The 42,162-nt window shown below is 69.2% G+C and carries 43 protein-coding genes; 24 read left to right on the top strand and 19 right to left on the bottom strand.

What is annotated here, in order from left to right; all coding sequences use genetic code 11:
• Nucleotides 1-23: 23 nt before the first annotated feature.
• Nucleotides 24-1,178, bottom strand: a complete 1,155-nt coding sequence (locus ABD327_RS20145; RefSeq protein WP_344452071.1) for an epoxide hydrolase family protein — start codon at nucleotides 1,176-1,178, stop codon at nucleotides 24-26.
• Nucleotides 1,179-1,239: 61 nt separating this feature from the next.
• Here ABD327_RS20145 and ABD327_RS20150 point away from each other — a divergent pair, with 61 nt between their 5' ends.
• The 4 genes from ABD327_RS20150 (at nucleotide 1,240) to ABD327_RS20165 (ending at nucleotide 7,789) form a co-directional block, all read left to right on the top strand.
• Nucleotides 1,240-2,253, top strand: a complete 1,014-nt coding sequence (locus ABD327_RS20150) for a helix-turn-helix transcriptional regulator (protein WP_344452072.1) — start codon at nucleotides 1,240-1,242, stop codon at nucleotides 2,251-2,253.
• A gap of 192 nt (nucleotides 2,254-2,445) precedes the next feature.
• Nucleotides 2,446-5,946 (top strand): indolepyruvate ferredoxin oxidoreductase family protein, encoded by a 3,501-nt coding sequence (locus ABD327_RS20155; RefSeq protein WP_344452073.1) that lies wholly within the window; start codon nucleotides 2,446-2,448, stop codon nucleotides 5,944-5,946.
• Complete coding sequence (locus ABD327_RS20160) at nucleotides 5,943-6,887, top strand: NADP-dependent oxidoreductase (protein ID WP_344452074.1); 945 nt, start codon at nucleotides 5,943-5,945, stop codon at nucleotides 6,885-6,887. The genes ABD327_RS20155 and ABD327_RS20160 overlap by 4 nt, the downstream gene beginning before the upstream one ends.
• Nucleotides 6,884-7,789 carry a hypothetical protein gene (locus ABD327_RS20165; RefSeq protein ID WP_344452075.1) on the top strand — a complete coding sequence of 302 codons (906 nt, stop codon included), beginning with the start codon at nucleotides 6,884-6,886 and terminating at the stop codon, nucleotides 7,787-7,789. Before ABD327_RS20160 ends, ABD327_RS20165 begins: the two co-directional genes overlap by 4 nt.
• Nucleotides 7,790-7,841: 52 nt before the next feature.
• Here ABD327_RS20165 and ABD327_RS20170 read toward each other — a convergent pair whose 3' ends face one another.
• The gene (locus tag ABD327_RS20170; RefSeq protein ID WP_344452077.1) at nucleotides 7,842-8,537 is read right to left on the bottom strand and encodes a histidine phosphatase family protein; all 696 of its coding nucleotides are present in this window, start codon (nucleotides 8,535-8,537) and stop codon (nucleotides 7,842-7,844) included.
• Between the two features lie 136 nt (nucleotides 8,538-8,673).
• Between ABD327_RS20170 and ABD327_RS20175 the strand changes: the two genes are divergently transcribed.
• The 5 genes from ABD327_RS20175 to ABD327_RS20195 all read left to right on the top strand — a co-directional run bounded on the left by ABD327_RS20175 (nucleotide 8,674) and on the right by ABD327_RS20195 (nucleotide 12,582).
• Nucleotides 8,674-9,942, top strand: a complete 1,269-nt coding sequence (locus ABD327_RS20175) for a PP2C family protein-serine/threonine phosphatase (RefSeq protein ID WP_344452078.1) — start codon at nucleotides 8,674-8,676, stop codon at nucleotides 9,940-9,942.
• A 117-nt stretch (nucleotides 9,943-10,059) separates the two neighbouring features.
• Entirely contained in the window at nucleotides 10,060-10,248 is a 189-nt protein-coding gene (locus ABD327_RS20180; RefSeq protein WP_344452079.1) for a hypothetical protein, read from the top strand.
• Nucleotides 10,249-10,397: 149 nt separating this feature from the next.
• A complete protein-coding gene (locus ABD327_RS20185) occupies nucleotides 10,398-10,997 on the top strand; it encodes a dihydrofolate reductase family protein (protein WP_344452080.1) in 600 nt (199 codons plus the stop codon).
• On the top strand, nucleotides 10,994-11,347 hold the full coding sequence (locus ABD327_RS20190) for a YciI family protein (protein WP_344452081.1): 354 nt from the start codon (nucleotides 10,994-10,996) through the stop codon (nucleotides 11,345-11,347). The genes ABD327_RS20185 and ABD327_RS20190 overlap by 4 nt, the downstream gene beginning before the upstream one ends.
• Complete coding sequence (locus ABD327_RS20195; RefSeq protein WP_344452083.1) at nucleotides 11,344-12,582, top strand: RNA polymerase sigma factor; 1,239 nt, start codon at nucleotides 11,344-11,346, stop codon at nucleotides 12,580-12,582. Before ABD327_RS20190 ends, ABD327_RS20195 begins: the two co-directional genes overlap by 4 nt.
• A 154-nt stretch (nucleotides 12,583-12,736) precedes the next feature.
• Here ABD327_RS20195 and ABD327_RS20200 read toward each other — a convergent pair whose 3' ends face one another.
• From ABD327_RS20200 to ABD327_RS20230, 7 genes are all read right to left on the bottom strand, one after another.
• The gene (locus tag ABD327_RS20200; protein WP_344452084.1) at nucleotides 12,737-13,240 is read right to left on the bottom strand and encodes a GNAT family N-acetyltransferase; all 504 of its coding nucleotides are present in this window, start codon (nucleotides 13,238-13,240) and stop codon (nucleotides 12,737-12,739) included.
• 214 nt (nucleotides 13,241-13,454) lie between these two features.
• Nucleotides 13,455-14,894, bottom strand: coding sequence for a DEAD/DEAH box helicase (locus tag ABD327_RS20205; protein WP_425547162.1), 1,440 nt, complete (start codon nucleotides 14,892-14,894; stop codon nucleotides 13,455-13,457).
• Between the two features lie 127 nt (nucleotides 14,895-15,021).
• The gene (locus ABD327_RS20210) at nucleotides 15,022-15,225 is read right to left on the bottom strand and encodes a cold-shock protein (protein ID WP_030475722.1); all 204 of its coding nucleotides are present in this window, start codon (nucleotides 15,223-15,225) and stop codon (nucleotides 15,022-15,024) included.
• Between the two features lie 256 nt (nucleotides 15,226-15,481).
• On the bottom strand, nucleotides 15,482-15,853 hold the full coding sequence (locus ABD327_RS20215; RefSeq protein ID WP_344452086.1) for a DUF742 domain-containing protein: 372 nt from the start codon (nucleotides 15,851-15,853) through the stop codon (nucleotides 15,482-15,484).
• Nucleotides 15,853-16,269 carry a roadblock/LC7 domain-containing protein gene (locus tag ABD327_RS20220; RefSeq protein ID WP_344452087.1) on the bottom strand — a complete coding sequence of 139 codons (417 nt, stop codon included), beginning with the start codon at nucleotides 16,267-16,269 and terminating at the stop codon, nucleotides 15,853-15,855. The genes ABD327_RS20215 and ABD327_RS20220 overlap by 1 nt, the downstream gene beginning before the upstream one ends.
• The gene (locus ABD327_RS20225; protein ID WP_344452088.1) at nucleotides 16,269-18,581 is read right to left on the bottom strand and encodes a sensor histidine kinase; all 2,313 of its coding nucleotides are present in this window, start codon (nucleotides 18,579-18,581) and stop codon (nucleotides 16,269-16,271) included. Before ABD327_RS20225 ends, ABD327_RS20220 begins: the two co-directional genes overlap by 1 nt.
• Before the next feature lie 140 nt (nucleotides 18,582-18,721).
• Nucleotides 18,722-19,027, bottom strand: coding sequence for a hypothetical protein (locus ABD327_RS20230; protein ID WP_344452089.1), 306 nt, complete (start codon nucleotides 19,025-19,027; stop codon nucleotides 18,722-18,724).
• Nucleotides 19,028-19,149: 122 nt separating this feature from the next.
• Here ABD327_RS20230 and ABD327_RS20235 point away from each other — a divergent pair, with 122 nt between their 5' ends.
• The 5 genes from ABD327_RS20235 (at nucleotide 19,150) to ABD327_RS20255 (ending at nucleotide 24,307) form a co-directional block, all read left to right on the top strand.
• Entirely contained in the window at nucleotides 19,150-19,332 is a 183-nt protein-coding gene (locus tag ABD327_RS20235) for a hypothetical protein (RefSeq protein WP_344452091.1), read from the top strand.
• Nucleotides 19,333-19,873: 541 nt separating this feature from the next.
• Complete coding sequence (locus tag ABD327_RS20240; protein ID WP_344452093.1) at nucleotides 19,874-20,236, top strand: sigma-70 family RNA polymerase sigma factor family protein; 363 nt, start codon at nucleotides 19,874-19,876, stop codon at nucleotides 20,234-20,236.
• On the top strand, nucleotides 20,223-20,996 hold the full coding sequence (locus ABD327_RS20245; RefSeq protein WP_344452095.1) for a DUF4253 domain-containing protein: 774 nt from the start codon (nucleotides 20,223-20,225) through the stop codon (nucleotides 20,994-20,996). The genes ABD327_RS20240 and ABD327_RS20245 overlap by 14 nt, the downstream gene beginning before the upstream one ends.
• A gap of 140 nt (nucleotides 20,997-21,136) precedes the next feature.
• On the top strand, nucleotides 21,137-21,499 hold the full coding sequence (locus ABD327_RS20250; RefSeq protein ID WP_344452096.1) for a hypothetical protein: 363 nt from the start codon (nucleotides 21,137-21,139) through the stop codon (nucleotides 21,497-21,499).
• Nucleotides 21,500-22,084: 585 nt separating this feature from the next.
• Nucleotides 22,085-24,307 carry a WD40 repeat domain-containing serine/threonine protein kinase gene (locus tag ABD327_RS20255; RefSeq protein WP_344452097.1) on the top strand — a complete coding sequence of 741 codons (2,223 nt, stop codon included), beginning with the start codon at nucleotides 22,085-22,087 and terminating at the stop codon, nucleotides 24,305-24,307.
• Nucleotides 24,308-24,469: 162 nt separating this feature from the next.
• Here the strand turns inward: ABD327_RS20255 and ABD327_RS20260 are convergent, their stop codons facing one another.
• Nucleotides 24,470-25,201, bottom strand: coding sequence for an HAD family hydrolase (locus tag ABD327_RS20260; protein WP_344452098.1), 732 nt, complete (start codon nucleotides 25,199-25,201; stop codon nucleotides 24,470-24,472).
• Nucleotides 25,202-25,615: 414 nt separating this feature from the next.
• Between ABD327_RS20260 and ABD327_RS20265 the strand changes: the two genes are divergently transcribed.
• The 3 genes from ABD327_RS20265 to ABD327_RS20275 all read left to right on the top strand — a co-directional run bounded on the left by ABD327_RS20265 (nucleotide 25,616) and on the right by ABD327_RS20275 (nucleotide 28,881).
• Nucleotides 25,616-26,581: a hypothetical protein gene (locus tag ABD327_RS20265; protein ID WP_344452099.1), complete on the top strand. Its 966-nt coding sequence runs from the start codon at nucleotides 25,616-25,618 to the stop codon at nucleotides 26,579-26,581.
• A 361-nt stretch (nucleotides 26,582-26,942) separates the two neighbouring features.
• Nucleotides 26,943-27,431, top strand: coding sequence for a hypothetical protein (locus tag ABD327_RS20270; RefSeq protein WP_344452100.1), 489 nt, complete (start codon nucleotides 26,943-26,945; stop codon nucleotides 27,429-27,431).
• 421 nt (nucleotides 27,432-27,852) lie between these two features.
• Entirely contained in the window at nucleotides 27,853-28,881 is a 1,029-nt protein-coding gene (locus ABD327_RS20275; protein WP_344452101.1) for a hypothetical protein, read from the top strand.
• 264 nt (nucleotides 28,882-29,145) lie between these two features.
• On the opposite strand, the gene ABD327_RS20280 is transcribed toward ABD327_RS20275, so the two are convergent.
• The gene (locus ABD327_RS20280; protein ID WP_344452102.1) at nucleotides 29,146-29,907 is read right to left on the bottom strand and encodes a tetratricopeptide repeat protein; all 762 of its coding nucleotides are present in this window, start codon (nucleotides 29,905-29,907) and stop codon (nucleotides 29,146-29,148) included.
• Nucleotides 29,908-30,272: 365 nt separating this feature from the next.
• On the opposite strand from ABD327_RS20280, the gene ABD327_RS20285 reads away from it, so the two are divergent.
• Complete coding sequence (locus ABD327_RS20285; RefSeq protein WP_344452103.1) at nucleotides 30,273-30,611, top strand: PadR family transcriptional regulator; 339 nt, start codon at nucleotides 30,273-30,275, stop codon at nucleotides 30,609-30,611.
• Nucleotides 30,608-31,552, top strand: coding sequence for an HAAS signaling domain-containing protein (locus tag ABD327_RS20290; RefSeq protein WP_344452104.1), 945 nt, complete (start codon nucleotides 30,608-30,610; stop codon nucleotides 31,550-31,552). Before ABD327_RS20285 ends, ABD327_RS20290 begins: the two co-directional genes overlap by 4 nt.
• 417 nt (nucleotides 31,553-31,969) lie before the next feature.
• Here ABD327_RS20290 and ABD327_RS20295 read toward each other — a convergent pair whose 3' ends face one another.
• Nucleotides 31,970-32,194, bottom strand: a complete 225-nt coding sequence (locus ABD327_RS20295; protein ID WP_344452105.1) for a hypothetical protein — start codon at nucleotides 32,192-32,194, stop codon at nucleotides 31,970-31,972.
• 54 nt (nucleotides 32,195-32,248) lie between these two features.
• Here ABD327_RS20295 and ABD327_RS20300 point away from each other — a divergent pair, with 54 nt between their 5' ends.
• Nucleotides 32,249-32,851 (top strand): hypothetical protein, encoded by a 603-nt coding sequence (locus tag ABD327_RS20300; RefSeq protein WP_344452106.1) that lies wholly within the window; start codon nucleotides 32,249-32,251, stop codon nucleotides 32,849-32,851.
• Nucleotides 32,852-33,063: 212 nt separating this feature from the next.
• Here the strand turns inward: ABD327_RS20300 and ABD327_RS20305 are convergent, their stop codons facing one another.
• Together ABD327_RS20305 and ABD327_RS20310 are read right to left on the bottom strand one after the other, a co-directional pair.
• Nucleotides 33,064-33,483 carry a nitroreductase family deazaflavin-dependent oxidoreductase gene (locus ABD327_RS20305; RefSeq protein WP_344452107.1) on the bottom strand — a complete coding sequence of 140 codons (420 nt, stop codon included), beginning with the start codon at nucleotides 33,481-33,483 and terminating at the stop codon, nucleotides 33,064-33,066.
• Nucleotides 33,483-34,106 carry an NAD(P)-dependent oxidoreductase gene (locus ABD327_RS20310; protein ID WP_344452109.1) on the bottom strand — a complete coding sequence of 208 codons (624 nt, stop codon included), beginning with the start codon at nucleotides 34,104-34,106 and terminating at the stop codon, nucleotides 33,483-33,485. Before ABD327_RS20310 ends, ABD327_RS20305 begins: the two co-directional genes overlap by 1 nt.
• Before the next feature lie 102 nt (nucleotides 34,107-34,208).
• Here ABD327_RS20310 and ABD327_RS20315 point away from each other — a divergent pair, with 102 nt between their 5' ends.
• Both ABD327_RS20315 and ABD327_RS20320 read left to right on the top strand, forming a co-directional pair.
• Complete coding sequence (locus tag ABD327_RS20315; protein WP_344452110.1) at nucleotides 34,209-34,595, top strand: winged helix-turn-helix transcriptional regulator; 387 nt, start codon at nucleotides 34,209-34,211, stop codon at nucleotides 34,593-34,595.
• A gap of 350 nt (nucleotides 34,596-34,945) precedes the next feature.
• Nucleotides 34,946-35,473, top strand: a complete 528-nt coding sequence (locus ABD327_RS20320; protein WP_344452111.1) for an SMI1/KNR4 family protein — start codon at nucleotides 34,946-34,948, stop codon at nucleotides 35,471-35,473.
• A gap of 356 nt (nucleotides 35,474-35,829) precedes the next feature.
• On the opposite strand, the gene ABD327_RS20325 is transcribed toward ABD327_RS20320, so the two are convergent.
• From ABD327_RS20325 to ABD327_RS20340, 4 genes are all read right to left on the bottom strand, one after another.
• Complete coding sequence (locus ABD327_RS20325; RefSeq protein ID WP_344452112.1) at nucleotides 35,830-36,516, bottom strand: GAP family protein; 687 nt, start codon at nucleotides 36,514-36,516, stop codon at nucleotides 35,830-35,832.
• The gene (locus ABD327_RS20330; protein ID WP_344452113.1) at nucleotides 36,513-37,133 is read right to left on the bottom strand and encodes a TetR/AcrR family transcriptional regulator; all 621 of its coding nucleotides are present in this window, start codon (nucleotides 37,131-37,133) and stop codon (nucleotides 36,513-36,515) included. Before ABD327_RS20330 ends, ABD327_RS20325 begins: the two co-directional genes overlap by 4 nt.
• A gap of 231 nt (nucleotides 37,134-37,364) precedes the next feature.
• A complete protein-coding gene (locus ABD327_RS20335; RefSeq protein WP_344452114.1) occupies nucleotides 37,365-37,640 on the bottom strand; it encodes a hypothetical protein in 276 nt (91 codons plus the stop codon).
• Between the two features lie 350 nt (nucleotides 37,641-37,990).
• Nucleotides 37,991-40,099, bottom strand: a complete 2,109-nt coding sequence (locus ABD327_RS20340) for a hypothetical protein (protein ID WP_344452115.1) — start codon at nucleotides 40,097-40,099, stop codon at nucleotides 37,991-37,993.
• Nucleotides 40,100-40,510: 411 nt separating this feature from the next.
• Here ABD327_RS20340 and ABD327_RS20345 point away from each other — a divergent pair, with 411 nt between their 5' ends.
• Together ABD327_RS20345 and ABD327_RS20350 are read left to right on the top strand one after the other, a co-directional pair.
• Nucleotides 40,511-40,819, top strand: a complete 309-nt coding sequence (locus ABD327_RS20345) for a hypothetical protein (protein WP_344452116.1) — start codon at nucleotides 40,511-40,513, stop codon at nucleotides 40,817-40,819.
• A gap of 6 nt (nucleotides 40,820-40,825) precedes the next feature.
• Entirely contained in the window at nucleotides 40,826-41,464 is a 639-nt protein-coding gene (locus tag ABD327_RS20350) for a nucleotidyl transferase AbiEii/AbiGii toxin family protein (RefSeq protein WP_344452117.1), read from the top strand.
• Nucleotides 41,465-41,936: 472 nt separating this feature from the next.
• Here ABD327_RS20350 and ABD327_RS20355 read toward each other — a convergent pair.
• On the bottom strand, nucleotides 41,937-42,162 hold a 226-nt coding region (locus tag ABD327_RS20355; RefSeq protein ID WP_344452119.1), incomplete at its 5' end, for a hypothetical protein.

Genomic DNA, 42,162 nt, shown 5'->3' on the forward strand with positions numbered 1-42,162 from the left:
GGGCGGTGCGGGGCGCGCTTCGTTCAGGCGGCGCGCAGGGCCGCGAAGAAGGCGCGGAGGTCGGCGGTCACGGTGTCGGGGAGTTCCATGGAGGCGAAGTGGCCGCCGGTGGGGAACTCGCTCCAGTGGACGATGTTGGTGTTGTCGCGTTCGGCGAGGCTCCGGATGGTCTTGAAGTCGTCGGCGAAGACGGCGACGCCGGTCGGGGCGCCGTTGAGGGCCGGTTCGACGCCGGAGTGGGCCTCCTCGTAGTGGTAGCGGCCGGCCGTGGCCTGGGTGTTGGTGAACCAGTAGAGGGAGACCTGGGTGAGGATCTGGTCGCGGGTCACCAGGCTCGTGCCGTTGCCGAAGGAGTTGAACAGCTCGCTCCAGGCGAGCTGGCCGACCGGGGAGTCGGCGATGCCGACGGCGACGGTCTGCGGGCGGGACGCGTTGATCGCGTTGTAGCCGCCGACCGACTGGAACCACTGCATGTGCTCCAGGGCCGCGTACTCCTTGGGCCCGAAGCCCTCGAACTCGGCCGGGTCGCCCGAGGGGAACGAGAACAGCTGCAGCACGTGCATCCCGAGGTATCCGGGCGGGCTCAGCAGCCCGAGCTCGCGGGAGATCATCGTGCCGGCGTCGCTGCCGTGCGAGCCGTAGGAGTCGTAGCCGAGCCGGCGCATGAGCGCGTCGAAGGTGCGGGCGACCTTCGCCATCGTCCAGCCGCCGCCTTCGAGCGGGGTGCTGAAGCCGAATCCGGGGATCGAGGGGACGACCACGGAGAACGCGTCCTCGGCCCTGCCGCCGTGCGCGACGGGGTCGGTGAGCGGGCCGATCATGTCGAGGAAGTCCGCGAACGAGCCGGGGTAGGTGTGGATGAGCAGCAGCGGCGTCGCGTCCTTCTCGGCGGACGGCACGTGGATGAAGTGCACGGTCTGCCCGTCGATGTCGGTCAGGTAGTGCGGGAAGTCGTTCATCCGCGCCTCCTGCCCCCGCCAGTCGAACCCGTCGCGCCAGTAGTCGACGGTCTCCCGCAGGTAGCCGTTCGGGGTGCCGAGGGTCCAGTCGTCGCCCGCCGCGGGGCGGGGCAGCCGGGTGTTGGCGAGACGCAGGGCGAGGTCGTCGAGCTCGGCCTGGGCGATCTCGATGCGGAAGGGGCGGATGCTGGTGGAACCGGAGTTCTGCGTCGTCGTCATGGCTTCAAGGTAGAAGGCATACAGGAACATTAGATTCCTAAATAACGGCATACTCTGAAGAATGCTGGAAACCTCGGCGAGACTGCTCGCCCTGCTCTCCCTCCTACAGTCGCGGCCGGACTGGCCCGGCCCCGAACTGGCCGAACGGCTCGGCGTGAGCACCCGCACGATCCGCAACGACATCGACCGCCTGCGCGAACTCGGCTACCCCGTGGACGCCGCCCGCGGCCCGGCCGGCGCCTACCGGCTCGGCGCGGGCGCGAAACTCCCGCCCCTCCTGCTCGACGACGAGGAGGCCGTCGCCGTCGCGATCGGGCTTCGGGCCGGCACCGGCATCAGCGGCATCCGGGAGAGCAGCGGGCGCGCCCTGGCGAAACTGGAGCAGGTGCTCCCCCACCGGCTGCGCCGCCAGGTGACCGCGATCCACGAGTCCACCTCCAAGGCGCCGGAGAACAACGGCGAGAACGTCGAGGACCCCGAGGTCGACGCCGCCGTCCTCACTCAGATCGCGTCGGCGATCCGCGACCGCGAGTGGTTCCGCTTCGACTACGAGGCGGAACCCGAGACCGCGAACGGCGACCCGCCGTCCGCGACGTCCGCCCCCTCCGGCCGCGTGCTCGTCGAGCCCTACCGCCTGGTCAGCTGGCGACGGCGCTGGTACCTCGTGGGACGCGACCCGCAGTCCGGCGCCTGGTCCACCTACCGGGCCGACTGGATCGCCCCGCGGGCGCCGACCCGCCGCGTCTTCGCCCCCACTCCCCTCCCCGGCCTCGACTACACGGGCTTCGTCCTGCGCGACGTGGCCTTCACCGGCTGGAAGGAGCACGTCCGCATCACCGTCTTCGCCCCCGCCGAAGAAGTCCTCTCCCGCATCAACGCCACCGTCGGGGTCGTCGAGTCCGTCGACGAGAACCGCTGCGTCCTCGTCACGGGCGGGGACAGCCTGGAGATCATCGCCGTCTACATCGGCATGCTCGGCCTCGACTTCGAGGTCACCCGGCCCCCCGCGCTCGTCGACCACCTCGCGGCCCTCGGCCACCGCTACCTGCGAGCGGTCGGAAAGGACGTGCCCTGACCCGACGCCGGGCCGCGTTCCGCCCAGGGGAACAAAAATTCCGCACCAGAGCAGCATCGACGGCACCGCCTGCGCGAAATACTCACCGTTAACGGAACGGTGCCCTCAAGGTCTTCGCTTGTCCGGCGGCTCCCAACATACTTGGGGGGCCGACGAAGTCGCCGTCGCTCATCCGTGAAGGAGGCCGTGACCGTGACCGCCACAGCCGACCGCCCCGTACGCCTGGAAGACCGCTACGAGCTGATCGACGGGGAGATCCACCTTTCGGGCCTGCAGGCCCTGGTGCGGATCCCCTTCGACCAGATGCGCATGGACCGCCGGAACGGGCTGAGGACGGCGGCCTTCATCGCCGGGTACGAGGGCTCCCCGCTGGGCGGCTACGACCTGGAGCTGAACCGGCGGAAGAAGCTGCTGGACGAGCACGACGTCGTGTTCAGGCCCGCGGTCAACGAGGAGCTCGCCGCGAACGCGGTGCAGGGGTCCCAGCTCGTCTCGACGCTCGAAGAGCGGCTCTACGACGGGGTCGTGGGCATCTGGTACGGCAAGGCGCCCGGCCTCGACCGGGCCACCGACGCGCTGCGGCACGCCAACCTCGGCGGCGCGGCCCCGAGCGGCGGCGCGCTCGCGCTGGTGGGCGACGACTCGATCGCCAAGTCCTCCACGGTGCCGAGCGGCTCGGAGACCGCCATGGCGGGGATCGGGCTGGCCGTCCTGTCGCCCGCCGACCCGCAGGACATCCTGGTCCTGGGGCTGCACGGCATCGCGCTGTCCCGGTTCAGCGGGCTGTGGGCGGGGCTGAAGCTGGCCACGAACGTCGTCGACGGGACGGGCATCGCGGCGGTCCGCGCCGACCAGGTAACCCCGGTCCACCCGGATCGCGACATAGACGGGCAGCCGTTCACCCACAACGTCTCGGCGAACTTCCTCCAGCCGAATCTGACCGTTCTGGAGAGCAGCCTGGTCACGTCGCGCGCGGAACTGGCCCGCCGGTACGCGTACGCGAACGGGCTCAACAAGATCGAGGGCGACCCCCGGGCGAAGGTGGGGATCGTCGCGGCCGGGAGCACCTACCTGGACGTCCACCAGGCTCTGACGACGCTCGGCGTCTCCCGCGAGGACCTCGACTCGTCCGGGATCCGCATCCTGAAGCTCGGGATGATCTCCCCGCTGGAGCCCCGGATCGTGGAGGAGTTCTCCGACGGCCTCGAAGAGATCGTCGTCGTCGAGGAGAAGCGGCCGTTCATCGAGCTGGCGCTCAAGGACCTCCTCTACGGCAGGCCGGGCGCCCCGCTCGTCTCCGGCAGGCGCACCCCGTCCGGAGAGCCCCTCCTCCGCGCCCACTCCGACCTCCCGCCTCAGCTCATCGCCGAGGCCCTCGCCTCCCGGCTGCGCGTGCGCCTCAACGACGACCGCTTCCAGCCGGAGAAGCCGTCCCCCCGGCCGCTCCCGCTGCTGCCGATGGTGCCCCGGACCCCGTACTTCTGCTCCGGCTGCCCGCACAACCGCTCCACCGCCGTGCCCGAAGGATCCCTGGTCGGAGCCGGAATCGGCTGCCACACCCTGGCCACGCTGATGCCCGAGGAGCGGGTCGGCGACATCATCGGGCTCTGCCAGATGGGCGGCGAAGGCGCGCCCTGGATCGGGATGGCGCCCTTCGTCGAACGCCGACACCTCATCCAGAACATCGGCGACGGGACGTTCCACCACTCCGGCAGCCTCGCGGTCCGCGCGTCCGTCGCGGCGGGCTCGAACATCACCTACAAGCTGCTCTACAACGACGCCGTGGCCATGACCGGCGGGCAGCGGGCCATCGGCAGGATGTCGGTACCCCAGGTGGTCAGGGCGCTGCTCGCGGAGGGCGTGTCCAGAGTCGTCGTCACCACCGAGGATCCCGGGCGCTACAAGAAGGTGCGCCTTCCCCGCGGCGTCGAGGTCCGCCACCGGGACCGGCTCCTGGAGACGCAGGAGGAGCTGTCGGCCGTCGACGGCGTCACCGTGCTGATCCACGACCAGGAATGCGCCACCGAGCTCCGCCGCAAACGCAAACGCGGCCGCGCCGCGGCCCCCGCGGAACGCGTCTTCATCAACGAGCGCGTGTGCGAGGGCTGCGGTGACTGCGGCACGACGTCGAACTGCCTCTCGCTGCACCCCGTCGAGACCGAATTCGGCCGCAAGACCCAGGTCCACCAGGCTTCCTGCAACCAGGACTTCTCGTGCCTGGACGGGGACTGCCCGTCGTTCGTCACCGTGATCCCCGGCGAGAAGGCCGCCCGCGTCTCCGAGCCGTTCACCGGCCATGACCTGCCCGAACCCGAGTCCAAGGTCGACGCCGCCGACTTCGCCATGCGCATCACCGGCATCGGCGGGACGGGCGTGGTGACGACCGCGCAGATCATCTCCACCGCCGCGACGATGGCGGGCATGCACGTGCGCGGCCTGGACCAGCTGGGCCTGGCGCAGAAGGGCGGCGCGGTCGTCTCCGACATCAGGCTGTCGACCGCCCCTGTCGTCGGCGCCAACAAGGTCGGCCCGGGCGAATGCGACCTCTACCTCGGCTGCGACATCCTGGTGGCCTGGAGCGAGGCGAACCTGGCCGTCACCTCGCCCGGCCGGACCATCGCGGTCGTCTCCACGACGAAGGTCCCGACGGGGGCGATGGTGACCGACACGAAGGTCGCCTTCCCGTCCGTCGACGAGATCTCCGACGGCATCCGGAACCTCACCCGCCGGGAGGACGGCGCCTTCGCCGACGCCGGCGGGATCGTCCGGGCGCTGTTCGACGACGACCAGTACGCCAACATCTTCCTGGTCGGCATGGCCGTGCAGGCCGGGGCGCTGCCGATCCCGGCGGGCACGCTGGAGCGGGCGATCGGGCTCAACGGGGTGGCCGTCGAGCGCAACCTGGAGGCGTTCCGCCGCGGGCGGCAGCTCATCGCCGACCCGGAGGGCCTCCAGGCCGCCCTGCCCGTGCGTTCCGAGAGCCGTGACGTGCCGGACGCGCGGATCTCGGCGATCGCCGATTCGGTGAGGTCCGGGGAGGACGCCGCGCTCGCCGGACTCGTCTCCCACCGGGTCGGCGAACTGGTCGCCTACCAGGACGTGAAGTACGCCCAGCGGTATGCCGAGTTCGTGGAGCGTGTCCGCTCCCGGGAAGCCGAAGCACTCGGCGGGTCCGGGAGCGTCACCCTCGGCGTGGCGAGGAACCTCCACAAGCTCATGGCGTACAAGGACGAGTACGAGGTGGCGAGGCTCTCCCTCGACCCGGCGTTCGAGGAGGCCGTGCGGGAGCGGTTCGGGAAGGGGGCCCGCTACTCCTACCGGCTCCACCCACCCGTTCTGCGCACTCTGGGCATGGACAAGAAGATCAGCCTCGGCCCGTGGTCCAGGCCCGCGCTGCGCGCCCTCCACGGCATGCGCCGCCTCCGCGGAACGCGACTGGACCTCTTCGGCCGCGCCGGAGTGCGGGTCCTGGAGCGCTCCCTCATCGAGGAGTACGTCGAGGCCGTCACCACGGCCCTGGAAGCCCTGACCCCCGCGAATCAGGCACTCGTGACGGAGATCGTCGAACTCCCCGACATGGTGCGGGGATACGAAGATCTTAAGCTGGCCAACGCGGCCGCCTACCGGACGGAGCTCGCAGCCCGTCTCGAGGCCCTGTCATCCCCTCCGCAAGAAGGAGCACACCCAGCATGAAGGCAGCTCGATACCACCGGTTCGGCGACCCTGACGTCCTGGTCGTCGAGGAGGTCGAACGACCCGTTCCCGGCGCGGGCGAGGTCCTGATCCAGGTCGCGGCGGCCGCCTTCAACCCCGTCGACTCCCACATCCGCCAGGGGGCGCTGCAGGCGTTCTTCCCCGTCGTCCTGCCGCACACGCCCTGCATCGACGTCTCCGGGACGGTCGCCGAACTCGGTGACGGCGTCAGCCTCGACAGGGTCGCCGTCGGCGACGAGATCGTCGCCTACCTGCCGCTCGACAGGCCGGGCGCGGCCGCGGAGTACATCGTCGTCCCCGCCGAGCTGCTGGTGTCCGCGCCCACGACCGTCCCGCTCGCCGACGCCGCGGCCCTCCCCTCCTCCGGGCTCACCGCGGTCCAGACCCTGTTCGAGCACGGCGGGCTCCAGGCGGGCCAGCGGGTGCTCGTCACCGCGGCCGGCGGCTCCGTCGGCGGTCTCACGACCCAGCTGGCCGTCGCAGCCGGAGCCGTCGTGGTGGCCTCGGCGAGCCCGCGCCACGCCGACCGCCTCCGGGCCCAGGGCGCCCGCGAGGTCGTCGGCCGCACCGACGACCTCGCACCGGACGCGATCGAGCCCGTCGACCTCATCGTGAACCTCGCTCCCGTCCCCACCCCGGAACTGGCCGTGTTCCTCCGCCCCGGAGGAACGATCATCTCGGTGACGACCCCGGCCGCCGACGACCCGGAACGCGGCACCCGCGGCGCCCGGATCAACGCCCACCCCGACAGCGCCCAGCTGGCCCGCCTCGTGGCCGACCTCGACGCCGGCCGCATCTCCCTCGACATCGGCGACCGCGTCCCGCTCGCCGACATCGCCAGGGCCCACCGCGGCGAGACCCGCGGCAAGACCCTCCTCATCCCCTCCGAATCCCCTTCGAGCAAGGCAGTGAAGTCATGACCCTCCTGTCCAGCCCCGACGCCGTGGTCCTCGGCACGAACACGATGGACGCCACCGCGGCCTTCCTGGAGAACATCGGGTTCGCCGAGACCGACAGGACCGTGCTCTCGGCGGACGCCTCGCAGGCGCTGTACGGCCTGTCAGGCGAGGCCGAGCAGCGCACCTTCGCGGTGCGGGACGCGTCCGGCCGGGCCCTTCCCGGGCAGATCCGGGTGGTCCACACCGACGAGGAGCCCCTGGAGTACGACCCGTACCGGACCGGCGGCCACGCGGTCGACGTCTACTGCCTCGACCAGGAGGAGGGCTCCCGCCTGGCGAAGGAGGGCGGCGCGGACGTCGGGGAGACCGTCGTCTTCGCCACCAAGTTCTTCACCCTGAGCGGTACGTTCTGCATCGTTCCGGGCGGTGGTCCCGTGGTGCTGCTGGGCTCGGAGAACCGCCTGCCGAGCGCGCTGGACGACGACCCGTCCCGGCTCTTCTCCCAGGTGCACAGCCTCATCTGGACCGTCCCCGACCTCGAGGCCGCCCTGGGGTTCTTCGCCGCCGCGGGCCTCCCCGAGGTCCGCCGGAACGTCTTCCAGGCCGATCCCGCGGTCGCCGGCCTGATGGCCCTGCCCGAGCCCGTCCCGTTCACCATGGCCCTGCTCGCCGACGAGCAGAAGACCCCGTCCCGCCTGGAGCTGCTCGGCTTCGACGCCGAGGTCCCTTCGGTCCCCGACCCGGGACGCCCCCTGCGCCCCGGCCAGCTCCTCCTGTCCTTCTCCGTCGACTCCCTCGACGAGGCCCAGGCCCTCCTCTCTCAGCACGGCGCGTCCTTCTCCCCCGTCGCCGCCGTCGGCACCGGCCGTGCCGTCACCGCCCAGGCCCCGAGCGACCTCTGGCTCGAGTTCCGCTCCCGCTGACCCCTCCGGTGTGCCGTGCTCCGCCCCGGAGCACGGCACGCGGGCGGCCCTCTCAATCCAGGAACACCGCCGAGGCCGTTCCCTGGACCGTGGGGGTCTGGCCCAGGTGGGAGGTTCCGCCGCCGACGACGCGGTATCCGTACGAGTCGGTCGGACGCCAGAGTTCGGTGACGGTGCAGTTGGGGATGTTGCAGACGCCGTCGAAGTGGATGAAGGCGCGCATCGCCGCGGGGTCGGGGTCCGTGGTGCCGGTGAGCAGCGTCCAGAGCACGGCCTCCATGAAGAGGCCGTGGGTGAACACCGCGATCAGGCCCTCCTCCGGGCGGTCGGCGAGACGGTCCAGGAAGGCGCGGGCGCGGACGATGAGCGCCTTGAAGGACTCCCCGTCGCCCCCGGTGATGTGGGAGGGGTCGGCGCGCCCCCAGTAGGCCGCCGCGTGCGGGCGCCGCTGCGCGGCCGTGGTCTGCGGGCCGTGCAGCGCGCCCAGGTAGGTGAACTCCTCGACGGGCCACTCCTCGTACGGGACTCCGGGGAACCGGTCGAGGGTCGCCTCGGCGGTCTGCCTCGCCCGGAGGAACGGCGAGCTGATGACGAGGTCGGGCGGCTCGGAGAAGGACGCGGCCATCCGCTCCGCCTCCTCCCGTCCGCGCTCCGTGAGCGGAGCCGCGCCCGGCCCGTTCGTCGGCAGCCCCGCGTTCGACTCGCTCTGCCCGTGCCGGATCAGCCACACCCGCCGTATCTCGACCATGCACACAGGCTGGCACGCCGCCGGGGCGCGCGGAAGCCCCGGCCCGGTCGATCTTGCTTCGGCCCGTCCGCCGGCGGCGGCCATCCGGCCTCCCCGTCCCGCGCGATCAGCAGATGAAAGGGGTATAGCGCCTGGTATGGGAAACGGGGGGCGGGAACCGGCGGGTGGGGAGTCCGGGTTCGAGCGGATGCTGACCGAACTGCTGGAGGCCAGCCATCTGGCGGTCTTCGAGCAGCTCCCCCACCTGATCGACGAGCACGCGCGCCGTGCCGGCGTGGGGGACGTGCAGATCTATCTGGTCGATCTGCAGCAGAACGTGCTGCGCCCGGTGACCGGCCCGGCCCCGGAGGGAGCCGATGACGCGGCGGCCGAGATCCGGGTGGACGGAACGCTGGGCGGACGCGCGTTCCAGCAGGCCCGGATCCTCACGTCCCCGAGATCCGGCGAGAACGAGGCGGAGTACTGGTGGGTGCCCCTGCTGGACGGCACCGAACGCCTGGGCGTCATGCGGGTGCACACCTCCGGCCACGCCGGCCCGCAGGAGATCGACCGGATGCGGCACCTGGCCTCGCTGGCGGCGCTGATGCTGGTGAGCGTGCGCCCCTACAGCGACTCCTACGCGCGGCTGGTGCGCACCCGCCGGATGAACGTGGCCGCGGAGATGCAGTGGAACCTGCTGCCTCCGCCGATGTTCGCCTCCGACCGGGTGGCGATCGGGGTGGTGATGGAACCGGCGTACGAGATCGGCGGAGACGCCTTCGACTACGCCGTCTCCGGCGACGACGTCCACACGTCGATCTTCGACGCGATGGGCCACGACGCGGCCTCCGGACTGGCGGCGAACCTGGCCATGGCCTCCAGCCGCAACCAGCGCCGCCACGGCGTCCCCCTCGCCGAGGCGGGCCGGGGCATCGAGACCGCCCTCCTGCAGGAGTTCGGCTCCTCCAACCGCTTCGTCACCGCGATCATGGCCGATCTGAACACCTCGACCGGCGCCCTCACCTGGGTGAACCACGGCCACCATCCGCCGATCCTGATCCGCGGCGGCCGCTGGGTCACCCGCCTGCAGTGCCCGCCCTCCCACCCGATGGGCATGGACCTGGACCTGCCGGTGACCGTGTGCACCGAGCACCTGGAGCCGGGCGACCGCCTCCTCCTGTACACCGACGGCATCACCGAGGCCCGCGACCACCACGGCCACGAGTTCGGCCTGGACCGCTTCATCGACTTCGTCCTCCGCCACATCGCCGACGGCGTCTCCATCTCCGAGACCCTCCGCCGCCTGATCCGCACCCTCCTGGCCCATCACGACCAGCCGCTCCAGGACGACGCCACCGTCCTCCTCCTGGAGTGGCGAGGGTCCTCTCCCGCCACGGACCTGGTTGAAATTTCCCGCAAAAGCTAGGCGAACCCATCCCAAAAGCTGGATTTGCCCTGAAACCAACCGATCACCAGGCGTGATAGCAGTGGAAGGAGCGCGCTTCGCATCAGGAGCGGCCCGCGGCCCGGAAGGAGACCGAACATGAAGGAACAGCGAGGGGAAGAGGCCGGACACGTCGAGCGGGGAGCCTCCGAGGAGGCGTCCGGTACGCCGCCGACACCGACCGAGAAGAAGGCCTCACGGCGGCCGCCGTCATCCCCGGAGGCCTCGGAGGAAGACCGGCACGGAGCCCGCAATCCCGAGGACTTCAGCCCCGACGACTTCGAGTAGCCGGGCCGGGCGGTCGCCCGCCCCCTCCTTCGCACCCGGCCGCGCCCGAACGGCTGAGAAAGATCTTCGTTCGAGGTGTCGATCCGACGGCAGGCCGTTCGTATAAGGGGCGGGAGACCGGCGCGAGGCCGGTCCCGGAGAGGACGGCCGTGCGCAAGCTGATCATCATCGAGTTCCTGTCGCTCGACGGAGTCATGCAGGGGTATGGCGGGCCCGAGGAGGACACCTCCGGAGGATTCGCGCACGGCGGCTGGGGCGCGGCCTATCAGGACCACGTGATCGGCGAGACCGCCGGGCGGGGCATGGCGGCCACCGACGCGTTCCTGTTCGGCCGCCGCACTTACGACAAGATGGCCGCGTACTGGCCGACCGGACCCTCCGACGACCCGGCCACCGCACATCTCAACTCCTCCGCCAAGTACGTCGCGTCCCGTTCGCCGCGCACGCTGGAATGGGAGAACACCGTCCAGCTCGAAGGGGACGTCACGGCGGCCGTCACGAGGCTCAAGGAGGAGGACGGCGGGACGATCGCCGTCCTGGGCAGCGGTGACCTCGCCCAGACCCTCATCCGTGACGACCTCGTCGACGAGTACCTTCTGTTCATGCACCCGCTCCTGCTCGGCGGCGGCAAGCGGCTGTTCCGCGACGCGCCGTCGCCCCGCCGACTACGGCTCCTGGAAGTCCGGCCGACGACGACCGGGACCCTCGTCCTCCGGTACCGGCCCGAAATGATCGGAGACCACCGGTGAAGCGGTACCTGCTCGCCCTCTATGTGCCTGCCGACGGTGAACCTCCGCCACCCGAGGCCCTCGAGGAGATGCGGAACGAACTCGACGCCCTCAACGCCGACCTGAAAGCCGCCGGTGCATGGGTGTTCGCCGGGGCGCTGCACCCTCCCGACACCGCCACCGTCGTCCGGCCCCGCGACGACGGCGCCTTCATGACGGACGGGCCGTTCATCGAAGGCAAGGAGTTCCTGGGCGGCTTCGACATCATCGCCGCTCCCGACCTGGACGCCGCCCTCGGCTGGGCGCGCAGGCTCGCCGAGATCACGACCCTGCCCGTCGAGGTCCGCCCCCTCCAGGACCCGGCGGCGTGACCGAGGAGATCGGACAGGTCTTCCGCGCGGAGTACGGGCGCGCGGTCGCCGTGCTGACACGTGTCTTCGGCGAACTCGACCTCGCGGAGGAGGCGGTTCAGGACGCCTTCGCCACCGCGTTGCAGCGCTGGCCGAAGGACGGGGTTCCGCCCAGCCCGGCCGGGTGGATCATCACCACGGCCCGGAACCGCGCCATCGACCGGCTCCGCCGCGAGGCCCGGCACGATCGGCGCCTCCGTGAGCCCCTCCCCCGCTCCGTCCTCGGCGGGACCGCCCCCGCCGAGGCGGATCCCGCTCACGACGCCGAGGAGGGGCCCGTGCACGACGACCGGCTCCGGCTGATCTTCACCTGCTGCCATCCCGCGCTCGCGGCGCCCGCCCGGGTCGCGCTCACCCTGCGGCTGCTCGGCGGCCTCACCACCGCCGAGGTCGCCCGCGCGTTCCTGGTGCCGGAACCGACCATGGCCCAGCGGCTCGTCCGCGCCAAGAACAAGATCCGCCACGCGGGGATCCCCTACCGGGTACCCGCCGAGACGGAACTGCCCGACCGGCTCCCGACCGTCCTGGCCGTCCTCTACCTGATCTTCAACGAGGGGTACGCGGCGGCGTCCGGCGACCGGCTCGTCCGCGCCGATCTGTGCGCCGAGGCGATCCGGCTGGCCCGGCTCCTCACCGAGCTCATGCCCGACGAGCCGGAGGCGACGGGCCTGCTGGCCCTCATGCTCTTCACCGACGCGCGGCGCCGCGCCCGCACCACCCCCGACGGAGACCTCGTCCTGCTTCCCGACCAAGACCGGACCCTGTGGAACACGGCCCAACTGGCCGAGGGCCGCACCCTGCTGCGCGCCTGCCTGCGCCGGAACCGGCCCGGCCCGTACCAGCTCCAGGCCGCCATCAACGCCGTCCACACCGACGCTCCGACCACCGGAGCCACCGACTGGCCGCAGATCCTCCACCTCTACGACGCGCTGCTCGCGCACTCCCCGACGCCGGTCGTCGCGCTGCACCGGGCGGTCGCGGTGGCCGAGGTCCACGGCCCCGCCACCGCCCTTCTCCTGCTGGACGGCCTCGGCCTCGACGGCCATCACGTCTACCACTCCGTCCGCGCCGATCTCCTCCGTCGCCTCGGCCGCCTCCCCGAAGCCGCCGCCTCCTACGACGCCGCCCTGTCCCTCGCCCCCACCACCGCCGAACGCGCCTTCCTCCACCGCACCCGCGCCGGTCTCCCCCTCTGACGCCAGACGAGCAGCAGGTTGTAGTCCTGGGCGACCTTGAAGAAAGCGCCTGCGGCGACGGTCAGGGCGAAGGCTAGGGCGGTTGTGGCGATGACGGGCAGGGCGACGGTGGCCGACAGGAAGGCCAGGGCACCGCCGCCGAACAGCGCAGGGTCTACCTACCGACGCTGTACCGGGCCGTTCCTTGCGCGGGCTCGACGCTCGACCGCTGGAAGCCGGCCTTCTCCAGCACCCGGATCGAGGGAGGGTTCGAGAGCTCCACATCGGCGCAGACCGTGTGGACCCCCGGCGCGGTGAGGGCGAACGCCGTCAGGGCGCGGGTGGCCTCGGGGGCGTAGCCGCGATTGCGCCGGGAGGGCACGATGCCGTACCCGATCTCCAGGGCGCCGTCGGCGGGCGGCCAGAACAAGCCGATCGAACCGACCACCAGGCCGCTGTCGCGCTCGACGATCTGACGGTGGCCGTACTCGCCCAGCCAGGCGGGGTTGTCACCGAACAGTCCGGCGATGACGTGATCGCCTTCGGCGGGGAAGTCCCCGGCCCAGTGCGCCGGACGAGTGCCGGAAAGGACCGCGGCGACCTCGCCGGGCGTCCACGACCGCAGAACGAGGCGGTCGGTGATGACATCGGCTGCGGACGCCGAAAAGAAAGAAGACACGTGAGACTCCTGGTCGTTCGAACGACCCGGCCGGACTCTAGACCGGCACGGGCCCGGAAGAGGGCATGGTGACGACACGGCTCGCAGCCATATTCATCAACCTCCCTCGGCACCAGGTGAGATCACGCCACCGCGACGTTAGCACCCCCGCAACGCGGAACGGCGCGCACCCCGATGGGGTGCGCGCCGTTCTCCCGAGTGCGGGAAACGCGGGCTAGCGGGCGGTGGCCGCACGCTGCGGGCGGCCGTGGCCGACGCGGCGGGGCTGGCCCGAACCGGAACCCGAGCCGGAGCCCGAGCGGCGGCGGTTGCCGTTGCCCTGGGCGCGGCGCGGCGCGGGCACCGCCACGGGGGCGATGATCACGGGGATCCCGGAGGGGGCCTGGGCGCCGGTGATGCTGGTGAGGAGCGCCTCGCCGGCGGAGACGCGGGCCTCGCTGGGGGTGATGCCGGCGGTGCGCATCATCTGGTCCATCTCGCGGCGCTGGTTGCCCAGGACCAGGGTGACGACCGTGCCGGACTCGCCCGCGCGGGCCGTACGGCCGCCGCGGTGCAGGTAGTCCTTGTGGTCCGTCGGCGGGTCGATGTTCACGACCATGTCGAGACCGTCGATGTGGATGCCGCGGGCCGCCACGTTGGTGGCGACCAGCACGTTGACCTCACCGGTGCGGAACTGCTCCAGGGTGCGGTTGCGCTGCGGCTGGGACTTGCCGCCGTGCAGGGCCGCGGCGCGGACGCCGCTGGACAGCAGCTTCTTGGTGAGGCGGTCGGCGGTGTGCTTCATCCCGACGAACATGATGGTCCGGCCGTCGCGGGCGGCGATGTGGACGGTGGCGTCCATCTTCCCGGCGTCCGAGACGTGCAGCAGGTGGTGCTCCATCGTGGTGACCGCGCCGGCCGACGGGTCGACCGAGTGGGTGACCGGGTCGTTGAGGAACTGCCGGACCAGCCGGTCGACGTTGCGGTCGAGGGTGGCCGAGAACAGCATCCGCTGCCCGCCGGGCTTGACCTGGTCGAGCAGCCGGGTCACCTGCGGGAGGAAGCCCATGTCGGCCATCTGGTCGGCCTCGTCCAGCACCGTGACGCCGACGCCGTCGAGCCGTACGGCGCCGCGGTCGATCAGGTCGGCGAGCCGGCCGGGGGTCGCGATGACGACCTCGCAGCCCCGGCTGATCGAGGAGGCCTGCCGGCCGATGGACATGCCGCCCACGACCGTGGTGAGGCGGATCCGCACGGCGTTGGCGTACGGCATGAGCGCGTCGGTGACCTGCTGGGCGAGCTCGCGGGTCGGCACCAGCACCAGGGCCAGCGGCTTACCGGGTTCGGCCCGCTTCCCGGTGATCTGGGAGAGCACGGCGAGCCCGAAGGCGAGCGTCTTGCCGGAGCCGGTGCGGCCGCGGCCGAGCACGTCACGGCCGGCGAGCGCGTTGGGCAGCGTCGCGGCCTGGATCGGGAACGGCGCGGTCAGGCCCTGTGCCGCGAGGGTCGCCAGCAGCGGGGCCGGCATGTTCATCGCGGCGAACTCCTCGACCGGGGGGAGCGGCGGCACGGTGTTGACCGGCATCGCGAACTCGGTGGTCCGGGAGACGGGCTGGCTCCTGCGGTTGGAGCCGGAATTGGAGCGGTGTGTCCTGCGCTGGGGTGCACGGGTCATGGAATCGACCTTCCTCGAGGCGGCACGTATCGAGGAGGCAAATCCAAGTACGAACCAGGTGTGGAGCAGAGAGCCCGCGGGGGCTCGAAATCACTGAGAGTTCGAGCCCCCGGGGGAGGTGAAGCAATCAGGCGGGAACGATGTTCTCCGCCTGCGGGCCCTTCTGGCCCTGGGTGATGTCGAAGGAAACCTTCTGGCCCTCCTGCAGCTCGCGGAAGCCCTGGGCGGCGATGTTCGAGTAGTGGGCGAAGACGTCAGCGCCGCCGCCGTCCTGCTCGATGAAGCCGAAGCCCTTTTCCGCGTTGAACCACTTCACGGTGCCAGTAGCCACGTTTTGAATCTCCTTGGAGGCATGCGTGGAGCCCGCACTTTACGAGCTCCCAGAGTTGTGGAGATGACCCCGCCAGGAAGAACCTGTCAAACAAAAATGCGCCGCCGCAAGCCAGATGCCATGCGGGGCGCATAAGAAGTTTATGGGAACCACAACTACAACTAGTGACTACTGTAGCACCTGGTTTCACGAAAAGCGACCGGAGTGACCGAAGCCACCGCGGCCCCCCGCGGCGGAGCGGGCCGCCGGCCGCCGTTCAGAGGGAGCGGAGACCGTCGAGAACCTCCTGGATCACCTGGAGGTCGGCCACCGCGTTCGGAGAGGGCTCCCGGCTCACGCTGATCATTCCCCGGTGCCGCAGATCGCCCAGAAGGACCCTGGTCACGCCCAGAGGGAGACCCGCGTCGGAGGCCAGGTCCACCACGACGGCGGGACTCCGGCACAGGGTGAGGAGGAGCAGGCACTCCGGCTCCCCCGAGGACACCTCGGCGGGTTCCACCAGGGCCTGGACGACCGAGGTCAGGTGGAGGTGCTCGCCCTCCGGTTCGGTCCTGCCCCGGGTCAGGGCGTAGGGCCTGACGACGGGGGTCACACCCTCGTCGAGCCACGGGTCCCGCCGGTCGGCCATCAGCCTTCGCGGCCGGGGGCCGACATCGCACGGATCCCGGCCTGAAGGTGCGGGCCGATCCGTTTGACCAGCACGGTCATCTCGTAGGCGATCTGCCCGGCGTCGGCGTCGGCCGAGCACAGGACGGCGAGGCAGCTGCCGTCCCCGGCCGCCGTCACGAACAGGATCACCGACTCCATCTCGATGACGGTCTGCTGGATCCGGCCCCCGTCGAAGTGCCTTCCCGCCCCCCGCGCCAGGCCCTGAAGACCGGCCGCCAGCGCCGAGAGGTGTTCGGCGCCCTCCCGGTCCAGCCCCCGGGAGGCCGCCATGGTGATCCCGTCCCTGGAGAGGATCACCGACTGGCGCACCTCCGGAACGTTGGACACGAACTCGTCGAGCAGCCAGTTCAGCCTGCCGTCACCCGCTGTTGACATCACCACTCCGTGGGTTCCTGGTCTTCGGCCTCGGTCACGTCGGCCTCTCTTCCCTCGCGCCATCCCCGCTGTATGGCGGCCATGCGCGATCTCGCCTGCTCGGGCGACCTCCGCGCGTCGAAGGGCTCCTGGAGCGGGACCGGCTCGGGCCGGCCGCCGTCCCGAAGGCTCGACGCCATGTTCGTCCCGCGCGTCCGGCGCGGGAGCCCCGCGTGGGTGTCCGGGTCCGCGGTGAGGACGGGCGCGCTCTCGTGCGGCGGGGCGCCGATGCGCCCGGTCCGGCCGGTGTCCGGGTCGGGCGGGGCGACCGACTGCGGCGGGTCCGTAAGGCCGGCGGCGCGGGAGGGCGAGAGCCGGCCCTGCCCGCCCGTCCGGAGACCTCCCGGATGAACGGCCCGCGCGGCTTCGGCCGCTTCCTCCGGCGGCACGAGGACCTCGTGGGGGATCAGGACGATCGCGGTCACCCCGCCGAACGGCGAGGGACGCAGCATGACCTTGATCCCCTGCCGGGCGGCCAGCCTCGCGGCCACGAAGAGCCCCAGCTGGTCGGTGTCGGCGAAGCCGGGTTCGGGCGGGTCGGCCAGCATCGCGTTGAACCGCTCGTACGCCTCGCCCGTCATGCCCAGGCCGCGGTCCTCGATCTCCACCACGCACCCGTTGCCGGCCGGCCCCGCGGAGACGACGACCTCGGTGGCCGGAGGAGAGAAGGAGGCGGCGTTCTCGATGAGCTCGGCGAGCAGGTGGATGACGTCCGTCGCGGCGGAGCCGGTCACGCCGTCCTCGCTGGTCGTGGTGACCGAGACCCGGGTGTACTGCTCGATCTCGGCGACCGCCGCGCGCAGGACGTCGATCATCCGGATCGGGTGCTTCCAGCCTCTGACCGGCGCCGTGCCGGACAGGATGATGAGGCTTTCGGCGTGCCGGCGCATGCGGGTGGTGAGGTGGTCCAGTTTGAACAGCTCGGCCAGGTCGCCGGCCTCGGCGCGGCTCTCCAGCCGGTCGAGCATGAGCAGCTGGCGGTGCAGCAGGGAGTGGTTCCTGCGGGCGATGTTCTCGAAGATCCGGCCGGCGCCCCGCCGGAGTTCGGCTTCGCCGACCGCCGCGGCGACGGCGGTCCGCTGGGTGGCGGCGAAGGCCTCGGAGACCTCGTCGACCTCCTTGATCTCGCTGCCGCGCCGCAGGGGCGTCTCCTCGGCGAGGTCGACCCGCTCGCCGGAGCGGAGACGGGCGACGATGTCCGGCAGCCGGCCGTCCGCCAGTTCCCGGGCGTCGTCCCTGAGCCGGAGGAGCTCCCCGAGCATGGACCGGGCGAACCTGATCGAAAGGAAGATCGAGAGCACGACGGCGAGGAGTCCCCCGCCGCCGATCAGGCCGGCCCGCAGAAAGAGGCTCCTGCCGAGGTCCTCGCCCTCCTGATCGGTCTGCTCGGCGGCCTTGTAGTGGGCGGCGCCGATGATGGTGAACGCGGCCTCGGCCGCCTGGCCCCATTCGTCGGGGCCGAACGGCATCTGACCGCTCGGCGTCTTGACGACGAGGTCCTCCAGCGCGCGGAACCGCTGGTACTCCGGTCCGCTGAAGAGCTTCGCCAGGTGGCGTCCGTAGAGGTCGCCGGGCATCAGCGACCGCTGCAGGCTCCACAGCTCCCGCTGCTCGGCGACGGCCTGCGCGAAGGCGACCCATTCCTCGCGGCTCAGCCTGCCGCCGTTCAGGAAACCCGAGGCGACCAGCAGGTTCTCCCTGTTCATGCGCTCCAGGGCCCGGCCGCCGTCGATGGCCCCGCTGATGCTCTGGCTGAGGCGCCGGTCGGGGAAGACCACCGTCGAGTCGTACACGGAGGACAGGGCCGCGAAGATCGGGTCGAACTCGCGAATGATCTTGAGTCGGCTCGCCGTGAGCCGGTCCACGTCCCGCCTGATCTCCGTCAGGCGGGCGAGTTCGCGCAGGAGCGCGCCGGTGCGCGAGCTGAAGTTCTCCGCGTTCCCCATCGGCTTGGAGAGCCTCTCGGTGTCCGCCTTGTACCGGACGATGACGGCGTCGCTCCGCAGCCGCCGGGCCCTGAGGTCCTCGCCCTGGGAGTCCGGCGTCCCGAGGAAGACGACCGAGGCCAGGCGTTCGGCGCCCAGCTCCTGCGCCAGCAGTCCGTAGCTCTCGACGTACCGCCGGGTGTCGTCGGTCAGGATCCGGTTGCGCACGGCGTCCTGCGAGGCGTCGGCCACCACGTAGCCCCACAGAAGGGTGAGCGAGGTGAGAGGGATCAGGAGGAGCGGGACGATCCTCGCTCTCAGGGACCGGCTGCGGGGCGGGCTGCTCATGGCACTCCGTGACGACGGAATCTCGACTGTGCGGAACGGGTCCTCGGTTCTCGACTCTGGACACGGGCCGGAGAAACGGAGACCGAGACTAGCCAGGAAACCTGTGAAAATCCATGCGAACTACGACAAATCTAACGAATTCAGAAAACGCTTCCGGCGCATACAAGATCACATCCGGAACGTTTTGGAATGTTCCACATTCGATCGATGCAGTTCGCCTTCACGGCCGGGGAGAACCCGGCAAGCGCCCGGATCTGCCGGGATTCCCGCACAGCCGCCGGTACGGCCCGCCGGACCGTCGCCATCACACTGGTGGAAGGTCGCGGATATCCCTTCCGGCGCATTTCAAACCCTGAGAGTCCTTTCGATCCCAGAACCCACTCCTCCTCGGAGAACACCAGAAAGAGCTGCTGAAATTTTGGACAAAAGGCAATATGGCCTTCCATTTGACCAACAATAGAACATTCACAACATTTCCCAATACCCAATGTCGGACATCAGCCAATTAGCCTCGGTATCGAATGGCAGAAGGAAGCCATTCGGTCACATCCTCACCCTGGAGGTAGGCATGATCAGAAAGACGCTGGGCGTCACCGCCCTCGGCGTGGCCCTGCTCGGCGCTCCCGCGATCGCGACTTCGGCGGAGGCTGAAACCGTCACGAACGTCACCGCGGCGGCCCAGGCCGGCGGCGGCTGGTGGTGGGACGACTGCGACGACTGGGGCTGGGGCTGGGGCGGCGGCTGGTGGTGAGCCGACCCTGAGCATTACCCCTATGGCAGATGCTGAGAACGCGTGCTGACATCTGCTGCGAAGCCGGCCCGAGGTCGCCACAGGTGCCGTCAGATTCAGCCCTGAGGCACCTCGGGCCGGTGGGAATGACTCGAAAACCGAGCCTTCGGAAATCGCCCCCGCCACGGACTCAATGCCGGAATGGCTAGGCCACGGCAGTCGTCCGCCCCCCGAAAGCACCGGCCGCACCGGAACCGGGATCAGCCGCGCGCCCGTCGCATGACCTCCGACAGCACGCCGCTTTCGACCCACGAGGTCTTCCGACTCAACCCCGAACCGGTTCTGCAGCGCTGGACTCGTCCGGTCCCTCCGACATGTCGGCTACGTGAGCTCGACCAGACCTGGAAACGTTCAAGGACCAGCGCGACCGGCTGCACGCCGTCGCCTACCGCATGCTCGAATCGCACACCGACACCGAGGACGTGGTCCAAGCGGCCCGGTTGCGGTTCTCAGGCGTCCTACGACGACCGGCTCCCCCGAGCTCGTGGTGACGGTCGACGACGTGGAGCTCACCGACTCGATCGGGCTCGCGCTCCCCACCGTCCCGGACTCACTCAAGCCGGGCGAGCGGCTGGCTTTCGTGCTGCACGAGCTGTTCGCGGTGCTGTCCGACGAGATCGGCCGGATCCTCGACAGGTCCACCGCCGCCAAGATGCTCGCCAGCCGTGCCCGCCGCAAGGTACAGGTGTCGAAGCGGCCGACGGCCGACGCGCACGAGCAACGAGAAGCGGTTCAGGCGTTCCTGGCGGAGGCTCGCCACAGCGACACGATAGACGCCACTATGGCAAGTATCGGGACGCTTGTCGTGCCGCATTCGAAGCACCGACAGCCCCAAGCGGAAGGGAACCCCTATGGCGCTGCCTGACGGCCTCGGCACTTTGTTCCTCGACGGCGGTATAGGGCGAACTCTCAATGTCCCGCTGCCCTCAGGCGAATTGGCGAACGACGAAGACTGGGACCGTCCAGGCTGGTGGGAGAGCCACGAACCGGTCTCCGCCGAGCTGTGGACCGCGTTGCGGATCGCTCATCCCCGATCCGGTCTATGGCCGCTGATCCTGTCCGAGGAGATCATTCCCGATGCCGGGGAGGACGACGAGGCATACCGCGACCCCGCCCGGATAGACGCCTTCGACCTCGACGCCCATCTCACCGGCGAATGGCGTTGGCATGAAGAAGCCGACCGTGTGGCAGGCCAACCGTTCCGGACATGGCCGGGCCTGGCACCGCCCGCACCCCGGTCCAAGGATCCCGGCCTCCACGCCGACCAGATCGTTCGGAACCTCACCGGCGAGAGCCACCTGGCCCTGGTGCCGGCCGCCCGCGGCGCAGACGTCCTGACCGTCACAGGATGGACCGGCTCCTGCAATTACGGCGGCGACACAGCACCTCTTTCCGCTCTCCTACGCACCTGGGAAGACCGCTTCGGAGCCACCGTCGTCTCCATCGACATCGGCGATCTCTGGGTAGCCGTGGCCGCACCCCCGCAGAGCATGGAAGACGCCATGCTCCTGGCCGCCGAACATCTGTCCTTCTGCTCGAGCAACATTTCCTACGCCCCCAACGGCTTCCCCGACTACGCCCGAAAGCTGCTCACCCAAGACGTCTGGCACTTCTGGTGGGACTGACGTCTGCCGAGTGCCTGAAGGAGCGAAAGGTCGAGCAGGAAGATGCAGCACTCACGCCATCCCTGTCTCCGCACGACCGGAGTCGGCCGTACGCCGTCTGCCGAAGACGCCCGGCAGAGCCTTGAACGTAGGCTGGGCGGGTGAGTCGGCGGAGCCCCCAGGAGAAGAAGCGTCTCAGCTACGCTCGCGATCGCCGCAACGCCTACGGCGAGAACGACAAGAGTTCTCGTTCCGCCGTCCGCCTCAACAAACGCTTCCCCCAGCGGTCCAACCGCCACCGCGCCCGTCAGGACCTGCGCGCTGCGATCGGCGTCCTCGACCCGGAGCACGCCTCCCTTGCCGAGACCGTCCTGCTGTCCCGGCGCCCGAAGACGTGGCGCAAGGTCCCCGATCGGCCTCTCGGCGATCACCTCGAAGCCGGCCTCGCCCGACGTATCCGCGTCGATCCCAGTGACACCGTCTCAGCCTCCCGGCTCGCCGGCGTCCGCGCCCGCCGCCGCTGACAGGACGCTCGACGCGTTCGTCCGCGCGAACGGCGGGATGGTGTGTTCGGGCTCGTCCGCCTCCTTCGCCGCCCGCCGGGTCACTCGCCCACGCGGATATCCAGTGGCCGATCGACAGCGGACCATCCAGATCGGAAGCGTCTTTCCGACCGGCCCCCGAGATTATGGAGCGGTCCATTATCGGCCGCCTCCAAGATTTGTCACCCCAGTGAGCAATAAACCTGCGCAAAAAGCAATGGGTTACATATGCGGCCCGTTTCGTATGAAAATACGGGTCGGGCAGGCAGCCCGGGACGAGCCGCCCCGTCCGACCATGTCGAGGTTCCCTTCAGCCGAACGACTCCGACAGGGCCGTCCGCTGCCGCCCGGTTCTCGCACCTCACCCACCAGGGCATCCACGGCCTCGGCGCAGTCCCTCCGTTTCGCCGACCTCAGCCGAGCCGACGATCGCAGGGCCTGCACCGGCCGGGACGGGTTTCATCTCGCGCGCCGACGCGACCGTCACAATACCGAAATGGCCGGTTCTGGGGATTCGGCGAGTTGATAATGCTCCTGGAGTAACCGGCTTGATGAAAGGTGCGGCAGATGAAGCCCGGGGTGGAAGTGGCTGGGCGGTACCGGTTGGAGCACAGGCTGGGGGCGGGGAGTTTCGGGGAGGTGTGGCGGGCGGTCGATGTCCTGCGGGAGCGGCCGGTGGCGGTGAAGTTCCTGCATCGGGAGGTTGCGGACAACCGGTCGGTAATGCTTTCGAAATTCCGGCAGGAGGCGAAAATCGCCGCCCGGTTGGAGCACCCGGGGATCACCCGGGTGGATGACTTCGGGACCGATCAGGGCCGTTGGTTTCTGGTGATGGAGTTCCTGGACGGCCGGGACCTGGCGGAGGTGATCGCGGAGCACCCCGGCGGGCTTCCGTTGAACCGGGCACTGGAGTTGTCCATCGGCCTGGTGGAGGGTTTGGCGGCGGCACACAGGTTCGGAGTGGTGCATCGCGATCTGAAACCGGCGAACGTGATGGTGCTGCCGGATGACCGGGTGAAGATCTGTGATTTCGGGATCGCACGTCTTGCCGACGCCTCGACCATGCAGACATTGACGGGCCGCAGGGCGGGAACTCCCGCGTTCATGGCACCTGAGCAGTGGCTGGGACAGGACGTCGATCACCGTACGGACCTGTACGCGGTGGGCGGAATCGTGTTCGCCCTGCTGGCCGGTCGTCCTCCTTTCGCCGCGGAGAGTTCCCAGGCGTTGATGGGGCAGCACCTGAACATGCGGGCTCCGCGCGTTCGCAGCCGACGCTCTGAGACACCACCCGCGCTGGGGCGCCTGGTCGGAGAACTCCTCGCGAAGAAACCCGGCGACAGACCCGCCGAGACCGCAGAAGTCCTGTCCCGCCTGGAGCACATCCGCACCGGCCTCACACCACCGGCCTCCCAGAAGCATGATCCGGCAGCGCCGACTCCGCAGCCTGAACCGGTCCCCCGGCCTTCCCGCAGCGAAACGACCGGGGTCAGACCGGGGTGGCGGACATCCCTGCCGCCTCTGCCGCGCCGTGCCTTCCTGGCGCTGGCCGGGACCGCTGTGACCGTGACGGCCGTAACCGTTGTTCCCTCACTGCTCGACGGGGGCCCCGCCAACAGCGGCAAGCCACCACCCCCAGGAAATTCAACGGCGCCCGAAGCGTTCGGCGAGATCCGTCTTGTCGAAACTCTCACCGGCCACAAAAAGGCCCTCTGGGGGGCGGCGTTCAGTCCGGACGGCTCCATCCTCGCCACCGCAGGCTATGACCACACCGCGAAATTGTGGAATGCCGAGACCGGTGCGCACATCGCCACTCTCACCGGCCCCGAGAACACCGTTATGGAGATTGGATTCAGCCCGGACAGTTCCATCCTCGTCACCGCCGGCGACCGCATGGCGAAGCTGTGGAATGCCAAGACCGGTGCACTCATCACCACCCTCACCGGCCACCAGGGCTACATCACACAGGCGAAGTTCAACTCGGACAGTTCTACCCTGGCCACCACCGGCGACCGCATGGCGAAACTGTGGGATGCCAAGACCGGTGCACTCATCACCACCCTCAACGGCTACGATGACCCCATTTCAGCGGTGGTGTTCAGCCGGGACGGCTCGACCCTCGCCACCGCCGGTGAGCACGCGGCGAAGCTGTGGAATGCCAAGACCGGGGCTCCCGTCACCACCCTCACCGGCCACCAGGGCTACGTCACGCAGATAAATTTCAGCCCGGACGGCTCTACCCTCGCCACCGTCGGCTCTGATCACACCGTGAAGCTGTGGAATGCCAAGACCCGCGATCCCATCACCACTCTCACCGGCCACAAAGGCTACGTCACGCAGATAAATTTCAGCCCGGACGGCTCTACCCTCGCCACCGTCGGCTCTGATCACACCGTGAAGCTGTGGAATGCCAAGACCGGGGCTCCCATCACCACCATCAACAGCCAAAAGAAAACCGTTGCGCGGGTGGCCTTCAGCTCGGATGGCTCGACTCTCGCCATCGTCGGCGACGACACCATAAAATTGTGGAATGCCAAGGCCGACGCGCCCATCACCACCATCAACGGGCACTCGGACACCGGCGGTAACGTGGTCTTCAACCTGAATGGTTCCACCCTCGCCACCACCGGACCTGATTACACCGTGAAATTGTGGAATGCCGAGACCGGGGCTCCCGTCACCACCCTCACCGGCCACAAGTACATCGTCAATGCGGTGGAGTTCGGCCCCGACGGCTCGACCATCGTCACCGTCGGCTCCGACCGCACCGCGAAGCTGTGGAGAACCTGATCGGAGCACCCGGCCCGGATCGCCTCAGCCTCTGGTGGCCCAGGTTCCACAAGACGGGTCGCCCTGGTTTCAGGGGCCTGCGAGCGGACGAACGAAAAGCCCCGTCAGCGGCGCCGCCAGGTACTCCTCGCCCTCGAACCACGCTGAGTTCACGAGAGCCGGTCAGGCGTTCGCGCGTGACAGGTGGTCAGGGAGGTCGGTGAGCCGTTCGATGCGAAGCACCGTCTCGTCCGCCGTCGGTGACGGTCCACCGGTGACGAAGTCGACGCCGCGGTCCAGCCAGATGCCGGTGAGCCCGGCGAGGGCGGCCGCGTTCACGTCGCTTCCCAGCATGTCGCCTACGTTGACCGCCTGCGCGGGGTCCGTCCGCATCCACCGGCAGGCGGTGGCGTAGGCGACGGGCTTGGCCGCACCGAGCTCGGTCGGGGTCAGGACGGCTTCGAAGTACTCCAGGAAGCCGAAGCGGGCGAGCTTGGCGCGCTGCTGCCCGGGGTCCCCGTTGGTGAGAACGGCCAGACGCGGCCACCGGGGAAGCCTCTTCAGGTTCTCCAGGCAGGGCTGGACATCGGGATAGCACCGCCAGGACTCCTCGAACACGGCGAGGTAGCGCTCGGCGATCCAGGCGTCCAGAAGGTCGGGACTTTCCGGAACCGGCTCCCCGAGCATCGGCAGGAAGGAACGGACCCTGCGCCGGTGGTGCTCGGCGAAGGAGCACTGGCCGGTCAGGTATTCCCGCATGTGCCGCGCCTCCAGCATCCACCACGACGTCGCCAGTTCCTCCGGCGGAGCCGTCGCGTTCGGCGAGGCCCGGACGACCTGGCCGATCGCCTCCCAGACCGCGCTTCGATGATCTACCAGGGTGCCGTCCAAATCGAAGAAGACCACATCCGCCATAAGGCGATCATCTCGTGGCGTTCATTCCTGACGCGCCGGCCTTCTCCGGGGCCGAGGGCGGCCCCCTCCGATCGTGTCGAAGCACCTGCCGCCACCAAGAGGCCTCCGGAAATTCTCACTGCCCGGCCGCGCGCGCTTCTTCTCTCCGGTCGGCTTCCGCGGATTCGATCCGGTTCCGAGGTTATGGAGCGATCCATTATCGGCCGCCTCCAAAATTTGTCACCCAAGTGAGCAATAAACCTGCGCAAAAAGCAATGGGTTACATATGCGGCCCGTTTCGGATAAGAATATGGATCGGACGATCGGCTGAGGGGCGAGCCGTCCCGTCCGACCGCGCCGATCGTCGACGGCTCCTTCGTCGGCGGCCGAAATCCGCGGTGGGCGGGCCCTGCAGTCGTGTGAAAGGAATCCTGCATGAGCGTCCCGATCGCCCTGGCGTTCCTTTCGGGATGCCTGTACTACCTGGGTTTCGTCTTCTTCAAGAACGCGGCGGACGTCCTTCCGCCCCTGCGCGGCACCCGGCCCGGGCATTTCGCGGCGACCGTGGCGCGCAACGGCCGGTGGCTGGCCGGGGTCGCGCTCATGGGCGGCGGCGTGGTGGTCCAGGTGGTGGCGGCGCCGCGGTTGGAGCTTCCCGTCCTGGTCACCTCGCTGCTCGCGGGACTGGCCGCCCTCGTCGCCTTCTCACTCGCGGTGAGGCGTGAGCGCGTCGGCGGAGCCGAGGCCGCGTGGCTGACGGCGATGGCGGCGGGCGGCCTCCTCGTCTCCTGGTCCGATCCCGCGACGCCGACCGAAGTCTCCGGAGCGGCCCTCGCCCTGCTGGCCCTGCCCTCCCTCGCCCTGCCCGTGCTCCTGTTCACGCTCGGCGACACCAGGCCCGACGGCCGGCACGCCCGCCCCCTGACGGGCATCGCCTACGGCATCGGCGCGGGCGTCCTCGTCGGCTTCGCCGAACTCGCCTTCAACCTCCAGGCACGGGAGGGTTTCGGCGCCGACGCGTTCACCGGCCCCTTCATCCCCCTGTTCGTCGTCGGGGTCACCATCGGCCTCGCCCAACTCCAGATGGCGCTGCAGCGCTGCCGGCTGCTCACCGTGGTCTTCGTCGCGACGATCGTCGCCAAGGCCTACCTCGTCACCGGCTTCGGCCTCCTGGGCCTCCCCCGGCCAGGGTCGGCCTTCGCCGCCCCGGTGCTCCTGGCCGCCGGGCTCGTCCTCATCGCCGTCGCCCTCCTCCTGATCCCCCGCCACGAGCCCACCACCCGCCCGGCCCCCGCCCCCGATCCCCACCCGCACGGTGCGGCGGCCCCCCAGCCCCATGATGTTCGGCCGACGTACCCCCCGGCGCCGCGGCACCCGAACGCACCCCCGTACCTACGCTGACCACGGGCCACGGGTGCCGGGTCGGAGCGCACCCGCGGGTGCGGACTCCGATCAGCCACCGCCCCTCGGACGCATTCGCCGTCATGCCCGCACGGCGCCGCCCACAGCCCTACCGCGTCATCGATCCGGTATTCGAGCGGCTGATCCCCCATGAGGAAGACCTGGCGCATGTCCGCCTGAACGGATGAGTGAGCTCACCAGGTCCAGCACGCCGCGTAGCGCATCCGTGACCTCTCCGGTTGATCCCCCCTCGGTTTCGACGCACCTGCCTTCAGGACCAGCGCATCAACCGGGTGCCGCCGCGGCGGACCGCTCAGAAATCAGGTGCGTGCGGTCGGGACCGTCACCTACAGTGCCGGGCATGCGCGTCGTTTTCACCAAGGGCCCTGGCACGAGCTACGACATCGCCGTGTACCGCGAGACCGGCGCCGCGCTCGCTCCGCGCAACGGCCCTGGCGGACATCCCTATCTCCCGCATGACCTGGTGCACTTCCTCGTCGAAGCGGAGGCCGGTATCGAACTGGGGGTCTACGGGCGACTGGCCGCCGGCGACAACGGCTTGTTCTGGCCCGCCGACCCCGCAGAGCGCGCCAAGGCAGCCCGGCGCCGCAAGTCGAAGCGAGCGCAGTCCTCTCCCCAGGCGAAGGCCGACATGGCCAGATCCGAGAAGCTGGCAGGCATCGCCCTGCCCGTATGGGAAGTACAGCGCGGCCACGCGCAAGAACTCCCGGCATATGTGGCAAGGGAGGAGATCCCTCCGGTGATCGGCCGGATCGTATCCCGGTTCGATGAGTACGCCGACCGCTGGCACACGCTTCCAGTCGGAGGCTCACTGACCCTGACCTGGTGACACCGGCCGAATCCCCACGTCCGACCGCCACTCCATTCACTCACAGGGGACGACGGCCAGAACTCGCAGACCGCTGTCACCGCACAGGCGAACGAGGCAGCGGCGCGCTCGGAACGAGACCAAACCTCACCAATGAATTCTCGTCTTGCCAAAACCCCTCGTAGCCAACGGCGATACGGAAGAGGACGGACCGGGCCCGCGCTGTCAGCTCGGGAACCGTCACAGTCCACCCGGCCCACAACCCCTGACCTGCGAGCGGCTCCGTCCGCAAGTGACTCCTCTCGACCCTTGGCCGACGCCCGGGGCCGGGGGTTCGGGGTTCGGCCGCAGGACAGCCGTCACCGGATGCCGGAGCTTCCGGCCGGGAAACCCGGTGCGTCGAGTGCCGATGGCCCGACACGATGGACCGATGGGTGATGTGATGCCTGAACCGGCTGAGCTCGGGCAGGGCGAGGAGACACGAGATCCCCGGCTGGGGCGGGTGCTGCGGGAGGCCGCCACGCCCGGTCTGCTGGCCGCGCTCGCCGAGCGGCTGGCCCCCACGGATCTGCAGACGTTGCTGCTGGCGGTCTTCCGGCGCCGCGCGGCCGCCATCACCGCGGGGCGGCTGCTGCAGCAGTACGAAAGCAGCCGCTTCACCACCCCCTCCCCGCTGGCACCGCTCGATCTGGCACGCCTGGAGGTGCTGGCACACGAGCGGCTGGCCGAGCACGGTTTCACCGGAGTTGAACTGTCGCCGCTCGCCCCGCTGGGCACCAATTCCGCCATCGCGACCGTCGACCAGAACAAGGTCGTCACGACCGTCCGCAACACCGAGGCCATCGCGGACCCGACCAACGTCCTGGCCCTGGAATGCGCCGTCCGCCGCCGGCGACTGCTGCGCGCCGACACCCGCTCACGCCATCGCGTCCGACTCGGAGCGACCCATCGGGTGATCCGCGCCCAGGCCTTCCCCGCTCCGGACATGGCGGCACACTTCAAGCTCCTGGCCCTGTGCACGGCCGGACGCGACGAAGGCTCCTTCGACTTCGAGACCCAGACACTGACCGAGCAGATCCACCTGCACTTGGACGTGCTGGAACGCAGCCGCAGAACCGGCCGCCAAGACCACGAGCGGCCGACAGTGCGGGTCACCGTCACCGACCTCACCGGACACCAGCACGCGGCACTGTCCACCCGCGTGCTGGAACCCCTCGGTCAGGCCCACCCCGACACCGTGTTCGCCTTCGACCACGAACGCCCCACCGGCCGCGGCTACTACACCGGCGCCTGCTTCGAAATCCGCGCCACCACGCCTGAGGGCGACGACCTCGACATCGCCGACGGCGGATTCACCACCTGGACCGCCGACCTGCTCAGCAACGCCAAAGAACGCCTTCTGATCAGCGGCCTGGGCATCGAAAGACTCTGCGCCCGATTCCCGCACGACCCCCACCGACCGACCAAGTAGCCACCCGCACAGACCGACCCATGACAGCTCATCCTGGAAACGATCAAGACCAAGCTCCGGGTTCATGTCCTGACCTGCGGTCGAACCTATCCCCGAGTGGCCCTCATCGACCCCTGCTCACCCTGCCTGATGGCACGCGCTTAGGTCTTCCCTCTCTGCCGGACCGGTCACGGTGTTCCAGTTGCGGGCGGTGGCGTCGAGTCCGAGGCGGCGGCCGGCAGGCGGTTGCATCCAGGGTTTTCAGGAGGGTCGGGGGCCATGAGGTCAGAACAGGCCCGGCATGTACGGGGCGCCGTTGGCTCGCAGGCCGGTGGCCAGGGCCCTCGCCCTGGCCTCGCCACGCGGGTGACCTGCCTGCGCGGCCTTCCGAAAGTAGTCCTCCGCCTGTGTCAGCTCGTTTCTGTGTTCGCAGCGGACACCCAGGTTGAACAGCGAGTCCGCATTGCCGGCTTCGGCACCTTGCTTCCACCACTGGTCGGCCTCCTCTCGGCGACCGAGCTCGTAGAGGAAGCTGCCCAAATTGGTCATCGCACGGGCATCGCCTTCTTCGGCCGCGCGATGAAACCACTGTTCGGCCTCGGCCGGACGATCCAGTTCGCGTAGGGCGACGCCGAGGTCGGCCATCGAGGCCACATGGCCTGCCTCGGCCGCCCTTCGGAACTGCTCGGCTCCCTGGTCGACGTCCCCTCGCTTGACAAGGAGCAGGCCGAGGTTGTGCATGGCGTCCGCGTCGCCCTTCTCGGCCGCGGCCCGGAACCAGGCTTCCGCTTCCTCGGTCCGGCGCTGACCGGACAGGAGGATGCCCAGGTTGCCCATCCCGACCTTGCTGCCCGCCTCGGCGGCCGCCCGCCACCACCGCTCGGCCTCGTTCTCGTCCGTCTCGACTGCCAGGAGCCCGAGCTGGACCATGGCGTCGACGTGACCCGCCTCGCCCGCGGCCCGGTAGTGCTCTTCGGCCTCCCGGAGCCGTCCCTGTCGATCCAGCGACTCGGCCAACTCGAACCGGGCTTCCACGTCGTCCTTCAAAAGGATCCCCCTTTGTGGCTTCTTCCATGATCAGACGACACGAGGCAGCACCGGGTTCAGGCATCGGCACCCAGCGGCTCATCCCGGCCCGCAGCGCCTCGGCGTGCACGGGCGCGTAGAACCGATAGCCGTGCTCGCTGCCCGGCCGCGGACGGGATTCCGTTCTCCTCATCGTCGTGGACGGCCTGCGGGGAGGTCCCGTGCTCCCCGGCCAGGTCGACGGGGCGGAGTCCGCGTTCTCCATCCGGAGCCTCGGGTGGGTTCCAACGGCGGGGTCGAAGGTACGAGAGACCACTCTCAAGGGAAGAGCACCTGAGTCATTAGGTGTTGGACATTAGTGTGCGGCGCACTGTATGGTGTTGGACATGCCCCTAGAGGAACTGATCCGGGCCCAGGCCCAGGAGCTGCGCCGCGGCACCGTCGTGCTGGCCTGCCTGGCACTGCTCGAGGAGCCGCAGTACGGCTACGCGCTGCTGGAAACGCTGAACGACGCGGGAGTCGCCGTCGACGGCAACACCCTCTACCCGCTGCTGCGCAGGCTGGAGAAGCAGGGGCTGCTCACCAGCGAGTGGAACACCGACGAGTCCCGGCCGCGGAAGTTCTACCGGGTCAGCCCCGAGGGCTCCCGAGTGCGGGCAGGCCTGGTGGACGAATGGCACGACCTCGTCGCCTCGATCTCACGACTGACAGAAGAGAAGGCATGAACGCGAACACCCTGACCGAGCGCTACGTACACGAGGTCGTCCGACGGATCCCCACCGACCAGCGCGACGACGTCGCCGACGAACTGCGCGCCGTGATCGTCGACACCGTCGAAGCGCGCGGTGCGAGCGAACACGAGGTGCTCACCGAGATGGGCGACCCGATCCGCCTCGCCGCCCGCTACGCGGACCGGCCGCTCGCGCTGATCGGCCCCGGCCTCTACCCGGCGTACGCCCGGACGCTGAAGGTCCTGCTGGCCGGCGTGCTGCCGGTGGTCGTCGCCGCGTCCATGGCGGTCGAGGTCCTCGACGGCGGCGGCGTCGCCTCGGCGATCGGCAGCGGCATCGGCGCGCTACTCGCCGTCGGCGCCCAGATGATCGCCTGGCTCACCGCGGTCTTCGCCGTGGTGGAGCGCTCCCGCTCCCTCGACCGCATGTTCCGCGGCACCGAGGGCTGGACGCCCGACGACCTGCCCGACGCCCCGCAGACGGAGAAAGCGGCCGGCGTCGGCACCCTCGCCTCCGCCGCGTTGAGCACACTGCTGCTCGCGCTGATCATCTGGCAGCACGTCGCCGAGCCCTACCGCGCGGACGGCGACCACATGCCGGTCCTCGACCCTGCCCTGTGGTCGGGCTGGATCTGGCCGATCCTCGCCGGCCTCGCGGGCACCGCACTCTGCGAACTGGTCCGGGTCGCCGTGCACCGCTGGACCGTCCCCCTCGCCGCCGCCTACACCGCCGCCGAAGCCCTCTTCGCGTTCTCCCTGATCTGGGTCCTCCACAAGCAGGCGCTCTTCAACCCGGACTTCCTCGCCACCGTCAACGACGGCAAAGGCTGGACAGTCCCCGAAGCCCTCTACACCGGCACGATCCTGGTCGTCCTCGCCGTCAGCGTGACCGAAGTCGTCGGCTGCTTCCGCGAGACCCGCGAGACCCGCGACTGACGCGAAACCCGCGACCGACCTCCTTCAAGGACCCGCCCCCCGGCGGGTCCTGCCGCTTCCGGCGATGCGAGACGCAGTGCGCGTCCGCCTCGCCCTCCCCGGTCAGGGCGAGAAGGAGCATCAGGCCGTCGAAGCGCTACTCCACCCTGTTGGGGAGCATCGGGCGCTCACACGGACGTGAGGTCCGCGCACTCGCCACTCAGATGGCACCTGAAGCTGAGAACGCCATCAGCTGGTTTGAGGCGACGAGCCGGCCCGAAGGCCGTTCGTCCCGAACCGAGTTCCCCAGGATTCCCACCAGGTCGTCACCTACTGAAGAGCTGTCCCCATCCATCTGAGGGTCGTAGCAGTGAAGTCCGAGCCGTACCGCGGTCCGGACGGCGGAGACGGACACCTCTTCCGCGCGGCTGCCCGCCCTCAGCGAGGGAAGCGAATGACGGTCAGGGTGGTGGAGCGCTGGACGCCCCAGACGGTCTTCGTGCCGGGCAAGCGGCGGAGCGCGATGACGCGGTGAGGGGCGGTGCGGATGGTCCAGCGGCCCGCCGCGTAGTGGAGTTGCCGGGTGCCCGTGCTCGCCCAGACGCCGCCCTTGCCGTCGGGTGGCGCGGTACGCCAGTCTCCACGCAATCCGGAGCGCTTCACTCCTCACACCTCCAGCAACCGCGCACACGCGCAATGCCGGGATACTGACGGCCTATGGTCATCGTCGAAGCCGTCCTGGAGACCTACGACGCGGTGGACTTCACGGCCTGGCCGATCACAGAGCCGTCGAGCGACCGCCTTCTCGTCCTCTCCGGCCGGATGTCCCCCGCCGACGTCGGAACGGCCATGGCCGTCATCTTCAGCTACAACCGCATCCCCCTTACCCACGCCGCCGACCTGACCGAGGCGCACCTGGAACAGCACCTCGCCGAAACAGAAGGACTGATCGCTCCGGGCGGGCTGCGCTTCCGCGACACCGCCACCAACGCCAGCGTCCCGCCCGGTTGCTGCTTCGGCCTGGAGAACTGGCGGGAATGGTGGAACGTGGCCCACGGGCAACAACCTTGGCTCGGCCACGACCCCGCGACGCACATCACCCATGCGGGTCACGTCATCCGGCTCCAGCAGGACGATGAGGGCTCCCCGTCCATCGAGATCACCCGCGGCGAGCTCTCAAGCCTGCTCACCACAGCCCAACAGCACCTCTCCGGGTTCCTCGACCTCGCCCGGAAATGGGCTGCAACCAATACCCCGGGGCCGGCCGACCGGCTCATCTCAGCCCTCGACCGATACTTCGTGATCAATGCGACGGAGTAGGCGAACGCCGAGGTCATGACCACTTCGATGCGAACCCGGGTGGGACGCATCGCCCTCGATCAACGGGTGCCGTCAGGTGCCACGGCGGCGACGTCCGTTGATCTCGGCTGCGCTCCCAGGCCAGCGGGTCCGCCGACTTCTCGCCGACTCGGCTCGCCCGTCCCAGAGGGGAGGACGATCACCACCAGAGCGCCTGAAAGCGCTGCGCCCGGTCACTGTAGGCGCTCCAGGAGAACCACGGGGATCTCACGGGTGGTCTGCTCCTGATAAGCCGCGTACTCCGGCTTGGCCGACACCATCAGGCGCCATAGAGGCGGACGCTCCGCAGTCCCGGCCGGACGCGCTCGTGCGGTGAAGGTCTCCGTACCGACCTGCACGGTGACGCACGGATCGGCGAGCAGGTTCAGATACCAGGCCGGATGGCGGTCCGCGCCGCGGTCGGAGGCCACCAGGATGTAGCGGTCGCCGTCGACTCCGTAGACCAGCGCGGTGCGGCGCAGTTCACCGGTTCTCCGGCCCCGGGTCGTCAGCAGCAGATCGTTCACGCCTGGCCGCGGCCGACCGCCGGTTTCCTGGAAACGACGGATGTGCTCGGCGACCCAGGGGTTCGGACTGTCGTGGACCTCGGGCATCACGCCTCCCGGATGCTGACGGCGGCACGGCGGTGATGAGGAGCCTCGATCTCGTCGAGCAACGCCACCGCGAAGTCCGCGTACGTGATCCTGCTGGCCGGGTCCGCATGGTCGGCGATCCGGTACCGGCCGGTGCGTGTTCCGGCATGGTCGAAGTCGCCTGCCGGAGCGACGTACGCCCAGTCGAAGTCGCATTCCTGAAGCACGGCGAGACCTGCCGCGTGGCCGAGATAGAAGGCGCGGTACTCGTTGGGGTAGCCGGGCTCGTCCATCAGGGGAGCACCCGATGCCCCGGGCATGATCGATGCCAGGCCGACCACCGCCAGCCGGTGCACGCCCGCGTTCATCAGCCCGGTGGTCAGGGCGTGAGCCGACGCGGTGAAGAACTCGTGAGGCGGCGCGGACAGGTCCGCGGCGGCGCTGATGGCCGCGTCATGGCCTGCGGCCGCATGCGCGACGCTGGTCCCGTCCGTGACGTCGCCCGCCACCACGCGTACGTCAGTCAGATCGCTGTGGCTTGCGGGGTCACGCACCACGGCGGTGACCCGGTGCCCACGCCGGCGCGCCTCGGCGACGGCCTGCCCACCGGCTCTGCCGCCTGCGCCGAAGACCACGATGTTCATGATGAACCGCCTTTCACCAGGGCCGGATCCCGTCCGTCCGACCGCTTCACGGACCCTAACGAGGGCTGCGGTTACCGCTGGGATACCGGTTATCGTGAGGCCATGAGGGAACCCCTGCCCGCCGACATGTTCGACGAGCTGTGCCCGTCCTCGCTCAATCCGATCCGATTCGGCGACAAGTGGGCGGCACTCGTCATCCGTTGCCTCGAGCACGGTCCGCGCCGGTTCTCCGAGCTGCGCGTGCCGCTGAGTCGCGTGACCCCCAAAGTCCTCACCCAGTCGCTGCGCTCCCTCGAACGGGACGGTCTGGTCAAACGCACCGTCTACGCCGACGCCACCCCGCATGTCGAATACGAGCTGACCCCGCTCGGCCGTAGCATGCTGGGACCGATGGCGACCGCCTGCGCCTGGGCGCAGGAACATTGGGACGAGCTGCTCGACGCCCGCGAGTCGTACGACGACGGCTCCCATCTCGACCGCACCGGCTGACGCGGTGAACCGCGGCCCGGATGTAAGCGCCGCCTCGCCTGCACAGCACGCCCATCCACCCACCGCGAGGATCCACGGCGGACACCGCCGCCTTCCCGCCGGGACTTGTGCGGCCCTCTTCGGGAGGCGAACCGGTGACGACCCCTGAACACCGGAAAGCCCAGCTCAATGTTCTGGAACCAGGCCTTTCGATCTGGTGGAGATGAGGGATTCGAACCCCTGGCCCCTTCGATGCGGAGCATCGTCGCCAAGATCTCCAGTAGGCCCGAGCCCCCCTTGACCAGCCCTGCAGCTTCCTCCACGTCCGGCGGCGTCCACCCTCGTCCGCCTCAAAGTGCCATCATCGGGCTGTGACGGATCACGACGAGTTGCTGAGGCGGGTCGCCGAGCGGGCGGTTCAGGAGTCCGGTGGCACGCTTCCCCGTGCCACCGCGGAACAGATCAAAGAAGCCGAGGCAGCGCTCGGTTTCCCCTTGCCTCCGCTGCTGTCACGGCTCTATCAGGAAGTCGGCAACGGCGGGTTCGGGCCTGAGTACCAGCTCCTGCCCTTGATCGGGGAAGGCCGCACCGCCGTCAGCGACTACCAGGCCGAGCACGTTCCCGGCCAGTGGCCGACCGGTGTCCTCCCCATCCTCGACTGGGGCTGCGCCATGTACGCGGCGGTCGACTGCACCGACGCCCGAGCACCCGTCCTGCTCTTCGAGCCCAACGCCGTAGAAGACGACTGGAGCGCCGCTTGGTTCCAGGACGCCGACAGCCTCTCCGACTGGCTACAGGCCTGGCTCTCGGGAACCGGCTGGTACGAAGAAGAAGCCACGATGAGCGAGAATCCCCCAGAGCCACAGCCATGGCCCCAAGCCGAGCAGCGACTGAGCTGAAGACAGCCAACCGCACCGGCCGCGCCCAAAAGCCAACCAGATGATCAAAACCCGGATACGGGGATCACACCTCTGGCCCAGGGCTTCACCATGAAGCCGACGACGAGAAGGGACTGTTCAGTTCACTGAACAATCCCCTCAGAAACGATCAAGGCCCAGTTCGGGATCATGCTCCTGAGTTGGGCCTTCACTATGAGAGCGGATGACGGGATCGAACCCGCGCTGTCGGCTTGGGAATCTCCTTGCCCCACCGACACCAGCACCCTGACCAGCGGAACCGACTCGCCTCGAGTGATCCCTGCCCCCTTGCTCACCTTTCACCAGGTACGCGCGATTGAGTTCTTGGATTGCCGGGATCAGGTGGGGTCGGTGAACCAGAGGTGGGCTGCGGCGTCGCGGGCGACGAGGAAGCCGGCGATGGCCAGGATCCAGCCGGTGGCTCCCGCGGCGTGGGCGGTGAGCCAGGCACCGAGCCTGTGCAGGAGCGGTTCGACGCGATGGGCCGCGATGACGCGGGCGAGGAGCAGGAGGGCCGCGGGGAACACCATGACCAGGCAGTAGCCCGCCAGGAGAATCGCGCTGAGCGGGGCACCGAGGTCCGAGGAGCCGAGCATCGCGATCGCGCCGAGGTAGGGCAGCATCGTGGCGACCTCGGCGAGCGCCGCAAGCAGAGCGAGTCCGACCAGCGGACCGACCGAGGGAGAACCCGTCGCAACGCGCTCCCGTCGGCGAGAAGCGCCGCCTTGCCCGTCGAAACGGAAGCTCAGCGCGAAGAGGACGGCACCGACGGCGAGTTGGATCCACAACGCTGTTCGTTCGTCCAACGTGTCGCCGACCGCGGCGGCGATGGATGTAGCACCACCGAGGACGAGGAGGCCGACGGCGAAGTAGAAGATCCCGATGGTCGCCAGATAGACCAGGACGCGTCCGGCGCTGACACGGCCAGGAGCCAGCAGCAGCCACACAGGGATGAACAGCGTGCCAATGCTCATGCTGTCCAGCAGGGCGAGCCCTACCAGGGACGCCAGAAGAGAGGCGCTCATGCCCGCGATTCCGTTCCGTGGACGAAGATCCGATCGAGGTGGGCGCGGAGCAGATCATGGACCACCCGCACGGTGAAGACCTCGGGTTCGACGGCGCGCTGGACGGCGAGCCCGTCGGCGAGGACCGCAAGGGCGCGGGCTTCGGCGTCCACGTCGAGGCCCGCGGGAACGAGACCCTCGCTTCGGGCGGCCACCAGCGTGCTTCGGCAGTGCTCCCGGATTTCCCTCGCACCCGCGACGTGGACCAAGCGCAGCTCCGGATGGCACGCGGCCCGCGCGAGGAACGCCAGCCAGATCCGCCCCTCAGCCGTGCTCTCACCGCCGGCGCCCGCGACGACGCACATGGCGCGCAGTAGGCGGTCCTTGAGGCCCGCCGCAGCGGTCTCGGCCAGCGCCGCGGCCACGCGTGCCCTGAGCAGGTCGCCCTGATGGGCGACGGCGAACAGCAGCAGTTCGTCCTTGCTGCGGAAGTACGTCTGAACCAGCCCGGTCGAGGCGCCGAGCTCCCGTGCGATGCGCGGGATACTCGCCGCCTCCAGGCCTTCGGCCTCCACCACACGAAACAGCGCCTCGGCCACTTGGCGGCGGCGCTGGACGGGGTCCGCATGTCGTGGCACAACGTAACAATAAGACCTTAATTTTATCCGGTCAAACGCCACAGCGTCGGTCTTGAACTCCTCGGAGTAGACCTTCATCGCACATGGAACCCTCTCACCCCAAACCTCCCAGGATGCTCAAGGTGTCTGCACTGCGGAGAAGGCCCGCGTCGCCTTCACCGAAGGTAGCGACGGGATGATGATTCTCGGCCGCCCCAAGTCCCGCGCCGGGGGCCGGGTCGTCAGCATCCCTCACCCCCGTCCCCGATCTTCGGCATCACCTCGACCGAAGCGACCACCTGCGACCTGATGACCCGCATGGGCAACGACGACGAACGGGCCGCCCTCATCCACCAGCACGCGACCAACAAGGCGTACCAGGCGATCGCCCGCGGCCTCGACGAGCTGTCGAAGGCTCACCGACAGGACGGCGACGAAGACGGGCGGCGGGATCCTCGACTCCGGTCGGCCAATTGCACGGAAGATCGTCCAGACCCCAGAAACGATCAAGTCCCAGTTCGGGATCATGCTCCTGAGCTGGGCCTTCGCTATGAGAGCGGATGACAGGAATCGAACCCGCGCTATCAGCTTGGGAATCTCCTTGATCCCCCGACACCAGCGCCCCGACCTGCGAAACCGACTCCCCGCAAGTGACCCCTAGTCTCTCTTGATCGCCCGCTAATTGTCCGCGCCCAACCCTTCCCACCTGCCCGAGCACCGCATCTACAGCAACCCCGTTGTCCGCCGGCCGGAAGCCGCACACGATGTGGAGACACTCCCGAACCATGTGCGCTCCGAGGTCAAAGCCTCGCGCTCCTGCTCCACCTGTGCGTCCTCGTGTGTTGGGATGCGGCGCTGGGTGGGGTGCCTCGGAGATATCAGACCGCCTCGCCGTCTGGTTTCACGCTAATCATGATCGATTCCAGCCGCTCCTTCACGGAGGATGACGAGAGGGAGGCCAGGAGGGTTCGGCAGGCGTGTTGGACGGACTCGTCTCGGGAGACGTCGTGGAGGAAGGAGTCGCTGCGGTGGGGGCGGGCGAGTTCTTCGCGGAGTCGGGGAAGGGCGGGGGCCGCCGCCGGGCCCATGCGGGTGAGGCAGGCGAGGACGAAGACGGCGGTGGCGGGGTTCTCGTCCCAGGCGGTCAGCAGGATGGAGAGGACCGTGGGGTCTGCGGTGATGTCCCAGATGGCGGCTGCGGCGTGGATGCGGGTCCAGTCGTAGGAGGCGGTCAGCATGGTGCGGAGCAGGGGAATCGCGGGGGCTGCAGGAGTGCCGATGCGGCCCAGGGCCTCCGCGGCTTCACGCTGTGCATGGCTTTCGAGGAGAGCGGTCAGGATCGCGACCGGGACCGCCGGGGCAGTGGTGATCGCCCAAAGCGCTGACGCGGCGGACGCGCGGACGGCCGGATCATCGGCCGTGGTCAATGAGTGGATCAGAGGGAGTGCGGGGGCGGCCGCGGAGCCGAAGGAGGCGAGGGCGTTCAGGGCGTAGGCGGTGAGGTGGCACGATCGGTGATCGGCGGCGGTGGTGGCGATGTGGACGAGGACCGGGACGGCCGCCGGGTCGCCCAGCCGGGACAGGGCCGAGATCAGAGCGTTCGTGCTCATGTCCGACCACTCGGTGGAGAGGTCGGCACGGTACAGACGGCGGGTCAGCCGGGGCAGGAGGTCGGCGGCCGCTTCGGGCAGATGGCGGCTTGCCTGAACCGCGCGCCAGGCATCGGTGTCGCCGTCCAGGGCCGTCAGGAGCGGCGGTAGGGCTGCGGGATCGTTGAGTGTGGCCAGCGCCAGGACGGACTGCTGGTAGGCGCGGCGCGACCGGGGGTCGGGGTGCGTCCACGCGTCGGGTGTCTGGGCAGTGACGTAGGCGACGAGGGCCGGGCGGGCGGGTTCAGTGAGGGGAGCGAGCGCGGCGAGGGTCTCCGCCGATTCGGCGGTGGTATCGGGGGTGTCCGGGTCCACGAGGTCGGCGAGCAGACCGATCAGACGGGAGTGGTCGCCGCGCCAGGTCGAGATCAGTTCCCGTGCCATGCGTATCGCGTCGTGGCGGCTGCCCTGATGGGGGCTGGTCAGTTGTTCGGCGAGCAGGGCCGTGCGGTCGGACACCCGGGCATCGAGGAACTCGTGGAAGGTGCGCAGCAGCGGGGTGGTCAGCGCATGGAGCCGGCCCCACCGGTCGAGATCTTCGAAGGCGGCGACGATCTCCGGAGGTGCGTCCTGCTGCTGCTCATCCTTCGAAGCCGTACAGGCGCATTTGGGCCGGGGGCCTGACACGGGGTGGGAGATCTCGCGTAGCAGGCCGATCGCCGTTGGGACAGTCGTTGAATCGAGTAGCCCGGGAGCCACCCGGACGGCGTGAACGAGGGCGGCAAGCCGGACTTCCGGTTCCACTGTCGTGTCGTGGGACAGTGCCTTGAGCCAGAGTGTCACGGGCTCACAGGCCTCAAGCAGGCGCAGCGCAAGCGTGGCCATCGCCGCGACGACCACCAGGCGTTCCGCCGAGCCGTCCTCGGCGAGCAACCGCTCACGCAGAGCCGCGACGGCCAGATCCGCGTCGTCAACGAACAGGCCGAGTCCCTCGATCGCCCGGTGACGCACCCCTCGTTCGTTGTCTGCCGCATAAGCGAGGAAGGCCGCGGAGCGTGCGCGGAACGCCCGTGCGCACTGGTCGTGTCCCGAGTCCACGTACCCGAGCCCCTCCCCGTCCAGCGCGTGCTGCCCAATACTGACCAGTAGTCCGACGATCGAGGCGCGGTCGGGCATCACGGGATCGTCGGCCAGGGCAAACAGGAACGGCAGGCTCGCGATCGTGCTGTCGTACACGCCGCCCTGATGGTGGACGGCGCTGACGAAAGAGGACAAGGCCTCCCCACGGATCTTCGCGTCGGCCGAGGCCATGTCCGCCAGCCAGCCGGGGACATCATCGGCCTGGCCGTAGGCGTGAGACAGCTCAGACCAGGCGATTCCGCCGAATTCGTGGATCATGCCGGACACTGTGCCAGAGGACACGGGCACCGACGCCGAAGTTCAGAGAGCGTCCCAACCGGCCCGAACCCCGAACACCGACCTGCCCCTCAGCAGCTCCACCCTCACCGAAAGCGAACCGCCCCCGGTTGTTGGGGGCCACGGCGACAAACGGGTGACAAATGATCTTTGAAAAAGATCAAGGGCCCTGAGCTCGGGAAACATGGAGCGGATGACGGGATCGAACCCGCGCTATCAGCTTGGGAATCAAGCGGAGAGCCGCCCTCACAACCCCGGACCTGCGAGCGGCTCGGCCCGCAAGTGTCCCCTACTGGCCTCTGTTCACTCTGGCTAGTTGCACGGCGACCTGGCACACCTGCATGTCGGTCGGGTGCTGCTGCGCTGGGTCGTTCGTTGGTGCACACTGGGTGTATGAGGTACGCGGACAGGCGGACTTATGCGGTACCGGAGGACCTGGCCCAGTTGACCGGGCCCGTCTCCGGTGTTGTCGAGCTGCCTCGCCACCTCGACTGGTCCGAACAACACACCTATGACCTCGACGACCCGGCCCAACTCGGGCTGATGTACGAGCGGGTGATCCGGGAGGCTTCTTCCCTGGAGGATCTTGCCGCCTACCTCGACGCCCGGACCCTCGTCCGCTGCTGGGGACGCCTCTACCTGCCCGTACAGGTGCGCCGGCTCTGGGAGAGCAGGTGCCCGGCCCTGGTGGCGGCAGCGTAGTCGGAGATGGATCCTCTCCACGAACAGGTGACACGTATCGGCCTTGCCGCGACCGGCGAGTACGGGTTCGCGCTCGCCGGCGGCTACGCCGTTCAAGCACACGGCTTTCTCGACCGCGTCTCAGAGGACGTCGATCTGTTCACGGTGAACGAAGCGAGAGCCCAGTTTCAGGAGGCCGTCACGGCTGCGGTCGACGCCTACCGCCGCGAAGGCTTCGGTGTCAAAACGGCCCTGGCCGGGGACGGTTTCGTCCGGTTGCTGCTCACCTCACCCGACGGCCGTTCGGTGAAGGTGGAATTGGGCATCGACTGGCGGGCGCACGCCCCGGTCGCGCTGGCCGTAGGTCCCGTCCTGCATCCTGACGATGCTGTCGGCAATAAGGTCGCAGCGCTCTACGGCAGGGCGGAAGTACGTGATTTCGTCGATGTCGAGGCGATCCTCCGAAGCGGCCGCTACACGACTCATGACCTGCTGCGTCTCGCCGCCAACGCAGATCCAGGTTTCGAGCCCGAGATGTTCCTGCTCGCGCTCAACGCCCTCGACCGCCTTCCCGACCAGGCGTTCGCCGTCCACGGGCTCTCAACGGCCCGCACCCACGAACTTCGTCAACGCTTCAAAGCCTGGACGACCGAGATCGCCCGTTAATCGCCCGCGCCAGATCAACATCCCCAGAAACGATCAAGTCCCGGCTCCGGATCACTGTCCTGAGCTGGGCCTTCGCTATGAGAGCGGATGACGGGAATCGAACCCGCGCTATCAGCTTGGGAATCAAACGGTTCACCCTCGGCAGGGCCTCTGGACTGCAGAACAGGCCGTCTGCGAGTAACCCCTCTTGACCCTTGATCACCCTGGCTAATGGCACGCTAATGGCACGCGATCAAGCTCTCTAGCTGCGGCTCGGGCACCCCTCACGGCAACGCCCGGCAGTGCAGCAGTCTGGAAATCCGGTGGCAAGCCGACCCGGACCGCAGGGGCCGCCAGGCCCCGAGGACCGGAAGTGGCGCGGCAAGCCGATCGCCACAGCCTTCGCGGACTTCAGCCAAGCCAGCGATCGTAGGGCCTGCATCGTTGGAGACTGGCTTGGTAGCACCGTATGGGTACCGCTCGTCAGAGAACCTTATCCGCTGTAGCGGTTTGCGTTTCTCTGCTGTGTTTCCTCCAAGAGGTCTAGGAGCATCATGGCCCCTGGTGCTTCGTCTGCGTGCCTGGAGTCGATGGCTTGCCGATAGAGGATACGCGCGGCGTCTAGATCCCCCCGATCCTCCTCCAAGCAGCCTAGGAGGATCATGGCCCGCGGTGCGGCGTCTGCGTGTCCGGAGTCGATGACCTGCCGATAGAGAATG

This window comes from Actinocorallia aurantiaca (assembly GCF_039533685.1).
Taxonomy (GTDB): Bacteria; Actinomycetota; Actinomycetes; order Streptosporangiales; family Streptosporangiaceae; genus Actinocorallia; species Actinocorallia aurantiaca.

Coding starts and splice junctions, on each gene's coding strand:
- ABD327_RS20145 (WP_344452071.1), bottom strand. CDS start 1,178: ATGACGACGACGCAGAACTCCGGTTCCACCAGCATCCGCCCCTTCCGC.
- ABD327_RS20150 (WP_344452072.1), top strand. CDS start 1,240: ATGCTGGAAACCTCGGCGAGACTGCTCGCCCTGCTCTCCCTCCTACAG.
- ABD327_RS20160 (WP_344452074.1), top strand. CDS start 5,943: ATGAAGGCAGCTCGATACCACCGGTTCGGCGACCCTGACGTCCTGGTC.
- ABD327_RS20165 (WP_344452075.1), top strand. CDS start 6,884: ATGACCCTCCTGTCCAGCCCCGACGCCGTGGTCCTCGGCACGAACACG.
- ABD327_RS20170 (WP_344452077.1), bottom strand. CDS start 8,537: ATGGTCGAGATACGGCGGGTGTGGCTGATCCGGCACGGGCAGAGCGAG.
- ABD327_RS20175 (WP_344452078.1), top strand. CDS start 8,674: ATGGGAAACGGGGGGCGGGAACCGGCGGGTGGGGAGTCCGGGTTCGAG.
- ABD327_RS20180 (WP_344452079.1), top strand. CDS start 10,060: ATGAAGGAACAGCGAGGGGAAGAGGCCGGACACGTCGAGCGGGGAGCC.
- ABD327_RS20205 (WP_425547162.1), bottom strand. CDS start 14,894: ATGACCCGTGCACCCCAGCGCAGGACACACCGCTCCAATTCCGGCTCC.
- ABD327_RS20215 (WP_344452086.1), bottom strand. CDS start 15,853: ATGGCCGACCGGCGGGACCCGTGGCTCGACGAGGGTGTGACCCCCGTC.
- ABD327_RS20220 (WP_344452087.1), bottom strand. CDS start 16,269: ATGTCAACAGCGGGTGACGGCAGGCTGAACTGGCTGCTCGACGAGTTC.
- ABD327_RS20225 (WP_344452088.1), bottom strand. CDS start 18,581: ATGAGCAGCCCGCCCCGCAGCCGGTCCCTGAGAGCGAGGATCGTCCCG.
- ABD327_RS20230 (WP_344452089.1), bottom strand. CDS start 19,027: ATGGAAGGCCATATTGCCTTTTGTCCAAAATTTCAGCAGCTCTTTCTG.
- ABD327_RS20235 (WP_344452091.1), top strand. CDS start 19,150: ATGATCAGAAAGACGCTGGGCGTCACCGCCCTCGGCGTGGCCCTGCTC.
- ABD327_RS20245 (WP_344452095.1), top strand. CDS start 20,223: ATGGCGCTGCCTGACGGCCTCGGCACTTTGTTCCTCGACGGCGGTATA.
- ABD327_RS20255 (WP_344452097.1), top strand. CDS start 22,085: ATGAAGCCCGGGGTGGAAGTGGCTGGGCGGTACCGGTTGGAGCACAGG.
- ABD327_RS20260 (WP_344452098.1), bottom strand. CDS start 25,201: ATGGCGGATGTGGTCTTCTTCGATTTGGACGGCACCCTGGTAGATCAT.
- ABD327_RS20265 (WP_344452099.1), top strand. CDS start 25,616: ATGAGCGTCCCGATCGCCCTGGCGTTCCTTTCGGGATGCCTGTACTAC.
- ABD327_RS20270 (WP_344452100.1), top strand. CDS start 26,943: ATGCGCGTCGTTTTCACCAAGGGCCCTGGCACGAGCTACGACATCGCC.
- ABD327_RS20275 (WP_344452101.1), top strand. CDS start 27,853: ATGCCTGAACCGGCTGAGCTCGGGCAGGGCGAGGAGACACGAGATCCC.
- ABD327_RS20285 (WP_344452103.1), top strand. CDS start 30,273: ATGCCCCTAGAGGAACTGATCCGGGCCCAGGCCCAGGAGCTGCGCCGC.
- ABD327_RS20290 (WP_344452104.1), top strand. CDS start 30,608: ATGAACGCGAACACCCTGACCGAGCGCTACGTACACGAGGTCGTCCGA.
- ABD327_RS20300 (WP_344452106.1), top strand. CDS start 32,249: ATGGTCATCGTCGAAGCCGTCCTGGAGACCTACGACGCGGTGGACTTC.
- ABD327_RS20305 (WP_344452107.1), bottom strand. CDS start 33,483: ATGCCCGAGGTCCACGACAGTCCGAACCCCTGGGTCGCCGAGCACATC.
- ABD327_RS20310 (WP_344452109.1), bottom strand. CDS start 34,106: ATGAACATCGTGGTCTTCGGCGCAGGCGGCAGAGCCGGTGGGCAGGCC.
- ABD327_RS20315 (WP_344452110.1), top strand. CDS start 34,209: ATGAGGGAACCCCTGCCCGCCGACATGTTCGACGAGCTGTGCCCGTCC.
- ABD327_RS20325 (WP_344452112.1), bottom strand. CDS start 36,516: ATGAGCGCCTCTCTTCTGGCGTCCCTGGTAGGGCTCGCCCTGCTGGAC.
- ABD327_RS20335 (WP_344452114.1), bottom strand. CDS start 37,640: ATGATCCCGAACTGGGACTTGATCGTTTCTGGGGTCTGGACGATCTTC.
- ABD327_RS20340 (WP_344452115.1), bottom strand. CDS start 40,099: ATGATCCACGAATTCGGCGGAATCGCCTGGTCTGAGCTGTCTCACGCC.
- ABD327_RS20345 (WP_344452116.1), top strand. CDS start 40,511: ATGAGGTACGCGGACAGGCGGACTTATGCGGTACCGGAGGACCTGGCC.
- ABD327_RS20350 (WP_344452117.1), top strand. CDS start 40,826: ATGGATCCTCTCCACGAACAGGTGACACGTATCGGCCTTGCCGCGACC.